This is a genomic window from Rhizobium leguminosarum bv. viciae USDA 2370 (assembly GCF_002008365.1).
Taxonomy (GTDB): Bacteria; Pseudomonadota; Alphaproteobacteria; order Rhizobiales; family Rhizobiaceae; genus Rhizobium; species Rhizobium leguminosarum.
Genome location: NZ_MRDL01000025.1, coordinates 1 through 56,745 on the forward strand (window position 1 = coordinate 1; position 56,745 = coordinate 56,745).

The 56,745-nt window shown below is 61.5% G+C and carries 52 protein-coding genes and 1 pseudogene; 36 read left to right on the forward strand and 17 right to left on the reverse strand.

Annotation, left to right across the window (positions count from 1 at the left end; all coding sequences use genetic code 11):
* A pseudogene (locus BS629_RS11020) lies at positions 1–379 on the forward strand (sugar ABC transporter ATP-binding protein); the annotation flags it as partial.
* A gap of 134 nt (positions 380–513) precedes the next feature.
* Here the strand turns inward: BS629_RS11020 and BS629_RS11025 are convergent.
* From BS629_RS11025 to BS629_RS11035, 3 genes are all read right to left on the reverse strand, one after another.
* Positions 514–2,757, reverse strand: a complete 2,244-nt coding sequence (locus tag BS629_RS11025; protein WP_018243689.1) for a glycoside hydrolase family 2 protein — start codon at positions 2,755–2,757, stop codon at positions 514–516.
* A 203-nt stretch (positions 2,758–2,960) separates the two neighbouring features.
* Positions 2,961–3,959 (reverse strand): LacI family DNA-binding transcriptional regulator, encoded by a 999-nt coding sequence (locus BS629_RS11030; protein ID WP_018243688.1) that lies wholly within the window; start codon positions 3,957–3,959, stop codon positions 2,961–2,963.
* A gap of 9 nt (positions 3,960–3,968) precedes the next feature.
* Positions 3,969–4,976, reverse strand: coding sequence for a Gfo/Idh/MocA family protein (locus tag BS629_RS11035; RefSeq protein ID WP_018243687.1), 1,008 nt, complete (start codon positions 4,974–4,976; stop codon positions 3,969–3,971).
* A gap of 203 nt (positions 4,977–5,179) precedes the next feature.
* Between BS629_RS11035 and BS629_RS11040 the strand changes: the two genes are divergently transcribed.
* The 5 genes from BS629_RS11040 (at position 5,180) to BS629_RS11060 (ending at position 10,272) form a co-directional block, all read left to right on the forward strand.
* Positions 5,180–6,472, forward strand: coding sequence for an ABC transporter substrate-binding protein (locus tag BS629_RS11040; RefSeq protein WP_018243686.1), 1,293 nt, complete (start codon positions 5,180–5,182; stop codon positions 6,470–6,472).
* A 104-nt stretch (positions 6,473–6,576) separates the two neighbouring features.
* On the forward strand, positions 6,577–7,464 hold the full coding sequence (locus BS629_RS11045; RefSeq protein WP_018243685.1) for a carbohydrate ABC transporter permease: 888 nt from the start codon (positions 6,577–6,579) through the stop codon (positions 7,462–7,464).
* A 1-nt stretch (position 7,465) separates the two neighbouring features.
* Positions 7,466–8,377, forward strand: a complete 912-nt coding sequence (locus BS629_RS11050) for a carbohydrate ABC transporter permease (protein ID WP_018243684.1) — start codon at positions 7,466–7,468, stop codon at positions 8,375–8,377.
* Positions 8,378–8,396: 19 nt separating this feature from the next.
* The gene (locus BS629_RS11055) at positions 8,397–9,479 is read left to right on the forward strand and encodes an ABC transporter ATP-binding protein (RefSeq protein WP_018243683.1); all 1,083 of its coding nucleotides are present in this window, start codon (positions 8,397–8,399) and stop codon (positions 9,477–9,479) included.
* Between the two features lie 43 nt (positions 9,480–9,522).
* On the forward strand, positions 9,523–10,272 hold the full coding sequence (locus tag BS629_RS11060; protein ID WP_018243682.1) for a ThuA domain-containing protein: 750 nt from the start codon (positions 9,523–9,525) through the stop codon (positions 10,270–10,272).
* A 1-nt stretch (position 10,273) separates the two neighbouring features.
* Here the strand turns inward: BS629_RS11060 and BS629_RS11065 are convergent, their stop codons facing one another.
* The 3 genes from BS629_RS11065 to BS629_RS11080 all read right to left on the reverse strand — a co-directional run bounded on the left by BS629_RS11065 (position 10,274) and on the right by BS629_RS11080 (position 13,587).
* Entirely contained in the window at positions 10,274–11,185 is a 912-nt protein-coding gene (locus BS629_RS11065; protein ID WP_018243681.1) for an SMP-30/gluconolactonase/LRE family protein, read from the reverse strand.
* Positions 11,186–11,485: 300 nt separating this feature from the next.
* A complete protein-coding gene (locus tag BS629_RS11075; RefSeq protein ID WP_018243680.1) occupies positions 11,486–12,307 on the reverse strand; it encodes an SDR family oxidoreductase in 822 nt (273 codons plus the stop codon).
* 92 nt (positions 12,308–12,399) lie between these two features.
* Positions 12,400–13,587 carry a phytanoyl-CoA dioxygenase family protein gene (locus tag BS629_RS11080; protein ID WP_018243679.1) on the reverse strand — a complete coding sequence of 396 codons (1,188 nt, stop codon included), beginning with the start codon at positions 13,585–13,587 and terminating at the stop codon, positions 12,400–12,402.
* 95 nt (positions 13,588–13,682) lie between these two features.
* Between BS629_RS11080 and BS629_RS11085 the strand changes: the two genes are divergently transcribed.
* Together BS629_RS11085 and BS629_RS11090 are read left to right on the forward strand one after the other, a co-directional pair.
* Positions 13,683–14,708, forward strand: a complete 1,026-nt coding sequence (locus BS629_RS11085) for a LacI family DNA-binding transcriptional regulator (RefSeq protein WP_018243678.1) — start codon at positions 13,683–13,685, stop codon at positions 14,706–14,708.
* A 63-nt stretch (positions 14,709–14,771) separates the two neighbouring features.
* The gene (locus tag BS629_RS11090) at positions 14,772–15,989 is read left to right on the forward strand and encodes an adenylate/guanylate cyclase domain-containing protein (RefSeq protein ID WP_018243677.1); all 1,218 of its coding nucleotides are present in this window, start codon (positions 14,772–14,774) and stop codon (positions 15,987–15,989) included.
* A 16-nt stretch (positions 15,990–16,005) separates the two neighbouring features.
* On the opposite strand, the gene BS629_RS11095 is transcribed toward BS629_RS11090, so the two are convergent.
* From BS629_RS11095 to BS629_RS11110, 4 genes are all read right to left on the reverse strand, one after another.
* Entirely contained in the window at positions 16,006–16,785 is a 780-nt protein-coding gene (locus tag BS629_RS11095) for an SDR family oxidoreductase (protein ID WP_018243676.1), read from the reverse strand.
* A gap of 82 nt (positions 16,786–16,867) precedes the next feature.
* Positions 16,868–17,263 carry a DoxX family protein gene (locus BS629_RS11100; protein ID WP_018243675.1) on the reverse strand — a complete coding sequence of 132 codons (396 nt, stop codon included), beginning with the start codon at positions 17,261–17,263 and terminating at the stop codon, positions 16,868–16,870.
* 153 nt (positions 17,264–17,416) lie between these two features.
* Complete coding sequence (gene dgoD, locus BS629_RS11105) at positions 17,417–18,565, reverse strand: galactonate dehydratase (RefSeq protein WP_018243674.1); 1,149 nt, start codon at positions 18,563–18,565, stop codon at positions 17,417–17,419.
* Between the two features lie 66 nt (positions 18,566–18,631).
* On the reverse strand, positions 18,632–19,387 hold the full coding sequence (locus tag BS629_RS11110; protein ID WP_003543153.1) for a FadR/GntR family transcriptional regulator: 756 nt from the start codon (positions 19,385–19,387) through the stop codon (positions 18,632–18,634).
* Between the two features lie 213 nt (positions 19,388–19,600).
* Here BS629_RS11110 and BS629_RS11115 point away from each other — a divergent pair, with 213 nt between their 5' ends.
* The 10 genes from BS629_RS11115 to BS629_RS11165 all read left to right on the forward strand — a co-directional run bounded on the left by BS629_RS11115 (position 19,601) and on the right by BS629_RS11165 (position 32,829).
* Entirely contained in the window at positions 19,601–20,584 is a 984-nt protein-coding gene (locus tag BS629_RS11115; RefSeq protein WP_018243673.1) for an arabinose ABC transporter substrate-binding protein, read from the forward strand.
* 69 nt (positions 20,585–20,653) lie between these two features.
* Positions 20,654–22,159, forward strand: coding sequence for an L-arabinose ABC transporter ATP-binding protein AraG (gene araG / locus BS629_RS11120; protein WP_026188534.1), 1,506 nt, complete (start codon positions 20,654–20,656; stop codon positions 22,157–22,159).
* 121 nt (positions 22,160–22,280) lie between these two features.
* Complete coding sequence (araH, locus tag BS629_RS11130) at positions 22,281–23,231, forward strand: L-arabinose ABC transporter permease AraH (protein ID WP_018243671.1); 951 nt, start codon at positions 22,281–22,283, stop codon at positions 23,229–23,231.
* Positions 23,228–24,115: an aldose 1-epimerase gene (locus BS629_RS11135; RefSeq protein ID WP_018243670.1), complete on the forward strand. Its 888-nt coding sequence runs from the start codon at positions 23,228–23,230 to the stop codon at positions 24,113–24,115. The genes araH and BS629_RS11135 overlap by 4 nt, the downstream gene beginning before the upstream one ends.
* Before the next feature lie 3 nt (positions 24,116–24,118).
* Positions 24,119–24,898, forward strand: a complete 780-nt coding sequence (locus tag BS629_RS11140) for an SDR family oxidoreductase (protein WP_018243669.1) — start codon at positions 24,119–24,121, stop codon at positions 24,896–24,898.
* A gap of 147 nt (positions 24,899–25,045) precedes the next feature.
* Positions 25,046–25,477 carry an OsmC family protein gene (locus BS629_RS11145; protein ID WP_077988236.1) on the forward strand — a complete coding sequence of 144 codons (432 nt, stop codon included), beginning with the start codon at positions 25,046–25,048 and terminating at the stop codon, positions 25,475–25,477.
* A gap of 256 nt (positions 25,478–25,733) precedes the next feature.
* Entirely contained in the window at positions 25,734–26,342 is a 609-nt protein-coding gene (locus BS629_RS11150) for a TetR/AcrR family transcriptional regulator (RefSeq protein ID WP_018243668.1), read from the forward strand.
* Between the two features lie 49 nt (positions 26,343–26,391).
* On the forward strand, positions 26,392–27,531 hold the full coding sequence (locus tag BS629_RS11155) for an efflux RND transporter periplasmic adaptor subunit (protein ID WP_018243667.1): 1,140 nt from the start codon (positions 26,392–26,394) through the stop codon (positions 27,529–27,531).
* Positions 27,532–27,557: 26 nt separating this feature from the next.
* The gene (locus tag BS629_RS11160) at positions 27,558–30,704 is read left to right on the forward strand and encodes an efflux RND transporter permease subunit (RefSeq protein WP_018243666.1); all 3,147 of its coding nucleotides are present in this window, start codon (positions 27,558–27,560) and stop codon (positions 30,702–30,704) included.
* Between the two features lie 214 nt (positions 30,705–30,918).
* Positions 30,919–32,829: a beta-N-acetylhexosaminidase gene (locus tag BS629_RS11165; protein WP_018243665.1), complete on the forward strand. Its 1,911-nt coding sequence runs from the start codon at positions 30,919–30,921 to the stop codon at positions 32,827–32,829.
* A 51-nt stretch (positions 32,830–32,880) separates the two neighbouring features.
* On the opposite strand, the gene BS629_RS11170 is transcribed toward BS629_RS11165, so the two are convergent.
* Positions 32,881–33,792, reverse strand: coding sequence for an ROK family protein (locus BS629_RS11170; RefSeq protein WP_018243664.1), 912 nt, complete (start codon positions 33,790–33,792; stop codon positions 32,881–32,883).
* A 393-nt stretch (positions 33,793–34,185) separates the two neighbouring features.
* Here BS629_RS11170 and BS629_RS11175 point away from each other — a divergent pair, with 393 nt between their 5' ends.
* The 9 genes from BS629_RS11175 (at position 34,186) to BS629_RS11215 (ending at position 44,122) form a co-directional block, all read left to right on the forward strand.
* On the forward strand, positions 34,186–34,764 hold the full coding sequence (locus tag BS629_RS11175) for an exopolysaccharide biosynthesis protein (protein WP_018243663.1): 579 nt from the start codon (positions 34,186–34,188) through the stop codon (positions 34,762–34,764).
* A gap of 151 nt (positions 34,765–34,915) precedes the next feature.
* A complete protein-coding gene (locus tag BS629_RS11180) occupies positions 34,916–35,869 on the forward strand; it encodes a sugar-binding transcriptional regulator (protein WP_018072680.1) in 954 nt (317 codons plus the stop codon).
* A gap of 146 nt (positions 35,870–36,015) precedes the next feature.
* The gene (locus tag BS629_RS11185; RefSeq protein WP_018243662.1) at positions 36,016–37,326 is read left to right on the forward strand and encodes an ABC transporter substrate-binding protein; all 1,311 of its coding nucleotides are present in this window, start codon (positions 36,016–36,018) and stop codon (positions 37,324–37,326) included.
* Positions 37,327–37,464: 138 nt separating this feature from the next.
* Complete coding sequence (locus BS629_RS11190) at positions 37,465–38,337, forward strand: carbohydrate ABC transporter permease (RefSeq protein WP_018243661.1); 873 nt, start codon at positions 37,465–37,467, stop codon at positions 38,335–38,337.
* A 1-nt stretch (position 38,338) separates the two neighbouring features.
* Positions 38,339–39,169, forward strand: a complete 831-nt coding sequence (locus tag BS629_RS11195) for a carbohydrate ABC transporter permease (protein ID WP_018072683.1) — start codon at positions 38,339–38,341, stop codon at positions 39,167–39,169.
* 18 nt (positions 39,170–39,187) lie between these two features.
* The gene (locus BS629_RS11200) at positions 39,188–40,186 is read left to right on the forward strand and encodes an ABC transporter ATP-binding protein (RefSeq protein ID WP_018243660.1); all 999 of its coding nucleotides are present in this window, start codon (positions 39,188–39,190) and stop codon (positions 40,184–40,186) included.
* An 84-nt stretch (positions 40,187–40,270) separates the two neighbouring features.
* Positions 40,271–41,752, forward strand: a complete 1,482-nt coding sequence (locus BS629_RS11205) for a mannitol dehydrogenase family protein (RefSeq protein ID WP_018243659.1) — start codon at positions 40,271–40,273, stop codon at positions 41,750–41,752.
* 97 nt (positions 41,753–41,849) lie between these two features.
* Entirely contained in the window at positions 41,850–42,539 is a 690-nt protein-coding gene (locus tag BS629_RS11210; RefSeq protein WP_018243658.1) for an HAD family hydrolase, read from the forward strand.
* The gene (locus BS629_RS11215; protein ID WP_026188533.1) at positions 42,539–44,122 is read left to right on the forward strand and encodes an FGGY-family carbohydrate kinase; all 1,584 of its coding nucleotides are present in this window, start codon (positions 42,539–42,541) and stop codon (positions 44,120–44,122) included. Before BS629_RS11210 ends, BS629_RS11215 begins: the two co-directional genes overlap by 1 nt.
* Before the next feature lie 27 nt (positions 44,123–44,149).
* Here the strand turns inward: BS629_RS11215 and BS629_RS11220 are convergent, their stop codons facing one another.
* Positions 44,150–45,004: a MurR/RpiR family transcriptional regulator gene (locus tag BS629_RS11220; protein WP_018243656.1), complete on the reverse strand. Its 855-nt coding sequence runs from the start codon at positions 45,002–45,004 to the stop codon at positions 44,150–44,152.
* Positions 45,005–45,241: 237 nt separating this feature from the next.
* Here BS629_RS11220 and BS629_RS11225 point away from each other — a divergent pair, with 237 nt between their 5' ends.
* Positions 45,242–45,955 (forward strand): sulfate transporter family protein, encoded by a 714-nt coding sequence (locus BS629_RS11225; protein WP_018243655.1) that lies wholly within the window; start codon positions 45,242–45,244, stop codon positions 45,953–45,955.
* Positions 45,956–46,178: 223 nt separating this feature from the next.
* Here BS629_RS11225 and BS629_RS11230 read toward each other — a convergent pair whose 3' ends face one another.
* Complete coding sequence (locus BS629_RS11230; protein ID WP_018243654.1) at positions 46,179–46,604, reverse strand: VOC family protein; 426 nt, start codon at positions 46,602–46,604, stop codon at positions 46,179–46,181.
* Between the two features lie 82 nt (positions 46,605–46,686).
* Here BS629_RS11230 and BS629_RS11235 point away from each other — a divergent pair, with 82 nt between their 5' ends.
* Positions 46,687–47,265, forward strand: a complete 579-nt coding sequence (locus tag BS629_RS11235) for a TetR/AcrR family transcriptional regulator (RefSeq protein ID WP_018243653.1) — start codon at positions 46,687–46,689, stop codon at positions 47,263–47,265.
* On the opposite strand, the gene nth is transcribed toward BS629_RS11235, so the two are convergent.
* On the reverse strand, positions 47,230–48,036 hold the full coding sequence (gene nth, locus BS629_RS11240; protein WP_018243652.1) for an endonuclease III: 807 nt from the start codon (positions 48,034–48,036) through the stop codon (positions 47,230–47,232). The genes BS629_RS11235 and nth overlap by 36 nt on opposite strands.
* On the opposite strand from nth, the gene BS629_RS11245 reads away from it, so the two are divergent.
* Positions 48,035–48,532, forward strand: a complete 498-nt coding sequence (locus BS629_RS11245; RefSeq protein WP_018243651.1) for a DUF2244 domain-containing protein — start codon at positions 48,035–48,037, stop codon at positions 48,530–48,532. The genes nth and BS629_RS11245 overlap by 2 nt on opposite strands.
* Before the next feature lie 179 nt (positions 48,533–48,711).
* Positions 48,712–49,584 carry a methylated-DNA--[protein]-cysteine S-methyltransferase gene (locus BS629_RS11250; RefSeq protein ID WP_026188532.1) on the forward strand — a complete coding sequence of 291 codons (873 nt, stop codon included), beginning with the start codon at positions 48,712–48,714 and terminating at the stop codon, positions 49,582–49,584.
* A gap of 35 nt (positions 49,585–49,619) precedes the next feature.
* Here the strand turns inward: BS629_RS11250 and BS629_RS11255 are convergent, their stop codons facing one another.
* Positions 49,620–50,645, reverse strand: a complete 1,026-nt coding sequence (locus BS629_RS11255; RefSeq protein WP_018243649.1) for a sugar-binding transcriptional regulator — start codon at positions 50,643–50,645, stop codon at positions 49,620–49,622.
* 405 nt (positions 50,646–51,050) lie between these two features.
* On the opposite strand from BS629_RS11255, the gene tal reads away from it, so the two are divergent.
* Together tal and BS629_RS11265 are read left to right on the forward strand one after the other, a co-directional pair.
* Positions 51,051–52,016, forward strand: coding sequence for a transaldolase (gene tal, locus BS629_RS11260; protein WP_026188531.1), 966 nt, complete (start codon positions 51,051–51,053; stop codon positions 52,014–52,016).
* A 93-nt stretch (positions 52,017–52,109) separates the two neighbouring features.
* Positions 52,110–52,778 (forward strand): DUF1345 domain-containing protein, encoded by a 669-nt coding sequence (locus tag BS629_RS11265; protein ID WP_018243647.1) that lies wholly within the window; start codon positions 52,110–52,112, stop codon positions 52,776–52,778.
* A gap of 54 nt (positions 52,779–52,832) precedes the next feature.
* Here BS629_RS11265 and BS629_RS11270 read toward each other — a convergent pair whose 3' ends face one another.
* Both BS629_RS11270 and BS629_RS11275 read right to left on the reverse strand, forming a co-directional pair.
* Positions 52,833–53,633, reverse strand: coding sequence for an anti-sigma factor family protein (locus BS629_RS11270; RefSeq protein WP_018243646.1), 801 nt, complete (start codon positions 53,631–53,633; stop codon positions 52,833–52,835).
* Positions 53,630–54,385 (reverse strand): sigma-70 family RNA polymerase sigma factor, encoded by a 756-nt coding sequence (locus BS629_RS11275; RefSeq protein WP_018243645.1) that lies wholly within the window; start codon positions 54,383–54,385, stop codon positions 53,630–53,632. Before BS629_RS11275 ends, BS629_RS11270 begins: the two co-directional genes overlap by 4 nt.
* Positions 54,386–54,685: 300 nt before the next feature.
* On the opposite strand from BS629_RS11275, the gene BS629_RS11280 reads away from it, so the two are divergent.
* Genes BS629_RS11280 through BS629_RS11290 form a run of 3 tightly spaced genes read left to right on the forward strand, consistent with a single transcriptional unit; the run spans position 54,686 to position 56,652 of the window.
* Complete coding sequence (locus tag BS629_RS11280) at positions 54,686–55,660, forward strand: MBL fold metallo-hydrolase (protein WP_077988237.1); 975 nt, start codon at positions 54,686–54,688, stop codon at positions 55,658–55,660.
* A 20-nt stretch (positions 55,661–55,680) separates the two neighbouring features.
* Entirely contained in the window at positions 55,681–56,145 is a 465-nt protein-coding gene (locus tag BS629_RS11285; protein WP_018243643.1) for a tetratricopeptide repeat protein, read from the forward strand.
* 57 nt (positions 56,146–56,202) lie between these two features.
* Positions 56,203–56,652 carry a DoxX family protein gene (locus tag BS629_RS11290; RefSeq protein ID WP_077988238.1) on the forward strand — a complete coding sequence of 150 codons (450 nt, stop codon included), beginning with the start codon at positions 56,203–56,205 and terminating at the stop codon, positions 56,650–56,652.
* The last annotated feature ends 93 nt before the right edge of the window (positions 56,653–56,745 follow it).

Sequence of the window (56,745 nt, forward strand, 5' to 3'; positions counted from 1 at the left end):
GTTCGGCACGCCGGCCGAGATCTATAACAGCCCCTCCAACATCTTCGTCGCCGACTTCATGGGATCGCCGGCAATGAACCTCTTGACCGCCACCGTCGAGAACGGCGCCGGCGGGCTCGAAGTCTCGCTGGAGCGGCCGAATGCCGCCCCGCTGAGGCTCCCAGTCATCGCAGGCAACAATGGCCTGACCGCCTATACCGGCAAACAGGTGATCTTCGGCATCCGGCCGGAGGCCTTGACCGATCCCGATGGCGCCGACCGCAAGGCGCGCTCGCTGACCGAGGGCGATTGCCTGATCGAGGTGGTCGAACCGGCCGGCTCCGATACCTTCGCCGTCACCAAGCTCGGCGGCAAATCCGTCGTCGCCCGCCTGCGCGCCNCGAGAGCCAGCTCAAGATTTCGTAACAGTCATTAGAGCGCCGCGCGTCTATAAGACGCGCTAAGGACGTTCTAACACTTTGAGTTTGCACATAATCCTTTCCGAAAATCGATTTCGATTTTCGGGGTTATGCGCTAGGCAGCCGTCACGCTGAGCGACACCGGCGCGAAACGCGTCGAAACCGCTTCGACGGTGATCTCGCCCGTGAACCCCGTCGCCTCCAGCCAGAAGCCGGCGGTGCCGCCCTGGAGCGGCACGTTGGTCGGACCGACGATCCTTGCCGGGCCGTGCACCTTCAGCGAAATGCTGTCGTTCATGAAGGGCAGGCGCTGGCCGCGCTGGTCGAGGGCGCGGATGATGACGCGTGTGCTGTCGCGTTCACGGGCTTTCAGCGTGTTGCTATCGGCAACGACCTCCAGCGTCGTCGGCAATGGATCGGCCGCCAGCGTCAGGCTGGCCACCGGCTCGCCGCCGATATAGCCGGTGAAGGTGCCGTCGATCCATTCGAGACCCCAGGTGCCGAGCTCGTCGGCAGTGAAATGACGATGGTCGAGCACGACGGGCGGATGCGGCAGATGCGGATAATTCTCGCGATCTGGACCGATGCGCTTGCTGAGCGCGCCATATCGCAGCTCCACCTCGTCGCAGTTGGTCAGGATGATCAGCGGCAGCACGCCGCCGATATTGCGTTCGCCGCGCGCCCAGAAGGTCGCCGGCTTCATGACGATCTCCTCGGAAGGGTCGCACTGGCTGATATAGGCATAGGCCGCGAATTTCGGCTCGCGGAACATGTCCATGACGCCGTGATAGCAGATGCGGTCGCCGGAGCCGAAATCCTTGTGGGTGTTGTAATCGAACATGCACCAGCCGATAGCGCCGGAGATATCAGGATCGCCATAGGCGGCATTCAGCACCTCCAGGTGACGGCGCACATGCTCGGCCTGACGCTGCTCCTGGTCATAAATCTTCGTCGGGTGCATGTGGCCGTTGAACTCGGTAATGAGGTACGGTACCTTGTGCGACAGTCCGGTATTTTCCTGCTGGCCGCGCAGCGCGGTGCGCGGGCGGTTGGCGCCCGGCAGTTCCTCGTTGCCGAGGATGAAGTCGTTCATCGTATAGACGTCTTCGAGCAGTTCGCTCTCGGTGAGATAACGCACGCCGCCGGTCTGGCGGGTGCTGTCGAGTTCGCGAGCGAGACGGTTGGTCTCGGCGTAGAAATCGTGACTATCCTGCGATTCGTTGATGCGCACGCCCCAGATGATGATCGAGGGGTGGTTCCAGTCGCGCTCAATCATGCGGCGGACGTTTTCGATCGATTCCTGCTGCCAGTCGGCATCGCCGATATGCTGCCAGCCGGGGATCTCCTCGAAAACCAGCAGACCGATCGTGTCGCATCGGTCGAGGAACCATTTCGACTGCGGATAATGCGAGGTGCGGACGATATTGCACTTCAGCACCGTCTTCATGATGTCGGCGTCGCGCTCCTGGGCGGAACGGCCGGCGGCATAACCGACATAGGGGAAGGCCTGGTGGCGGTTGAGGCCGCGCAGCTTCAGTGGCTTGCCGTTGAGGAGGAAACCTTCCGGCGTGAATTCGGCGGTGCGGAAGCCGAACCGTGTGGAGAGACGGTCGGAGCCATGTTCGGTCCTGAGCTCGACGGTGACGTCATAGAGCGTGGGATCGGTGATGTCCCAGAGGGCGATGCCGGTGAGGCCGCCGAAGGAAAGCCTAGTGCTGTCGCCGATCGTTTCGGTTGCGGCAGTGGCGACCACCGTGCCGTCGGCCTGTTTCAGCGTGGCGGTGACCGTCGCCGAGAAGCTGCGGCCCTCGGGATTGGCGATGTCGACGCGTATGGTCGCCGATTTCTCCGGGTCGAGAACGTCTGTGGTTTCGATCTTGAGATTGCGGATCGAGACCGGGTCGGTGACCTTCAGCCAGACATCGCGGTAGATGCCGGCATAGGTCAGATAATCGATGCGGCCGCCGAAAGGCGGAATGTCAGGATTTTCGCTGCCGTCGATCTTGACGGTGACGAGGTTCTCGCCCTTGGCGAGCTTGCCGGTGAGGCGGGCCTCGAAGGGGGTGTAGCCGTCCTTATGGGCAATGATTTCCTCGCCGTTCAGATAGACGACGCTGTCGGCCATGGCGGCGTCGAAGACGAGCGAGACTTCGCGGCCCTCGAATTCCGGCAGCCAGCGCAGCACCTTCTGATAGGTGAAGGCACGCTGATAGCTGGTCTCGTCGAAATAGCTGAAGGGCAGTTCGACGGCGGTATGCGGCAGGCTGACCGACTTGGCGGCATCGAAAGTTTCGAGCAGGCGCTGGCCGAAGCCCTCGTGGAAACTCCAGCCTTCATTGAAGGAAACGACGGAACGCATTTCAGGCTCTCCAGATTGCGGCATCAGGGACATTGCGGCGCCTCTCGGCGCGTGAAAATCGGGTCATCGGTATTCCTCCTCGATGCAATGGATGGGCGAGCCGCTTAAGCACGTCACAGCGAACTTGATTCATGCGACGGGCTTTAGCTTTTTTCATGCATGTCGTCATCCCGGAACCGCTGTACACTTCCAGGCGACATGCATCAGGCGGTCGAGCCCCAGCGGGCGGTGCAGGTGAGCGTGATGCTGTGCGGGCCTTCGATCTCAGCGTCATGGCGTTCGATCAATTCGACGACGGCATCGATGAAGGCGACGTGGTCGAGGCTCAGCGTGGTGAGGTCATTGCAATCCCAGGCGGCCATGGCAATGCCATCCTGGCCGACGATGGCGATATCATCAGGGGTGTTCTTGCCGAGCACCCGGCGGGCCGCATCGCGTGCGCCGATCGCCATGACATCATTGCCACAGATGATGGCGTCAACCTTGTCCCGGTGCAGCAGGAGCACGGCTTCTTTGAAGCCGGAATCATAGGAATAATCGCCGAAGGCCTGCGTCTCGAAGGCGAGGCCGCGCTTGGTCAGCGCATCAGCGAACCATTTGCGCCTGAGCTTGTCGATCCAGCTGGAATTGGTGCCGGAGAGGTAGGCGAAACGCTTCTTACCGTCGCGGACGATCTTGTCGATGATCTCGTCGGCGGCCTCAGAGCCGTCGATGCGGATGCTGGAGACGTTTTCGTTGTCGAGCGGCTCGAAGGAGACGATGATCGGCTTCGTCGTGTGGAAGATATCGACGGCATCCTGCATCGATACCATGTCGGAGAAGACGACGACGTGATCGACCTGATAGGTGGAGGCAAGGCGCATCAACTGCAGCCGGTCGGAATGATCGGCGCAGCAGAGGATGATCGGCAGCAATTGTCTGGCCTGCAGGCGGTGGACGAGAAGCTGCTGCTCCTCGGCCTCGCAAGGGTTGCCGATCGCATTGACGACCAGGGCGACGAGGCGCGAGCGCTGGTTGTTCAGCGAGCGGGCGATAGCGTTCGGCTGGTAGCCATGTTCACGGGCGACGGCGAGGATGCGGTCGCGCGTCGCGCTGCCGATGCGTGAATCCGGCGAGAAGGCGCGGGAAATGGTGGCGGAGGAGACGCCGGCGAGTTTCGCCAGTTCCTTCGATGTGATCCGCCGTCTGCTCATACCGCTCATCTTCAGCGCCTATTGGGCGACGATCCTGACGGAAGCGCCGTCGGCCGCTGCCGATTCCTTGATTGCATCCCATAGCCTAGCGAATCTGAGGCCCATTTCAACGGAGCCGGAGTTTTCCATCTTTCCCTCGCGAATGGCGAGGAAATTCTTCATCGGGTTGCCGAGAATCTCGGTCTCCTCGCGCGGCTCGGCGGTGCGGCCGACACTGATCTCGCGCCAGCCGCCCCAGGCGTCGATGCGCACGATCGCCTTTGAATAGAAGAAGGTGATGTAGGAGGCGCAGCCCGGAGGGCCCTCGCCGGCGGCCGTCAATGTCGCCAGCGCGCCGCTTTTCAGCCGGGCGGAGACGGCGGTGGCGATATCGACCTGTCTGCCGTGGTTGTTCATGTAGGCCGACACACTGTCGAAATCCGAATTGGCGAGCAGGCAGACGGTGTTGATCATATGGGCGCCGGTATCGAACATGAAGCCGCCGCCGGAGATATCAGGCTGCTGCTTCCAGTGGCCGTCATAGTTGGACGACCAGCTTTCCCAGATCATGCCGGATATGGCGATCAGCTCGCCGAATTCGCCGGCGAGAGCCCGCCGGCGCGTGTCGAGCACCAACGGCGAGAGGCCGCCCTGGAAGGCTGTGACGATGGTGACGCCGCTCTTTTTCTGCGCGGCGATCAGCCTCTCGGCCTCGGCGACCGTCGTCACCATCGGTTTTTCCAGGAAGAGGTCGAGGCCGGCCTCGGCAACGGCGGTTGCCTGCTCGGCATGGAAGGCATGCGGGGTAGAGACGTAGACGATGTCGAGTTCGCCCCGGCATTCCGCGAGCATCCGGCGATAATCCTCGAAGCTCTTCGGTTGTGGTGCGCCGGCGGCGAGGCAGACGTCGATCAGGCGCTGGCGTGAAGCCGCCGTGGTGTCGGCGAGTGCAGCAAATTCGACCTCCGGCATCTTGACCCAGCTCTCGGCATATTCCGCCGCCTTCAAGCCAGCGCCAATGACACCGAGGCGCAATTTCCTAGTCATGAAAATTCCTCCCTGAATGCATTGTGCACACGATTACACAAACGGTATAGCGATGGCAATATCTATATAGATAAGCAATATCAGTATATTAAAACTCGCGTTCGAATCTTTTCAAAAACCATCTTGTCAGTGTTTGGAATGCGTGTACATTTTCGCAACCGGTGCTGGAGGGCGCCGTGTCTCTAAAAAAGGGAGGACTTCAATTGAAGAAGATGGTTCTTGGCGGCCTATGCGCCGTTCTGCTGAGCGCGGTTTCGACGCTGGCGCAGGCTGAAACAATCCGCATTGCAAATCACGGTCAGGCCGGCATCGACGCGATGAAGTCGACGGTCGAGCGGATCGAAAAGAAATATGGCGTCACCGTCGAGGTCATCGAATATCCGGCGCCCGACAAGGACTACCTAACCAAACTTCTGACGGAGCTCGGCGCCGGCAACGCGCCCGACCTCTTTTCCATCCCGACCACGGCTGCGGTCGCCGACATGGTGGAAGCCGGCTACCTCGCGCCTGTTACCAAGGAGTTCAAGGCTTGGGATGGCTACGCCAAGCTCTATGACGTCGCCAAGGAGCTTGCCGTCAGCCCGGATGGCGAAACCTATGTGATGCCGTTCATGCTCGGCATCCAGGAAATCTATTATCGCAAGGACGTTCTCGAAAAGGCCGGCATCTCGACCGAACAGCCGAAGACCTGGCGGGAGCTTCTCGACCGCGCGGCCGAAATCAAGCAGAAGACCGGCGCCTACGGCCTGCTCTTCCCGGCCGGCGTCTCCTGGGGAAGCGGCGCCTTCGACGAAGGCTTCCAGCATCTGCTCGTCGGTTCCAAGACGCCGCAGCTCGTCGATGCCGACGGCAAGCTCGATCTCAATGGGGAAGGCATCAAGGATGTCTTCAACGTTTACAAGGAACTGATCGACAAGGACCTGATGCCGACGCAGCCGCTACTCGGGCCCGAGCCCTGGGTCGTGCCGAAGTATCAGATGTTCCCGGCCGGCAAGCTCGTCGCGACCACCTGCGGCTCCTGGTGCTATATTTTCGACTGGGGTCGCGAAAGCAAGAATCCGATCCCTGACGTGACGAAGGTGGTCGGCACCTGGACCGTTCCCGGCCAGAGCAGCGGCCAATATGTGCTTGCCAATCTCGCTGCGCCGTGGGCCGTCAATTCCAAGTCAGCCAATACCGAGCTGGCGATCAAGGCGCTGATGGAGATCGGCTCGATCGAGACGCAGGTTTCCTACGCCGCCCGCATTGGCAACATCCCGGCCAGCAAGGATGCGGCTGGCAATGCCGAGTTCCAGAAGCTGACGGAACTGGTTCCGATCCATGCGGCGGCCGGGAACGGCGTGTTCCTGAAACAGGCCTCCGGTTTCGGCACGGTTTCGGAAGGCGTGGCGCGGGCCACCGAAGCGCTGCTGCGCAAGGAGACCGATGCCGCCGGCGCCCAGAAGATCCTCGTCGATTACGTCAAGGAAACGCTCGGCGACGACATGGTCAAGTAAGCTCCGGCACCCTCTCTTCCGCCAGGACGGGGACGCGGCGCCATCGCCGCGTCTTCCCGCTTTCATTCGATAAGCCGGTTCCATCGATAAGGTTGTGAGCTTCCATGGCCCGAAACTCTCATGAAAAGCGTGCCGAGCGGCAATGGTTGCTGATCCTGCTGCCCTCGCTGGTGCTGCTTCTGGCCTTCGTCATCTATCCGGCCCTCTATTCCATCTATCTGAGCTTCACCAACGAGGCGCTGACCGGGGCCGCGGCCCTTCGGCCCCGCTTTGTCGGTCTCAGGAATTACACGCGGCTCTTCAACGACGCGAAGTTCTGGAATTCGCTATTCGTCACCTTCGTCTTCGTCATCGGTTCGGCGGTGATCGGCCAGTTCGTGCTCGGGCTGATCTCGGCAATTGCGCTGCGCCGCCCGATCCGCTTTCGGCGGGTGTTCTCGTCGATCATCCTGTTGCCGAATGCAGCCCCTGAGGTCGTCGCCGGTTTCATGTGGATCTCGATGCTGGCGGGCGGCGACAATGCCACACTCAGCCGCATCGTCAGCTTCTTCGGCATCACGCCGGCCGACTGGCTGCAGGTCTTCCCGCTGTCGATGATCATTGTCGTCAACACCTGGCGTGGCATCGCCACGGCGATGATCCTGCTAACGGCCGGCCTCAGTACCATTCCGGCGGAGATCTACGAGGCAGCGCGCATGGACGGCGCCACCCCATCACAGATGTTCCGCCGCATCACCCTGCCGCTGATGATGCCAACGATCCTGCTCTACATGCTGATCTCGGCAGTCTCCACCATTGCCGTCTTCGGCCTCGTCTATGCGCTGACGCGCGGCGGACCGGGCGGGGCGACCGAGGTGGTCAGCATCTATATCTACAACCAGTCCTTCACGGCGTTCCAGCTGGGCTATGGTGCTGCGGTCGCCGTCGTCGCGCTCGTCATCTCGCTGATATTAGGCATCGCCTATGTCCGGGCCATGAAGGTGGAGGTCTGACATGGCCGTCGTTTCCCCAAGCGAAACTGCAAACAAGGGTCGGTCCGACCTCATCGCCTATGCGATCCTGTCGCTGATCTCGATCTTCTGCGCGGTGCCTTTCTTCTGGGTGCTGCTCGCTTCGCTCGACGGCAATGCGCAGCTCTTCCTGCATTGGCCGGAGCAGTGGACCTTCGCCAACTATATCAGGGTCTTCACCAAGGAGGACGGGGCGAAGTGGCTGTTCAACTCGCTGTTCGTGGTCGGCGGCGCGACGCTGCTCGTCATGGTGCTTTCCGGACTTGGCGGCTATGCGCTATCGCGCACCCGGGCCTGGTGGAAGCTGCCGTTCCTCTACGCGATCCTGCTCATCCGGGTACTGCCGCCGACGGCGCTCGTCGTGCCGCTCTACAAGTTCCTGCTGACGCTGAACAACGCGGAAGCGGCGGTGCTCAGGCCGATCTTCGGCAGCTATGCCCGCGATATCATGCGCTGGACCGGTTTCATCGACGGTTATCTCGGGCTGATCCTGGTGCTTGCGACGATGCAGTTGCCGCTGGCGCTCTGGATCATGAAGACCTTCTTCGACGGGCTGCCGAGGGACTACGAGGAGGCGGCGCTGATGGACGGGGCAACACTGTTACAGCGCATCCGCCGGGTGTTGATCCCGCTGGCGCTGCCGGGGCTGGCTGCGGCCGGGCTTTTCGCCTTCATGTCGGCCTGGGGTGATTTCCTGCTGCCGCTGATCCTCCTGTCGTCGCCGGAGTTGCAGACGCTGCCGCTCGGTCTCTTTCGCGCCTTTCTGCGCATCAACGAGATCGATTACGGCCTGCTGACGGCGCTGGCATTCATCTACCTGCTGCCTGCCGTCGTCGCCTTCGGTTTTGCGCGGCGCTTCCTCGTCCAGACATTTTCGGGCGGCGTGAAGGGCTGAGATCAAGAAAGAGAAACAAATGATCAATCTCAGAAACGTTCGCAAGTTCTACGGCGCGCTCGAGGTCATCAAGGGCGTCGACATCACCGTGGAAGACGGCGAATTCGCGGTGTTCGTCGGTCCGTCCGGCTGCGGCAAGTCGACGCTGCTGCGCATGATCGCCGGCCTCGAAGGCATCGACGATGGCGACCTCATCCTCAACGGTAAGCGCATCAACGACGTGCCGCCCGACAAACGTGGCATCGCCATGGTGTTCCAGTCCTATGCGCTCTATCCGCATATGAGCGTTGCCGAAAACATCGGCTTCTCGCTCAGCCTGAAGAAGGTGCCGGAGGCAGAGATCCGCCGGCAAGTGGAGGGTGTTGCCGAGATCCTGCAGCTCACCGACTATCTCGACCGCCGCCCGGCCGCGCTTTCCGGCGGCCAGCGCCAGCGCGTCGCGATCGGCCGCGCTATCATCAAGAAGCCGGCGCTGATCCTGTTCGACGAGCCGCTGTCGAACCTCGATTCGGCGCTGCGCGTGCAGATGCGCGCCGAGCTGCAACGCCTGCACCGCGAACTGAAGGCGACGGTCGTCTACGTCACTCACGACCAGGTGGAAGCGATGACGATGGCCGACCGCATCGTCGTGCTGAACAAGGGCGTGGTAGCGCAGGCGGGTGCGCCGATGTCGCTCTATCATGAGCCGGACAACGAATTCGTCGCGACCTTCATCGGCTCGCCGAAGATGAACGTCATTCCTGTCACTATAACGCGGCCGGCGGCCGGCAAGGTGCATCTCAACAGCCCGATCGGGCTTTCGCTCGATCTCGCCGATGCCAACGGCGCGCTGCCGCAGGGCGATGCCAAGCTCGGCATCCGGCCGGAGCATCTGAAGATCGCCGCCGAGGGCCAGGACCACTTTACAGCCGAAGTCGTCATCGTCGAGCGCCTCGGCGTCGAGACCTACATGACCGTCGGTTCGCAAGAGCAGCCGATCGTGGTGCGCGCTGAGGGCGATATCGCCGTGCGGCCGGGTGACCGCGTGTCGCTGACGGCCGATCCCGCCGCCTGCCATCTGTTCGATTCCGCCGGCCGGGTGATCCGTCCGGCAACCGCCTGACAATTTCGCCTGAAACATCACAGCCTAGACATCGAGGAATGCCATGACAATCAAGGTCACCATCTGGAACGAGGGACGCCACGAGCAACTCCACAAGGAGGTTCAGGAGATCTATCCTGATCGTATCGACGGAGCGATCGCTGCCGGCATTGCCCATCCGGATTTCGAAATTCGTCGCGGCACGCTGGATGATCCTGATGAAGGTCTACCGGACAGCGTGCTCAACGATACCGACGTGCTGCTCTGGTGGGGGCATATGGCCCATGACGAGGTCAGCGACGGGCTGATCGACCGTGTGCAGCAGCGCGTGCTGAAGGGCATGGGCCTGCTGGTGCTGCATTCCGGCCACCACTCCAAGCTCTTCCGTCGGCTGATGGGCACCAATGCCAACCTCTCCTGGCGCGAGACGCCGGATGGCGATCTGGAGCGCGTCTGGGTGGTCAATCCTTCGCATCCGATCGCCGAGGGGCTGCCGCCCTATTTCGAGGTCAATGCCTCGGAAATGTACGGCGAGCCCTTCGACATTCCGCAGCCGGACGAGCTTGTCTTCATCTCCTGGTATTCCGGCGGCGAGGTGTTCCGCAGCGGCTGCACCTTCCAGCGCGGGCGCGGGCGCATCTTCTTCTTCAGCCCCGGCCACGAGACCTACCCGATCTATCACGACAAGACCGTGCATAAGGTGATCTCGAACGGCGTCCGCTGGGCGCGGCAGAAACACACTGATGGCCGCATCCTGGAAAACTGGCATCGGGCCGAGCCGCTGCACGGCCGCCCCGATAGACCGAAGGCCTGATCTATGGATATTGCGCGCCGGTCGTCTTGATATAAATCGAATAGACCGAACGCGTTGCGGTGATGAAAAGCCGGTTTTTCTTGGGGCCGCCGAAGGTGAGGTTGGACACCGTCTGCGGCACCCTGATCTTGCCGAGCAGCGTTCCGTCGGGCGAAAAGCAGTGCACGCCGTCGGAGGCACTCGTCCAGAGATTGCCGGCGACATCGAAACGGAAACCGTCGGGATGGCCAACATCGAGGCTGCAGAAATAGCGGCTGTTGGCAAGCGTCCTGCCGTCGATGACGTCGAAAACGCGGATATGGCGCGGCACGTCATGTTTTGCGGAGCCGGAATCGGCAATATAAAGCTTCGTCTCATCGGGCGAGAAGGCAAGGCCGTTCGGCTGGATGAAATCCTCGACGACGGCGTCGATCGCCCCGCTTGCCGGATCGATCCGGTAGACGTTGCGCGTGGGCTGCTCGGGCTCGGCCTTGTGGCCCTCGTAATCCGACAGGATGCCGTAGGTCGGATCGGTGAACCAGACCCCGCCGTCGGAGTGTACGACGACGTCGTTCGGCGAGTTCAGCCGTTTGCCCTGGTAGCTGTCGGCGAGAACGGTGATGGTGCCGTCCGTCTCGGTGCGGGTGACGCGGCGGCCGCCATGTTCGCAGGAGACCAGCCGGCCCTGCCGGTCGCGGGTATTGCCGTTGACGTAGTTGGAGGGCGAGCGGAAGACGGAGACCGTACCGTCCGGTGTCCAGCGCATCATGCGTTCATTCGGGATATCGCTCCAGAGAAGGCAGTTCAGGTCGGAAAACCAGACCGGGCCTTCCGTCCAGCGGCAGCCGGAATAAAGCTCCTCGAGGCCGGCGCTGCCGATGACCATTGCACCGAAGCGTTCGTCGCGGATCTCATAAATCGGATTGTCGCCCATGCCAGTTCCTCCCTGAATGCTGCCGTTCTTTTCCTAGCGGCAAAAAGCTGGAGGTGCCAGAGCCCGGCGACGGAATTGCCGGGCTCCGGTTTCCTAGAGCCTTTCCTGGTCAGCTTGAAGCATTCTGTTGGCTCAAACGGAGTCGGATGGTCGACCGGCCGGCGCGCGTCGTAGCCAAGCTCTACGGCCAAGCCGGCCGGTCGATCAGCCGGCCCGTTTCAGCCAACCCGAAGGGCCGGGCATCTTTGCCCTGACGAAAACCTGCTCCGGCAGAATGCTTCAAGCTGACCAGGAAAGGCTCTAGAGGGCCGCGACCGGATGCGGCGAGCCGTCATAAGCGCCCCAGATCGACTGGTCGAAGCAGATGACCGAGCCGGTCATCAGGCCGGATTCGGAAGACGACAGGTAAGCGCAGGCGCGCGCCACCTCGTGCGGATCGACGAGGCGGCCGAAGGGCTGGCTTGCCGCCGCCTTCTCCAGCCAGTCGGCAGGTGCGCCGTGATATTCGCGCTGGATCCGGTCTTCGCCTTCGGAGGCCATCCAGCCGATGTTCAGACCGTTGACGCGGATGCGGTTGCGCAGGAGCGCGTAGGCAGTGTTCTTCGTCAGCGTTTCCAGCGCGCCCTTGGAGGCGCAATAGGCGGCGATGAAGGGCTGGCCTGCTTTGGCTGACATCGAACCGATATTGACGATCGTGCCCTCGATCTTTTCACGGCGCATGACCTTCACCGCTTCCTGCATCAGGAAAAACGGCGCGCGCACATTGACGGCGAACATGGCGTCGAAGAGCTCGGGGCTGGTATCGAGGATGGTGCCGCGATCGGTGATGGCGGCGGCATTGACCAGCGCATCAACACGGCCGAAGATCTCGTCACAGGCGCGCACGACATGCTGTGCATCCTCGACCTTGCCGAGGTCGGCTTTGACGTAGACGATCCGGGCGCCGGTCGCGGCCGAAATCTCCGCCGCCTTTGCCTTGCCCTTGGCTTCGTTGCGGCCGCAGATGACGATGCCTTCCGCGCCGCGTTCGGCGAAGAGACGGGCGATGGTCGCGCCCAATCCTTGCGTGCCGCCGGTGACGATGGCGATCTTGCCGTCAAGGCGGCCGTGGTCGGTGCTCATGTGGTTCCTCCAGTGTGATGATGCGCGGATAGCCTCCCGCGGGTGCGGGAGGCTTTTATCTCAGTGCGGATGCAAGAGGCCCGAGCTCCAAATCAGCTCAACTTCCTGTGCGCCTGCTCGGCAAGTGCTGCCGCAAAGACTTCATCGCTCCAGCCTTCCTTCAGCGCCTCATGCATCAGCTGCGCCTGTGTCTTCGGCGCCAGTCCGCCAAGCGGCGGGTCGCGGTCGAGATTGGTCGGGAAGGAGTAGCCCTCGGCGCAGGCGGCGACGGCGTTGGCGATTTCGTCAGGCGAGAGTTTTCCCTGCAAGGTCTTCAACGCGGGAAACAGCCTGGCGCTCATCCGCTCGCGATTGACGGTTTCCATTGCCCGGCCGAAGGCGGAAGAGACCTGCAGAAGGTTGGCGACACGCTTGATGTCGGCCGAGCGGTTGGTGCCGGCGGCATGGAAGAGGGCGGGATTGAAGAAGACGAGGTCGCCTTTTTCGAGCGGCAGCTGGACATGATTGGCCTCGAAATAATCGCGGAACTCCGGCCGCTTCAGCGCGAGGTAACCCGGCACATAGGTTTGGCTGTGTGGCAGGAAGAGCGTCGGGCCGCTTTCGAGCGGCATGTCGCAATGGGCGACCGCACCCTGTAGCGTCAGCACCGGCGAGAGCCGGTGCACATGCGCCGGGAACTGTTCGATCACCGTTGAGGACTGAAAGCCGAGATGGTAATCGCGGTGCGCCGACTGCGCCGCACCACCCGGATTGACGCGGTTCACCTGCGCCGTCATCTGGTAGCTCGGACCGAGCCAGGCTTCGCTGGCCAGCGCGATTATGGTGTTGCCGTAATATTCGGCGAAATTTGCCGGATCGGCGAGACAATGTTTCTCCAGCGAATTCCAGATGCGGTCGTTGGCGCCGGGCTTGGCGAAGTGATCGCCGCCGCCGCTCGCGGTGCGGTGCTGTTCCTCGATGATCGCGTCGAAGATCGTGCTGGCGCGGTCGATGACGGCGGTGTCTTCGTAAGCATGCTTGAACACGACGACACCAGGACCCTCGCCGAAAGCTTCGCAGATTTCGGCCAACACGGCGCGTCGGCCTTCTGCAGTTGCGGCCGCTGCCATCACCTTGCGGCTGTCATAGATCAGCACGTTTTTTTCGACCGCAGACGCCGAGGGGTAATCGGCAAGTACAGTCGCCTTTTCCGCAAGGCTGCGGAAATCATCGAGATCGCAGGCCTCTTCGCTCAGCCAGACACGGTCGGCGCGCAGTTTCTGCTGGTTGTCGGTTTTCATAGCGGGCTCCTCCCTCTTTCCGATGGGGGCACTATACGCCGCAGTGCGCGGTGATATAGATCAGAAATCCATCAAAAAACCATCAGGCCAATCGCATGGCACATCTCTTTCTCGTCAAGGACATCGCCTTCCAGGCCGGACTCAGCACCGCCACCGTCGACCGGGTGCTGAACGGCAGACCGGGTGTGCGCGGGCAGACTGAAATGCGGGTGAAGGCGGCGATCGCGGAGCTGGAGAAGCAGCAGGCCGGGGCGATGGGCAGCGGCCGCGTACTGGCGGTCGATATCGTCATGGAGACGCCGCAGCGTTTCAGCGACGCGGTGCGCGCCGCCTTCGAGGCGGAGATGGCGACCTTCCTGCCCGGCGTCTTCCGCTGCAGGTTCCATTTCGCCGAGGTGATGAAGCCGGCCGAACTGGTGCAGCTTCTCGACCGCATCCGGCTGCGCGGCACGCACGGCATCGTGCTGAAGGCGCCTGACGTAGCCGAGGTGGCTGCCGCTGTGGTGCGGGCGGATGCCGCCGGCATTCCCGTGGTGACGCTGGTGACCGACTTGCCGAATTCGGCCCGCATCGCCTATGCCGGCGCCGACAACCGGGCGGCAGGAGAGACGGCCGCCTATCTGATCGGTGAATTTCTCGGGACTGATGGCGGCAAGGTGCTGGTAACGCTGTCGAGCGGACGGTTCCGCGGCGAGGAGGAGCGCGAAATCGGCTTCCGCCGCGTCATCCGCGCTCGTTATCCCGCCATCGGCATTACCGAAATCAGCGAGGGGCACGGCACCGATGCCGCGACGGGAACGCTTGCCGCGGCAGCGCTTGCGGCCGACCCCGCGATCAACGCCGTCTATTCGATCGGCGGCGGCAACCGGGCGGTGTTTGCGGCCTTCGACGCGGCCAAACGTCCCGTCCGCGTTTTCGTCGCCCACGATCTCGATGCGGACAACCGCGCCTTGCTTGCGGCGCGCCGGATCGGCTTCGTGCTGCACCACGATCTCAGGACAGATGCGCGCTCGGCCTTCAGGGCGATCATGAGCCGCGCGACTGCATTGCCGCGAACGGTTCCGGCCTCGCTTTCATCAGTCGAAATCGTCACGCCTTACAATATGCCTGCGGGCGACTGAGCCAATTGGCTTTCCTTCCATGCCGAATTCGGGCTACAGATTTGGCACGGGTGAAGGTGGAACATGGATTACAGCGACGTCAGTACGATTGCAGCCTGGATCACGGAGCAGGGACTGAAGGGCGCTTCGGAAGCCGAGCTGATGACCGGCTTCTGCTCGGCTTGCCGGGATGCCGGCCTGCCGCTCGACCGCGGTCTGGCGCTGATGGATACGCTGCATCCGGTGCATGAGGGCCGAGCCTTCCGATGGGACAGCGTCGAGGAGATCCAAACCGAGTTCGAATATGGTCCGACGATCTCGGGGGAAGCGGCGTCGAACTGGCAGCGTTCGGCCTTCTATCATCTTTGGTCCCGCAACGAACGGGAGATCCGCCGGCGTCTCGGTTTCGGCGATCCGATCGATTTCTCTATGCTCGATACGATTGCTGAAGCCGGCCACACGGATTTCGTGGCGATGATGCATCGTTTTTCCGAGGCTGGCACGATCGGCGAGATGGATTGCTTCTTCTCGCATTTCGCGACGAAACATCCTGAGGGCTTTTCCGATCATGACCTCGCCATCCTGCGCAAGCTGGTGCCGGTGTTGGGGCTGGCGATCAAATGCATCGCGCTTGGACGTATCGCCCGCACCATCGCCGAGGTCTATCTCGGCGAGGACGCCGCGCGCCAGGTGATGGAAGGCAAGATCAGCCGCGGCAAATCGGAGCGGATTTCCGCGGCACTCTGGTTTTCCGATCTGCTGAACTACACCAAGATCTCCGACAGCGTGCCGCCGGAGGAGATCATCCCGCTGCTCAACGACTATAGCGAGGCGGTGATCACAGCGGTCCACGAGTCCGGCGGCAACGTGCTGAAGCTGATCGGCGACGGTGTGCTCGCCATCTTTAAGGGCGAGGTGCCGGCGGAGACGTGTCGTGCGGCGCTGAGCGCCGAATCGTTGCTGCGGGAAAAGCTCACCACGCTGAATGCCGCGCGTGCGGCCGACGGCCGGGCGACGACCGACGTCTATATCGGCCTGCATATCGGCGATGTCTTCTACGGCAATATCGGCAGCCAGGACCGGTTGGACTTCACCGTCATCGGACCCGCCGTCAACGAGGTCAGCCGCATCGCCTCGATGTGTCGTTCCGTCGATCTCAACCTGTTGATCTCCTCCGATTTCGCCGCGGCGATACCGGAGCAGCAGCGTACCGCACTCGCCTGCGTCGGACGCTATGCGTTGCGCGGCGTGCAGCGCGCGCAGGAACTGTATACTCTCGACAGCGCCCGGCTGAACGGTTGAGTTCCCGACTGCAAGGCTATCGCAACAGGCCCTGACCGCCGTCGATCCAGATCGGCGTACCGGTGATGTGTCGAGCGCGGTCGGATGCAAGGAAGAGGATTGTTTCGGCGACGTCCTCGCTCTTGCCGGCCTTGCCGCCGGCAATCGGGATATCCCCCTGCGGCCAGATGACGGGAACCTCCGTCTCCTCGCGATGACGACTGTCGGTATTGGCGCTGATATTGGTCTCGATCTCGCCGGGGCAGACGGCATTGACGCGGATGCCATGTCGACCGAGTTCGAGGGCGAGCTGCTGGACCATGGCGACCTGGCCCGCCTTGGTTGCGGTGTAGGCGGTGGCGCCCGGCGTGGTGAAGGTGCGGGTGCCGTTGATCGAGGAGACGACGATGATCGAGCCGCCGTGGCGCTTCAGGTGCGGAACCGTCAGATGCAGGGTCAGATAGGTGCCGCGCAGATTGACGGCGATGGTCTTGTCCCATTCTTCCGGTTTCAGATTGTCGATCGGCGCCCAGACACCGTTGATCCCAGCATTGGCTACAACGATGTCGAGGCCGTCGAAGGTGTCGGTCAGTTGCTCCACCGCGCCCCGCATTTGAGCGTCGTCGCTGGTATCTGCCGTCAACGCGATCGACTGGCCACCGGCGGCCTTGATCTCGGCGCAAGTTTTTTCGACCTCTTCGGCGGTGCGGCTCAATGCTGCGACCCTTGCACCCTCGGCGGCGAGCCGCAACGCGGCCGCTTTGCCGATGCCCGAACCGGCGCCTGTCACCAATGCGACCTTTCCCTTCAGCTCCATGGGCTGGCTCTCCTTGCCGTTTTGCCGACATGCCAACTGTTCGGCGCGGCAGTTGGTTCCGGAAGGAGGCGGGTCGTCGCAGTTATCTTAGAAGCGTTTGCTTCAACGCCCATTTCTCCGGCCCGTGGACCGCCGCAAAGAGCAGTCCGGCGAGGAAGGTAAAGTGATCGATGAAGAAACCGAACTCGGCCTGGTTCTGCTGCCAATGGGACGGGCCATGGAAGGCGAAGGCAAGGAAGATCACGTAGATGCCTGCGAGCAGGCTGGCCTCGGTGAAGAAGGCTCCTGATATAAAGGCGAGCGCCAGCGCGATCTCGAAGAAGGCGGCGACCCAGGTAAGGAACGTCGCCATCGGAAAGCCGGCGGCGGTGATATAGCCTGCCGTCGCGCCGATATCGGCGAACTTGAAGCCGGCCGCCATGAAAAAGATGAAGCTGAAGATGATGCGGGCGACGATGATTGCAATTGCTCTGGCCATTCTGAAATCTCCTCTTTGAGCTTCCACTATGACGGACAGGACACGTGATATCCTACACGGGGAATGAAAAAGGGCCGCTTGCGCGACCCTGTCACTTTGAATTGCGCATAATCCTTTCCGAAAGTCGGTTCCGATTTTCGGGGCTATGCGCTCTCACCATTCGGCAAAGCTGCCGTCGGCATGCCGCCAGATCGGGTTGCGCCAGCGGTGACCTTCCTTGGCGCGCTCGATGACATAGGCCTCGTCGACCTCGATGCCGAGACCCGGACCCTGCGGGATCGAGACGAAACCATCGGCATAGTGGAACACCTCCTTGTTGGAGATGTAGTCGAGGATGTCGTTGCCCTTGTTGTAGTGGATGCCGAGGCTCTGTTCCTGGATGAAGGCGTTATAGCTGACGGCATCGACCTGCAGGCAGGCGGCGAGCGCGATCGGGCCCAGCGGGCAATGCGGCGCCAGCGCCACGTCATAGGCTTCGGCCATCGCCGCGATCTTGCGGCATTCGGTGATACCGCCGGCATGGGAGAGATCCGGCTGGATGATGTCGACATAGCCGTCGGACAGAACCTGCTTGAAGTCCCAGCGCGAAAAGAGCCGTTCACCGAGCGCGATCGGCGTCGAGGTATGGTTGACGATATCGCGCAGCGCTTCCTTGTTTTCGGAAAGCACCGGCTCTTCGATGAACATCAGCTTGTAAGGGTCGAGCTCCCTCGCGAGAACCTTCGCCATCGGCTTGTGCACGCGGCCGTGGAAATCGACTCCGATGCCGATATGTGGGCCGATCGCCTCGCGGATGGCGGCGATGGTCTCGACCGCCTTCTCCACCTTTTCGTTGGTGTCGACGATCTGCATTTCCTCGCAGCCATTGAGCTTGATCGCCTTGAAGCCACGGGCAACCACCTCCTTGGCATTGTTGGCGACATCCGAAGGACGGTCGCCGCCAATCCAGGAATAGACCTTGATACGGTCGCGGAGCTGGCCACCGAGCAGGGAGTGGATCGGCTGGCCGAGCGCTTTGCCCTTGATGTCCCACAGCGCCTGGTCGATGCCCGAGATCGCGCTCATGTGGACGGCGCCGCCGCGATAGAAGCCGCCGCGATACATCACGGTCCAGTGGTCTTCGATGAGGAAAGGATCCTTGCCGATCAGGTAGTCTTCCAGCTCATGGACGGCGGCCTCAACGGTGAGCGCACGGCCTTCGACGACCGGTTCGCCCCAGCCAATGATGCCCTCGTCGGTCTCGACCTTCAAAAACAACCAGCGCGGGGGAACGATATAGGTGGTGAGTTTGGTGATCTTCATCGCTGTTCTTTCAGTCTCTTCCCGGGTTTGCGATCGACGGCGCGTTCGCAGATTTGTGGTGATCGGTCATTTCGTTCTGCCGATCGCTTTTTCGGCGGCGGCTAGATCGCGCACCGCAAGATCGAGCATGCGGTTGGCGCATTCACGGGCTCCCGCCTTGTCGCGCATGCGCAGGGCCTCGACCAACTGACCGTGAACGAGCACCGCATCCTCGCGATTCTCGACGCCGATATTGGAGGCATGCAGCGCATATTTCAGCGCCGCGTGAATGGCGCTCGACAGGCGGCGGAAGACCTGATTGTGGCTGGCGGTGAGCAGCACCGTGTGGAACATGACGTCGGCATCGGTGAAGCTTTCCGGGTCGCGGGCGCTGTCGCGCATCTGCCGCCAGGCATTGTCGAGATCGGCGATCTCCTGGGCGCTGGCGCGCTCGGCGGCATATTCGGCGGCTGCCGGCTCGATGGTGCGGCGGGCTTCGAGAATGCAGCCGAGCAGGTCGAAGTCCTTGATATAGGGACCCATCCATTCAAGCACGTCAGCGTCGAGGATATTCCAGTCGTCCTTATCGCAGACGGTGGTTCCGATGCGTGGCTTGCCACGGACAAGGCCTTTGGATTCCAGCACTTTCAGCGATTCGCGAATGACGGTGCGGCTGACGCCGTAGAGCTCGCAGAGATCGTTTTCGCGGGGCAGCGGCGAGCCCGCGGGATAGCGGTCCGCACAGATATCCTGAGCGATCGCCGCCGTGACGTTGCGGCGTACGCGCGGGCGGCGCTCGATGCGGCGGCTTTCGGCCCCGCTCTGTCGCTCGATTGTTTCCAACTCACCTCTCCGCTCTGTCTCGCGTGCTAGGCAATCGAACCTGATTATCCGAATTCGATCCGCTTTGCGACGCTTCCTCCCGGCATCTCGTCAATAATCCTATTATTCCAATCATCATACATTGGCAATTGACTGGTATGATGATTTGTCATAATTCATTGGACGTTGCCTGGGAGGCAGCTGCTCGGTTTTTGAGAGTTTAGGGAGAGAGACATGCGCTTGTTCAAAGCAGCCATTCTGGCTGGCACTTTCGCCATTCTGGCAGCCGGCTCGGCATTTTCCGCGGACGTCAAGATAGGGTTCATCGTCAAGCAGCCTGAGGAGCCGTGGTTCCAGGACGAATGGAAATTCGCCGACCAGGCCGCCAAGGAAAAAGGCTTCACCGTCGTCAAGATCGGCGCCGAAGACGGCGAGAAGGTCCAATCGGCGATCGACAATCTCGGCGCTCAGGGTGCGCAGGGCTTCATCATCTGCACGCCCGACGTCAAGCTCGGCCCCGGCATCGTCGCCAAGGCCGAAGCCAACCAGCTGAAGCTGATGACGGTCGACGACCGCCTCGTCAGCGCCGACGGCAAGCCGCTGGAAGACGTGCCGCATATGGGCATTTCAGCCACCAAGATTGGCGAGACCGTCGGCCAGGCAATCGTCGACGAAATCAAGAAGCGCGGTTGGGAGATGAAGAATGTCGGCGCCGTGCGGGTTTCCTATGACCAGCTGCCCACCGCCGTTGACCGCGTCGAAGGTGCGATCTCGGTGCTGAAGTCCGCCGGTTTCCCGGCCGAAAACATCTATGATGCGCCACAGGCGAAGACGGATACGGAAGCGGCGCTCAACGCGGCGACCACCGTTCTCAACAAGCATGCCGACGTGAAATACTGGGTCGCCTTCGGCCTCAACGACGAAGCCGTCCTCGGCGCCGTCCGTGCGTCCGAATCGGTCGGCATTCCGGCCGCCAACGTCATCGGTGTCGGCATCGGCGGTGCGGAATCGGCGATCAATGAATTCAAGAAGCCGGCGGCGACGGGCTTCTTCGGCACCGTCATCATTTCGCCGAAGCGTCACGGCTACGAAACGGCGCTCAACATGTACGACTGGATTGCTAACGACAAGGAGCCGGCAAAGCTGACGCTGACCTCGGGTTCCCTAGCGCTGCGCGACGATTATGAAAAGGTCCGCAAGGATCTTGGCATCGAGTGATCGTCCTTCCAAGATGATATCGTCCGGCGGCCGCCCAGCGTGCCGCCGGTCTTTCTCGACGGAGCGATGATGGCTTTCCTCGAATTCAGCAATATCTCCAAGGGTTATCCCGGCGTGCAGGCGCTGGCGAATGTTTCCTTCACTGTCGAGAAAGGCGCCGTCCACGGCCTGATGGGCGAAAACGGTGCCGGTAAATCGACGCTGATCCGCGTACTGTCAGGCGATCAGGCCGCCGATGGCGGCAACATCCTCATCGACGGCGAGGAGCAGAAATACGGGTCCGTCCGCGACGCCTTCCATGCCGGCGTCATCGTCATCCATCAGGAACTGCAACTCGTTCCGGAGTTGACGGTCGCCGAAAATCTCTGGCTCGGACGCTTTCCGGCCAAGGGCGGCGTCATCCATTCGAAGGCGCTGATCGAGACGGTGCGGTCGAAACTCGAGGAGATCGGCATCGATGTCGATCCGTCGGCCAAGGTCGCCTCGCTTTCGATCGGTGCGCGGCAGATGGTCGAGATCGCCAAGGCCGTCATGCTCGATGCGCGGGTGATTGCGCTCGACGAGCCGACCTCCTCGCTTTCCTCCCGCGAAAGCGAAATCCTGTTTTCGCTCATCGACAGGCTGAAGGCGAAGGGAACGGTCATTCTCTACGTCTCGCATCGCCTCGACGAGATCTTCCGCCTCTGCGACAGCCTGACGGTGCTGCGCGACGGCAAACTTGCCGCCCACCATCCTCAGATCGCCGAAACCACGCGCGAGCAGATTATCTCGGAAATGGTCGGACGCGAGATCAGCAATGTCTGGGGATGGCGCGAACGCGCGCTCGGCGACGTACGGTTGGAGGTCAAGGGCCTGTCGGGGCCGAGGCTGCGTCATCCGATCAGCTTTTCCGTCCGCCAGGGCGAAATTCTCGGTTTCTTCGGCCTGATCGGCGCCGGCCGCAGCGAGATGGCGCGGCTGCTTTACGGCGCCGACACCAGACATCAGGGCCAGGTCACGATCGACGGCGTAGCCGTTGCGCCGAACAATCCGAAAGCGGCGATCAATGCCGGCATGGTGCTTTGCCCCGAGGACCGCAAGTTCGACGGCATCGTCCAAGGGCGATCGATCGAGGAGAATATCGCGATCTCGTCGCGCCGGCATTTTTCGCCTTTCGGCATTCTGAGCCCGAGACAAGAGGCGGCGCTGGCGGATCGGTTCATCGCCAAGCTTCGGGTGCGGACGCCCTCGCGCAAGCAGGACATCATCAACCTCTCGGGCGGCAACCAGCAGAAGGTCATTCTCGGCCGCTGGTTGTCCGAGCAGGGCATCAAGGTCCTGGTCATCGACGAGCCGACACGCGGCATCGATGTCGGGGCGAAATCGGAAATCTACGAAATCCTCTACGAGCTTGCGGCCGGCGGCATGGCGATCGTGGTGATATCAAGCGAGTTGCCCGAAGTCATGGGCATTTCCGATCGCATCATGGTGATGTGCCAGGGCAGGGTGGCGGCCAATGTCACCCGCCAGGATTTCGACGAGCGCAACATCCTGACGGCAGCGCTTCCCGACAAGAATGCCGCAGGCACCATTTAGAGCGGTTCAGCTTTTCATGGAAACGCAGAACCGCTCTAACTTTTTGTTTTTACGCAATTCCGGACGGAAAACCGCTTCGCACTTTTCCTGAAATTGCTCTAGGACCAGGAATATACGGACGATGAATTCGTTGAAAAAAATCCTTCTCGGCGAACAGGGGCTGGTGGTGATCTTCGCTGCCGCCTTCGTGATCGTCTCGCTCTTCGTTCCGAACTTCCTGACCGAGCGAAACATGCTGGGGCTGCTGCAATCGGTCGTCACGATCGGCATCGTCGCCTGTACGATGATGTTCTGCCTGGCATCCCGCGATTTCGACCTTTCGGTCGGATCGATCGTCGCCTTCTCCGGCATGATCGCGGTGATGGTCTCGAATGCGACAGGCTCCATTCCCGTCGGGCTGCTCGCCGCCCTGCTTTGCGGCGCCGTCGTCGGCCTCGTCAATGGTATCGTCATTGCGCGTTTTCGGGTCAATGCACTGATCACCACGCTTGCGACCATGCAGATCGTGCGCGGGCTGGCGCTGATCGCGTCCGATGGCCGCGCCGTCGGCATCAACGATCCCGATTTCTACCAGCTTGCCCTGTCGCGCTTCCTGACCGTGCCGACGCCGATCTGGATCATGCTGATCCTTTTCATCCTCTTCGGGTTCGTGCTCAACCGCACCGTCTTCGGCAAGAACACGCTGGCGATCGGTGGCAATCCGGAAGCCTCGCGGCTTGCCGGCGTCAACGTCGTCAACATGCGCATCTGGATCTTTGCGCTGCAGGGGCTCGTCTGCGGCATTGCCGGCATCCTGCTTGCCTCGCGCATCACTTCCGGCCAGCCGAATGCGGCGACAGGGCTTGAGCTTTCGGTGATTTCGGCCTGCGTTCTCGGCGGTGTTTCGCTGGCCGGCGGCCGAGCGGCGATGAGCGGTGTCATCGTCGGCGTGCTGATCATGGGCATTGCCGAAAACGTCATGAACCTCTTGAATATCCAGGCGTTCTATCAGTATGTCGTGCGCGGGCTGATCCTGCTGATCGCAGTGCTGCTCGACAATTTGAGGTCTTCGGCTGCGGGGCGACGTGGATGAACCAAGGACGAGCCGGAGACGACATCGAACTGAGGCACGGCGATCTCTCCGTCCGGGTCAGCCGTCGGGGTGCCGCCGTCACCGCCGCGACTTATCGCGGCATGCCCTTTCTCGTGGCGGCCGGCGGGCCGGAGGGAGCGATGGCGAATTTCGCGATGGTGCCGTTCGGCAATCGCGTGGAAGGCAACACCATGTCCTTTGCCGGACGCGACTATGGCTTCCAACCGAATGCTTCCGATCCGCTCTATCTCCACGGTGACGGCTGGCTCAGCCTCTGGCAGCTTGAAGACGCCAGCGCGGAGCATGCGCAGTTCTGCTTTTCCCGCAGCGCCGACAGGGTTTCACCTTATGCCTATCTTACCCGGCAAGAGATCCGTCTCGCCGGCGATGCACTGGTGCTGAGGCTTTCCGTGGAAAACCGCGGCGATACGGCTCTTCCCTTCGGGCTCGGTCAACATCCCTTCTTCGCGCGCACGCCAAAGACACGACTGGCGATTGCTGCCGATCGCTATTGGAGCGAGCGGCCGGACCATCTGCCAGAGATGCCTGGCCCTGTGCCTGGTTATTTTGATTTCAGATCTGAGACGCTTTTACCGCAGAGATGGATGAACAATGCCTTCGAGGGTTGGAATGGGCGGGCTGTTATCACTTGGCCGGAACTTGGAATCCGGGCGGCGTTGGAAGCCGACGGTGCGCTCGATCGCTTCATGCTGTATATGCCGGTCAACCGGAGCGATTTCTTCTGCCTCGAGCCGATGAGCCATCTGCCGAACGGGCATCACCTTCCTGATTTCGGTGGGCTCACGCCGCTTGCGCCAGGTGAGGCGCTTGCCGGCACAGTGACGATCCTGATGTCGACACTGCCGGTTCAACCGAAGGGGTGATAGATGAGCAGCCGTCTGCAGGGCAAGAACATCCTGATAACCGGTGCTGCGCAGGGTATCGGCCTTGCGATGGCGAAGGCTTTCATGCGGGAGGATGCCGCCGTCTTTCTCGTCGATCGCGATGGGGCGCTGCTGGCGCAGGCGGCGAAAGAGCTCCAGCGCAGCGGCGGCCGGCTCGGTTATCTGCCGGCCGATATTACCGATGCCGGAACGATCACGACGTTGGTGGCTCAGGCGAATGAAGAGATCGGACAGCTGAACGCGCTCGTCAACAATGCCGGGGTCAATGTCTTTGCCGAACCGCTCGCGACGACGGACGAGGAATGGAACCGCTGCTTCGACATCAATCTCAAGGGCGCATGGAACTGCTGCAAGGCGGTGCTGCCGGGCCTTATCGAACAGGGTGGCGGCGTCATCCTCAACATCGCCTCAACGCATGCCTTCACGATCATCCCGCACACATTTCCCTATCCGCTGGCAAAACACGCGCTGCTCGGGATGACAAAATCCCTGGGGCTCGAATATGCGGCCCGCAATATCCGGGTGAACGCGCTGGCGCCGGGCTATGTCTCGACGCAGAAGGTGATCGATTACTGGAACAGCTTTCCCGATCCGGAGGCGGCAAGGGCCGAGACGATGAAACTGCATCCCGGCGGGCGCATCGCGACGCCGGAGGAGATTGCCATGGCGGCCGTGTTCATGATCTCAGACGAGTGCCCGTTCATCAATGCCACCTGCCTGACGATCGACGGCGGCCTCAGCGTGCTGCAGCATCCCGCTTGAAGGGCTTCGATCCCGCTATTTTTACAAGCCTGTCGTCTTCTCGGGATAGAGCATTATATTGCCCATCGGGAAGGCTATCTGATCTCCCGCAGGCATGGAGCGGCCCCTGCCGCTTTCTGAAAGCACAATCGAAAACAGGAGGACGGCATGCAGATCAATCGTACGGCTTCGGCTCATTGGACCGGTGGCCTCAAGGACGGAAAAGGCCTGATCTCGACGCAGAGCGGCGCCCTGAAGGATTATCCCTACGGCTTTGCGAGCCGCTTCGAAGGCGTCGCCGGCACCAACCCGGAAGAACTGATCGGTGCCGCCCATGCCGGCTGCTTCACCATGGCGCTGTCGTTGATCCTCGGTGAAGCCGGCTTTACCGCCGAGCATATGGAAACCTCTACCAAGGTAACGCTCGAAAGCGTCGAGGGCGGCTTTGCCATCACCGCCATCCATCTCTCGCTCTCCGGCCGTATTCCCGGTGCCGATGAGGCGACCTTCACCGAACTCGCCAACAAGGCAAAGGCCGGCTGCCCGGTTTCCAAGGCCCTTGCCTCGGTTCCGATCACACTCGACGTCAAGATCGTCTGATTTCCCTGCTGCCGGCGATGAGGTGCCGCGCGCGTTCGCGTCGCGGCACTTCTCAATTGCGCGATGTTCATTGTTCAGCCGCTCCAGAAAATCCCCCACGTTCAACGAACGCGGCCCACCGGCTGCATCAACCGATCGCCCCCACGCAGCTGACCTGAAGCTTCGCTGCGCTCCGGGATGTTGACAAGTGACGCCTGATATTTTACGACTGACGAAATTCAAAATTCGTCAGTCGTAATTCGAGGCATCGAAAGTCATGGACGAGATCGCGGAAAACACGCTCGACATCACCCGGCAGGAGAATGTCACACGCATTCTCGACGCGGCCGAACGGCTGTTTCGGCACTATGGCTACAGCAAGACGACGGTGGCCGACATTGCCCGCGATCTCGGCATGTCGCCCGCCAATATTTATCGTTTCTTCGCCTCCAAGGTGGAAATCCACCAGGCGCTCTGCGGGCGCATGCTCGCCACCGCTTATCAAATCGCCTACGACATCCGCCATCAGCCTATCAGCGCCAGCGAGCGGCTGCGCCGCTATGTCGAGACCCAGCATCAGTTGACGCTCGATCTGATGCTCGACGAGATGAAGGTGCACGAGATGATCATCGTCGCGATCGAGCGCGACTGGCATGTCATCGAAAAGCATATCGACCGTGTTCATGATCTCATTGCCGAAATTATCGCCGAAGGCATTGCAGCCGGGGAATTCGCCGAGCAGGACCCGGTCGTTGCCTCGCGCTGCTTCGGTGCGGCGACGATCAATCTCTGCCATCCGCAGATGGTGGCGCAATGTCTCGCCAAAACGAACCGCGCAAGCGTCGACGAACTGATCGACTACGTGATCAGGGCGCTGAAGAAATAATGGACGGCAGCCGCCGTCGGAACCCCGAAACGATCCAGGAGTGCGGAAGATGTTTTCGCTCAAGACCCTCAGCCATCGCATGCCGTCCGTCGCCAGTCTCGTGCTCGTCGGCGCCATCGGTATCGGCGTTTCCGCCTGCTCGGAAGAGAAGGCTGAGGTCAAGGAAGTCATCCGGCCGGTGAAGGTCGTCGAGATCGCCAAGGCCGGCGACACCCGCAAGCTCGACTATTCCGGCTCGGTCAAGGCGCGTACGGAGATGAACCTCGGCTTTCGCGTTGCTGGCAAGATCACCGAACGCCTGGTCGATATCGGCGACAAGGTGAAACCGGGCGACGTGCTCGCTCGGATGGACTCCACCGATTACCAGCTGGCGGTCAAGACGGCGGAAGCCAATCTCGCAGCCGCTGAAAAAGGCGTCGAAACCGCCGATCTCGTGAACAAGCGCAATCAGCAGCTCTTCGACAAGAATGTTTCGCCGAAATCCCAGCTCGAGCAAGCCTCGCTCAGTTACGATCAGGCCGTTTCAAGCCGCGATGCCGCCGTCTCGGCACTCGATCAGGCGAAGAACCAGGTGAGTTATGCGGAGCTGAAGGCCGACCACAACGGGATTGTCACGACGATCAATGCCGATGTCGGCCAGGTCGTTGCGTCGGGCACTCCCGTCGTCGCCGTTGCCGTCGACGGCGAAAAGGAAGTCCAGATCGCCGTTCCGGAAAATGACATTGCCGAATTCAAGCCGGGCAAAACAGTCAAGGCAAGCTTCTGGGCCGACGACAGGCTGGTGCTCGACGGCAAGGTGCGGGAGGTTTCCGGAAGCGCCGACCAGCAGTCGCGCACCTTTGCGGTCCGGGTGAGCCTGCCGAACGATCCGCGCGTTTTGCTCGGCATGACGGCGACGATCGAGGCCGATGTCAGCAACGGCAACAGCTATGTCTCGATCCCGCTCAGTGCCCTGGCTGAAAAGGACGGCAAGCAGATGGTCTGGACCGTCGACCGCGACACGGCGACCGTGCATGGCCGCGACATCAAGGTCGCCGATTTCACCGGCGACGGCGTGCATGTGACCGAGGGTCTCGATACCGGCGATCTCGTCGTTGCGGCCGGCACGCAGTTCATGAGCGAAAACCTGAAGGTGAAGGTGCCGGATCAGCAGTCGGCCCTGGCTGCCACCGACCAGACCGTTCGCTGAACGCGCCATAAAGAGAGAACAGGACCATGGACGCCACCACCACCGAAAAGCGGCCCTTCAATCTGTCGCGCTGGGCGATCGGACATCCAAGCATCGCCCGCTTCCTCTTCGGGCTGATCATCATCACCGGCGTGCTCGGGCTGATGCGCATGGGCCAGCGCGAGGATCCCGAATTCACCTTCCGCGTCATGGTCGTTCAGGCGATCTGGCCGGGTGCTTCCATCCAGGAAATGGAAGATCAGGTCGTCAACAAGATCGAGCGCAAGCTGCAGGAAACGCCGCATATCGACTGGGTCAAGTCCTATACGCGGGCAGGCAGTGCGATCATCACATTGCAGGTCAAGGGCGACACGAATTCGCAAGAGGTGGCGGATGCCTTCTACCAGGTGCGCAAGAAGGTCGGCGACATCTCCAGCGAGCTGCCGCAAGGCCTGCTCGGCCCCTATTTCAACGACGAGTTCGGCGATACCTTCATCACGCTGCATTCGATCAGCGGCGACGGCTATTCCTATCCGGAACTGAAGAAGTTCGCGATCCAGGCGCGCGACATGCTGCTGACGACGCCGGGCGTCGAAAAGGCCGTCATCATCGGCGACCAGCCTGAGAAGATCTATATCGACGTCTCGTCGAAGGCGCTCGCCGAGCGCGGCCTGACGATCCTCGATCTGCAGAACGCCATCAAGGGCCAGAATAATGTCGATCCGGCCGGCTCCGTCGATACCGGCCTGCGCTCGGTGCGCATATCGGTCGAAGGCGACGTGAAGAAGGCGGCCGATATCCGCGAGCTGCGCCTTCGCGCCGGCGGCCAGGTCACGCGCCTCGGCGATATCGCCACCGTCAGTTCCGGGCTCGAAGATCCCTACCAGCGCAAGTACCGTTTCAACGGCCACGACAGCGTTCAGGTCGGCGTCGTGATGGCCAAGGGCTTTAACGTAACCGATGTCGGCAAGGGCGTGGAAGCGACCTATCAGCGTTTCGAAGAGGCGCTGCCCTACGGCGTCGCCGTCGATCAGATCGCCAACCAGCCGGACGTGGTGACCGATGCGGTCAGCGAATTCATGCATGCACTCGGCGAAGCTCTCATCATCGTGCTCGTCGTCTCGTTTGTGTCGATCGGCTGGCGATCGGGCCTCGTCATCGCCATTGCCATTCCGCTCGTGCTGGCCGCCACCTTTGCGCTGATGTACGAACTCGGCATCGACCTGCAGCGCATCTCGCTCGGCGCACTGATCATCGCGCTCGGCCTGCTTGTCGACGATGCAATGATCGTCGTCGAGATGATGGAGCGAAAGCTGGAGGAGGGGCTCGTCAAGATCGACGCGGCAAGCTTCGCTTATTCCTCGACTGCCTTCCCGATGCTGACCGGCACGCTGATCACCACGGCCGGCTTCATTCCGGTCGGCTTCGCCGCCTCGACGGCCGGCGAATATGTGCGCTCGCTGTTCTACGTCGTCGGCATCGCGCTTGTCACCTCGTGGTTCGTCGCGGTCTACTTCACGCCGTGGCTCGGCTATATGATCCTCAAGCAGCGCCATCACGCCGGCGAGCATCGCGACGCCTTCGACACCGGCTTCTATCGCCGGCTGCGCGGCACGGTCAGCTGGGCGGTGCGCCACCGCGTCATCGTGCTGCTGCTGACGCTCGGCACCTTTGTCACCAGCCTCTGGGCCTTCCAGTTCATTCCGCAGAATTTCTTCCCGCAATCCTCGCGGCCGGAAATCCTCGTCGATCTCTGGCTGCCCGAGGGCACCAGCATCAAGGAAGTCGAGGTGCAGGCAAAGGCGCTTGAAGCCAAGATGATGGATGATCCCGACAAGCGGTTCATTGCCACCTATATCGGCGAAGGCGCGCCGCGCTTCTTCCTGCCGCTCGACCAGCAGCTGCGCAATCCGAACTTCGCCCAGCTGCTCGTCATGGCCAACGACGAACCGGCGCGCGAGCGGCTGATCGTCAAGCTGCGGACGATCCTTGCGGAAGACTTCCCCGATATTCGCGGCAAGGTCGACCGCCTCTTCCTCGGTCCGCCGACTGGCTGGCCGGTGCAGATGCGCGTCATGGGGCCCGACCGCCAGGAAGTCAGGGAGATCGCCAACCAGGTAAAGGCGCGCTTCCAGGCCAATCCAATGCTCGGCGCCATCCATGACGACTGGCTGGAAGAGGTGCCGGCGATGAAGCTGGTGATCGACCAGGATCGCGCCCGGGCACTTGGCGTCTCCTCGCAGCGAGTCCGTCAGATGCTGCAGACCGCCATGTCAGGGGCTGCGCTCGACGATTTCCGCGACGGCGAGGAGACGGTTTCGATCGTCGCCCGCGAGCCGGATGCCAGCCGTTCGCTGCTGTCGGCGGTCAACTCGGTCTATGTCCCGACGGATTTCGGCGGCTTCGTGCCGGTCTCGCAGGTCGCCAAGGTCGTGCCCGTCATGGAGCAGGGCATCGAATGGCGGCGCGACAGGCTGCCGACGATCACCGTGCGCGCCACGTTGCCTGACGATGTGCAGCCGAACGACGTGGTGATGAAGATGTATGCCGACATGAAGGACCTGCGCGACAGGCTGCCAGCCGGCTACAAGGTCGAGATCCAGGGCGGCGCCGAGGATGCAGCGGAAAGCCAGATGTCGATCGCCGCCAAGGCGCCGATCATGCTCGCCGTCATCATCGTGCTGCTGATGGTGCAGCTGCAGCATTTCGGCAAGGCGATGCTGGTGCTCGCCACCGGACCGCTTGGTATCATCGGTGCGGCGGCCGCATTGCTGATCAGCGGCGCGCCCTTCGGCTTCGTGGCGATCCTCGGCGTCATCGCGCTGCTCGGTATCATCATGCGCAATTCGATCATCCTGGTCGACCAGATCGACCAGGATATCAAGGCCGGCATGCACCGGCAGGAGGCGATCGTCGGCGCGGCCGTGCGCCGTTTCCGGCCGATCATGCTGACGGCGCTGACCGCCGTGCTGGCGCTGATCCCGATCTCGCGCGGTGTCTTCTGGGGTCCGCTCGCCTACGCGATGATGGGCGGCATCCTGGTTGCGACCGTGCTTACCATTCTGGTTCTGCCCGCCGGTTACGCCCTTTTCTTCGGCCGAGAGCCGAAGGCAAAGGACGAGCCAGGCCGGCATGCCGACGCCATCCAGGAAGAGGCGGATGACAGACATCCGCCGGCGTTGGCAGCTGAGTGAGGACGGCGCGGCGAAAGCCGCGCCGTTTTCCTTGCAGATCACAGCTTACTCATCAAGCAGCGTCGCTGCCTATAGCGCCGCGCAGTCTTTACTGCCTGCTTCGTCTTGGAGCTGCGCGCCGATTCCATTGCCGCCTCGAAAAAGCTAAGCTGCGAAAGCATGCCGGGAGACCAACCACGATCCCGACCACCAACTGACGGGGCAAGGCACGATCATGGCCGATTACCATCTGGAAGCAAGCTGGAGCCCGATCGAAGGCAGCTTTGGGCGCCTGACCTTCACGCTGTTCAATCTTTCGGCCGAGCCACTGTCGACATTCTTGCTCGCCTATACATCAGAGACGCGGGTTGCCGACAAACATGTCTGCGATGGCGGCAGCCTCAAGCGGCGGGTCGCGCATTTCCATGAATTCCTGCCGCCCGAAGACCTGAGCGTGCCGCCCGGCGGGCGCTGGCGGTTCACCGTCGAGGGGCTGACCAAGGAGCCGAAACATGCGACATCAGGTGTCAAATCGGCCTATCTGACACTCGGTGACGGGCGCCACGTTCCTGTCGGTTTTGGCGATCTCATGCTCGAAGGCCGGAATGGCGGCGTGGCGCCGCCGCTTCTGCCGCCGGGCCGGGCCGAGGAACCTTACTCGCTGCTGCCCTGGCCGCTGGCGCTCGGGCTGAAGGCGGGAGAGCTGCCGGTTATCCTTTATCCGGCCGAGCGGATGCGGCCCGATGCGGTCAAGGCGCTCTCGCTGGTTCTCGCGCTCTACCAGCGGCTCTATCCGGCCGACAACGTGCCGTTTTCCCTCAGTGCCGTCGAAGGCGGGCGGGCCATTCGTTTCGTCACCGAATCGTCGATCGCCGCCTTTGCCTACGAATTGCGTTTTACGGCGCATGAGATCGTGCTTTCGAGCGCGGATGTCGCCGGGCGGCAATACGGGCTGATCAGCCTGGCGCAACTGCTGCACGGCGCCCGCGCCGATCGCGAGCGCTTCAAATTCCCCAATTTCGGCACGATCGCCGACCAGCCGCGTTATGACTGGCGAGGCTGCCATCTCGATGTGTCCAGGCAGTTCTATCCGGTGGCGGACGTCGTGCGGCTGATTGATATTCTCGCCTGGAACAAGCTCAACATCTTCCATTGGCATCTGACGGATGACGAAGCGTGGCGGCTGGAGATCAAGGCCTATCCCGCGCTGACGGAGATCGGCGCCCGGCGCGGGCCGGATGAGGTGCTCGTGCCGCAGCTCGGCGACGGGGCGCAAACGCGCTCCGGCCATTATACCCAGGAGGACGCCAGGCGGATCGTTGCGCATGCAGCCTCGCTGTATATCGAGGTGGTGCCGGAAATCGATATTCCGGGCCACAGCATGGCGACGCTGTTCTCACTGCCCGAGCTCGTCGACGGGCAGGAGGCGCCGGACAGTTACCGCTCGGTGCAGGGTTATCCGAACAACGCTCTCAATCCGGCGGTGGAATTCACCTATGAATTTCTCGGCAAGGTGTTCGACGAAATGGTGGCGCTGTTTCCCGGCGAATATCTTCATATCGGCGGCGACGAGGTCGCGCATGGCTCCTGGCTGTCCTCGCCGCTCTGCAAGGCACTGATGGAGCGGGAGAAACTTGCCGGCACCGCCGAGCTGCAATCCTATTTCCTGAAACGTATCAAAGCCATGCTGTCGGAACGCGGCAGGAAACTTGCCGGCTGGAACGAGGTCTCGCATGGCGGCGGCGTCGACCGCGACGGCACGCTGCTGATGGCCTGGGAAAAGCCCGCCGTCGGCATCGAGCTGGCACAGGAAGGCTACGACGTGGTGATGACGCCAGGGCAGGCCTATTATCTCGACATGGCGCAGGCTGAGGCCTGGGCCGAGCCCGGCGCCGCCTGGGCGGGCTACGCGCCGCCGGAACACACCTATGCTTACGAGGCCGAGGGCGAGTTGCCGGAGGCGCTGCAGGATAAGATGCGCGGCATCCAGGCCTGCATCTGGACCGAGAACTTCATCTCGCGCGCCTATTTCAACCGGCTGGTTTTTCCGCGTCTCCCGGCGGTCGCCGAGGCTGCCTGGACGCCTTCTGTGCGTAAGGACTGGGATCGCTTCGCCGCGATCGTGCGGATGTGGCCGGTGCTTTAAGGAATCGCAATTCCGGATGGAAAATCGCTTCGCACTTTTCGTGGAATTGCTTCAGGCCGTCTCGGCCTTCAGCCCCAAAAGCGCTGCGCCGATCAGGCCGGGTTCGATGCGGCATTCGCTGCGCACCACCAGTGGGCGATCGAACTTGCGCAGGATGCGGGCGCGCACGGCGTGGTCGAGTTCGGCAAGCAGCGGCTCGACATTGGAAAGCCCGCCGCCGACCGGTACGATGGTCGCGCCGGTGATGTTGATCGTCAGCGCCAAGGGCGAGGCGACGAGATCGACATAGACGTCGATCGTCCGTGTCGCCCTCTCCTCTCCACGGCGCCACTGAGCGATGATCTCTTCGCTGGCAAGGTCGAGATCGTGCAGCGTCTTGTGCAGTCGCTCCAGGCCGCGGGCGCCGCCGACAGTGTCGACGCAGCCCTTCTGGCCGCAGCCGCAGGCATAGGCGGGAATGGCCGCAGGCGGATTGCCGGCCGCGGATGCGATGATCGGCCCATGGCCCCATTCGCCGGCAAAGCCGCCGGCCTCGTTGACGAGGCGCCCGTCGGCAACCAGGCCGCCACCGACGCCGGTGCCGAGGATGGCGCCGAAGACGATGCGGTGGCCGCGGCCGGCGCCGAGACCGGCTTCGGCAATAGCGAAACAGTCGGCATCGTTGGCAATCAGCACAGGCAGGCCGAGTTCGGCTTCGAGATCGGCCGCGAGCGTGCGGTCGTGGATACAGGGAATGTTGGCGCAGATCAGGCGCTGCGTATCGGGATCGACGACGCCGGCGATGGAGAGGGCGATGCCGTTCGGCTGTTCGCCGGTTTCGGCGATGATGTCGCGCAGGGTCTCGACGAAAGCGGCAAAATCATCCCTGGGTGTCGGGCGGCGGCCGAGGGGCACGATGTCTGTCTCGGAACGAGCGATGCCACCCTTGATGGCGGTGCCACCGATGTCGAATGAAATGATCATTGCCACTCTGCCGTTTCTCTGGTCTCCCAGCGTCTGCTTGCATTGTTGGCGGGGAATTTCAAGCGCTCATTCGGCGGGGTGTCGCCGGCTTTAGGGCGTGCCGTGTGCCATCCCCGCTGTTCTGCAGGACATCTCTCCCGCAGGTCGAATAGGCGGACGGTTCTCCGTCTTCCATTCCGTCATGGCAAGACGTTGGAGAAATCTGGTGATCCCCAGCCCATCGGCTCCGATCGCAACGGTAATTTCTAACCCCGCAAGTCATTCAATTGGCATATTGCATCGCCAGAATCCGGCCCTACACTTTCATAAACTGTCGGACCCACGACAATCGATACGAGAGAAAACAGTACCATCCGAAGACCACGTCCCAAAGGCCGCCGCCTCTCATCCATTTTGCGGCAGATGGCCGCCGACCACAGCCGCGAACGGATCTCGATCGGCGATCTATTCGACACGATGGGTGACAGGGCGATCAGCGCGTTGATGCTGATCTTCGCGCTTCCGAACGCCTTTCCTACTCCGCCGGGCACCTCGGCCGTGCTCGGGGCGCCATTGATCTTCCTGGCAGCGCAACTGACCTTCGGGTTGAAACCCTGGCTACCGAAGGTGATTGCCAACCGTTCGATGCGCCGGGAGGATTTCGAGACCATTGTCGGCCGCATCCACCGCTGGCTCGCCTGGGCCGAACGCATGCTGAAACCGCGGCTGGCGATCTTCGCCGAACCGCCGGCGGAATATCTGGCCGGGGCGGCATGCCTGCTGCTGTCGATCGTGCTGTTGCTGCCGGTCCCGCTCGGCAATATTCTGCCGGCGATCACGATCTCGACCTTCGCTTTCGGCATATTGGGCCGTGACGGTCTTTTCGCGCTCATCGGCTTCGTGATGACGGCCGTGTCGCTCGTTATTGCCGGCGGGGTGATTTACGGTCTCGTGAAGGCAGCGATCTATCTCGTCCTGCGATGGCTTGCCTAAGCGGGGGTTTGCCCGAGTGAAGGCGGTTATTTGGCTGGGCTCCCTGCAACAGGCTCGACATTTGCCGGAATTTTGTTTTGATCTGGCGCGATACAGACTCAAATCATGTTCGGCGACGGCGCGCCGGCTCACTTTGCGCGGTAGGCATTAGATGGTAAAAAGATCCGAGACCCCTGCACGGCTCGACGATGCGGCGCGTGCCGGCTGGCTCTACTACGTCGCCGGGCGCACGCAGGACGAAATCGCCGCTGCGATGGGCATCTCACGGCAATCGGCGCAGCGGCTGGTGTCGCTGGCGGTCGCCGAGCGCCTGATCAAGGTGCGGCTCGATCATCCGATCGCAGCCTGCCTGGAGCTCGGAAGTCAGCTGCGCCGTAAATTCGGGCTGAAACATGTGGAGGTGGTGCCAAGCGATCCCGCGTCGTCGTCGACGACGGTCGGTATCGCCGAGGCAGCGGCGGCCGAGATCGAGCGGTGGCTGAAACGGCCGGAGCCCATCGTACTCGCCATCGGTACCGGCCGCACCCTGAAGGCGGCGGTCGACCAGCTTCCGGCGATCGAATGTCCCAATCACCGCATCGTTTCGCTGACCGGCAATATCGCCCCGGACGGATCGGCGGCCTATTACAACGTCATCTTCAGCATGGCCGATGCGGTGAAGGCACGACACTATCCGATGCCGCTGCCGGTGCTCGTCACCTCGGCGGAGGAGCGCGAGTTGCTGCATGGCCAACAGCTGGTGCGCTCGACGCTTAATATGAGCGCCCAAGCCGATGTCACCTTCGTCGGCATCGGCGAGCTCGGCATCGATGGGCCGCTCTGCGTCGACGGTTTTCTCGAGAAGGACGAGATGATGGAGCTGATGCGGGGGGGCGCTGTCGGCGAAATCTGCGGTTGGATCTTCGATGTCGATGGCAGGTTGATCGACAACCCGATCAATGAGCGCGTCGCGTCCGCGCCGATCCCATCCCGCGATGCATCGATGGTCATTGGGCTGGCCAAGGGCAAGCGCAAGTTCAAGGCGATCAGGGCCGCCGTTGTCGGCCATCAAATCAACGCTCTGATCACCGACGAAGAGACTGCTGAGTTTTTGCTCAAGAACTGAGCAAAAAATATTATATTTAAATCAATGGGATGACTATTGCCTTCGGCACTGCAGCAACGATTGCCGATTGACATTCTTTGTCGTTTGTTGAGTAATTGCCCATGAGCGAAGCGAATGCTCACACCCCATCTTCTGGGAGGAAGATTATGACATTGAGAACTTTTCTGCTGGGCGCCTGCTCAGCACTGGCGTTTGCCGGCATGGCTTCGGCCGAAACGCTGACGATCGCGACCGTGAACAACGGCGACATGATCCGGATGCAGAAGCTGACGGATGACTTCAAGGCGAAGAATCCCGGCATCGACCTTGAATGGGTAACCCTCGAAGAAAACGTGCTGCGCCAGAAGGTTACGACCGACATCGCGACCAAGGGCGGCCAGTACGACGTTCTGACGATCGGCACCTATGAAGTTCCGATCTGGGCAAAACAGGACTGGTTGTTGCCGCTCGACAATCTCGGCGCCAATTACGACGTCGACGACCTGCTGCCGGCAATCCGCAGCGGCCTGACTGTAGACGGCAAGCTCTATGCTGCGCCGTTCTATGGTGAAAGCTCGATGGTCATGTACCGCAAGGACCTGTTCGACGCTGCCGGCCTGAAGATGCCCGACGCGCCGACCTGGGACTTCGTCGCCGACGCTGCCCGCAAGATTACCAACAAGGACAAGGAAATCTACGGCATCTGCCTGCGCGGCAAGGCCGGCTGGGGCGAGAACATGGCCTTCCTGACGGCCATGTCCAACTCCTTCGGCGCCCGCTGGTTTGACGAGAAGTGGAAGCCGCAGTTCGATCAGCCGGAATGGAAGGACACGCTCGACTTCTACGTCAAGCTGATGAAGGATGCCGGCCCTCCGGGCGCCTCCTCCAACGGCTTCAACGAGAACCTGGCGCTGTTCCAGACCGGCAAGTGCGGCATGTGGATCGACGCAACGGTTGCCGCTTCCTTCGTCGCCGATCCGAAGCAATCGCAGGTCGCCGACAAGGTCGGCTTTGCGCTCGCCCCGGACAAGGGCCTCGGCAAGCGCGGCAACTGGCTCTGGGCCTGGAGCCTCGCCATCCCGGCAGGGACCCAGAAGGCCGAAGCTGCTGAGAAGTTCGTCGCCTGGGCAACCAGCAAGGAATACAGCAACCTCGTCGCCGAGAAGGAAGGTTGGCTGAACGCACCTCCGGGCACCCGCAAATCGCTCTATGCGAATGCGGACTACCAGAAGGCGGCTTCGTTCGCCAAGATGACGCTCGACTCGATCGAGTCGGCCGATCCGACCAAGCCGACCGTCAAGCCGGTCCCCTATGTCGGCGTCCAGTTCGTGGCGATCCCGGAATTCCAGGGCATCGGCACGGCAGTGGGCCAGCAGTTCTCGGCAGCTCTTGCCGGCCAGCTTTCGGTCGACCAGGCCCTGCAGAGCGCACAGCAGCTGGCAACCCGCGAAATGACCAAAGCCGGCTACATTAAATAAAACCTCCTGAGCAAGGGGCGGATCCTTGACAATCCGCCCCTCTGGGTCGCCGATTGCCCGAACTGCATCGGCGGCCTCTTTTTTCAAACAAAGCTGCCTTGCGGCCGCTCCCCGCTTCCGTCCAGATCGGTGATTGCCATGGCAACGTTACATACCCGCTCCGCCGCGCGCCTGATGATTGCGCCCTCCGTGCTGCTGCTGTTTGCGTGGATGATCGTCCCGCTTGTGATGACGATCTATTTCTCGCTGCTGAACTACAATCTGCTCAGCCCCGGCATGGAGAGCTTCGTCGGCTTTCTGAACTACGAATACTTCTTGTCCGACCCTGCCTTTTTTGCGGCGCTGATCAATACGCTGCTGCTCGTCGCCGGCGTGTTGCTGATCACCGTCATCGGCGGCATCGCCTTTGCGCTGCTGCTCGACCAGCCGATGTATGGCCAGGGCATCGTGCGCATTCTGGTGATCGCGCCGTTCTTCGTCATGCCGACGGTGGCAGCACTGGTCTGGAAGAACATGTTCATGAACCCGGTCAACGGCCTCTTTGCCCATCTTGCCAAGGCACTCGGCCTGCAGCCGATCGACTGGCTGGCGAATGCGCCGCTGTTTTCCGTCATTCTGATCGTCGCCTGGCAGTGGCTGCCCTTTGCTACCCTCATCATGCTGACCGCGTTGCAGTCGCTCGACGAGGAGCAGAAGGAAGCCTCCGAAATGGACGGCGCCGGGCCGATCTCGAAGTTCATCTACATCATCCTGCCGCATATGGCGCGTGCCATCACCGTGGTGATCCTGATCCAGACGATCTTCCTGCTTTCGGTCTTTGCCGAAATCCTCGTCACCACCAATGGCGGGCCGGGCACCGACAGCACCAACCTCACCTATCTCGTCTATGCCCAGGCGCTGCTGCAGTTCGATATCGGCGGGGCATCGGCCGGCGGTATCGTGGCTGTTATCCTCGCCAATATCGTCGCGATCTTCCTCGTGCGCCTCGTCGGCAAGAATCTGGAGGCTTGAGATGGCCAGAAAAGTCACAACGCAGCGCAAGCTCATCGTCACCGCGATCGCCTGGACGCTCGGCATCCTGATCTTCTTCCCGATCCTCTGGACGTTTCTGACCAGCTTCAAGTCGGAAGCCGACGCCATCGCCTCGCCGCCGCAATTCCTGTTCTTCCACTGGACGACGGAAAACTACGCCGAGGTTCAGAGCCGGTCGAACTATCTCAGCCACTTCATGAACTCGGTGATCATCTCCTTCGGCTCGACGCTGATCGGCCTGATCATCGCCATTCCCGCCGCCTGGGCGATGGCGTTTTCGCCGACCAAGCGGACCAAGGACGTGCTGATGTGGATGCTGTCGACCAAGATGATGCCGCCTGTGGGCGCGCTGATCCCGATCTACCTGCTGTTTCGCAATTCGGGTCTGCTCGACACGCGCACCGGCCTCGTCATCGTGCTGACGCTGATCAACCTGCCGATCATCGTCTGGATGCTCTATACCTACTTCAAGGAAATCCCCGGCGAGATCCTCGAGGCGGCGCGCATGGATGGGGCGTCGCTGATGAAGGAGATCGTCTACGTGCTGACGCCGATGGCGGTGCCCGGCATTGCCTCGACGCTGCTTTTGAACATCATCCTTGCCTGGAACGAGGCGTTCTGGACGCTCAACCTCACCGCCTCGAAGGCGGCGCCGCTGACGGCCTTCATCGCCTCCTATTCCAGCCCCGAGGGCCTGTTTTACGCCAAGCTGTCGGCGGCATCGACGATGGCGATCGCGCCGATCCTGATCCTTGGCTGGTTCAGCCAGAAACAACTCGTCCGCGGCCTGACCTTCGGCGCTGTGAAATAACATAAAAGGGAGAGAAACATGGGCAGCATTACCCTTCAGAAGGTTTCCAAGGTCTTCGGCGAAGCCAAGGTCATCCCTTCGATCGATCTCGACATCAAGGACGGCGAGTTCGTCGTCTTCGTCGGCCCGTCGGGCTGCGGCAAGTCCACGCTGCTCCGGCTGATCGCCGGGCTCGAGGATGTCTCCGGCGGCAAGATCGTCATCGACGGCAGGGACGCCACCGAAAAGGCGCCGTCTGAGCGCGGCCTGGCCATGGTGTTCCAGTCCTATGCGCTTTATCCGCATATGAGCGTGCGCAACAACATCGCCTTCCCGCTGAAGATGGCCGGCGTCGACAAGGCGGAGATCGACCGCAAGGTGACGGATGCCGCCCGGGTGCTGAACCTCACCGATTATCTCGAACGCAAGCCGCGTCAGCTGTCCGGCGGCCAGCGCCAGCGCGTGGCGATCGGCCGCGCCATCGTGCGTCAGCCTTCGGCCTTCCTGTTCGACGAACCGCTGTCGAACCTCGATGCGGCGCTACGCGTCAACATGCGCCTCGAAATCAGCGAGTTGCATCAGCAGCTGAAGACGACGATGGTCTACGTCACCCACGACCAGGTCGAGGCGATGACCATGGCCGACAAGATCGTCGTCCTGAACAGGGGCAATATCGAGCAGGTTGGCTCGCCGCTCGAACTCTATAGCCGCCCCCGCAACCTGTTCGTCGCCGGCTTCATCGGATCGCCGAAGATGAACTTCATCACAGGCCAACACGCCGCCGCGCTGAATGCACATACCATCGGCGTCCGGCCCGAACATGTGCTGTTGTCGATGGAGAGCGGCGATTGGAAGGGCAGGGTCGTGGTCGCCGAACATCTCGGCTCCGATACCTTCCTGCATATCGATGCCGATGGCATCGGCATGGTGACGGCGCGCGGTAGCGGCGACTTCCCGGCCAAAGCGGGAGACACGGTCTTCCTGACGCCGGACCGTTCGCGTATTCACAAATTCAACGAGGGCGGCCTTGCCATCTGAGGCAGGCGGCCGGGCTGGGGGCAGGCATGCGAGCCGGACAATGGCGCCCGGCCGCTTCCGGTAGACCTTCAAGAGGACTGAAACATGACGTGCAAATTATCGCTGGCAACGCTTTCGGATGTGGCGCGCACTGCCGCCATCCCTGGATATGACAGGGCATCGCTGAAAGCCGGCATCGTGCACTTCGGCGTCGGCAATTTCCACCGTGCCCACCAGGCGATCTATCTCGACGATCTCTTCAACGCCGGCACGGATCACGACTGGGCGATCGTCGGCGCCGGTGTACTGCCGTCGGATGCCGCCATGCGCGAAAAGCTCGCGGCGCAGGATTTCCTGACGACAGTGGTCGAACAAGACAACAACAAGACGGCGGCGCGCGTCACGGCACCGATGATCGACATTCTGCCGGTCGGCGATGCCGCTGCGATCATCGCCAAGCTTGCCGATCCCGAGATCCGCATCGTCTCGATGACGATCACCGAGGGCGGCTATTTCATCGACGCATCAGGCACATTCAATCCGACCCATCCGGCGATCGCCGCCGACGGACAAAATCCCCACGCGCCGAAGACAGTGTTCGGCCTGATCGTCGCCGGCCTGAAAGCGCGCAAGGACAGGGGCATCGGTCCCTTCACCGTCATGTCCTGCGACAACATTCCCCATAATGGCGTCGTCACCGCCAATGCCGTCGTCGGCACGGCGGCACTTTCGGACCCTGCCTTTGCCGACTGGATCCGGGCGAATGTCGCCTTCCCGAACGGCATGGTCGACCGCATCACGCCGGCGACCAGCCAGCGCGAGGTCGATTTCCTCCGGGACAATTTCCAGATCGAGGACAGTTGGCCGGTCTATTGCGAGGAATTCAAGCAATGGGTACTCGAGGATAAGTTCACGGCTGGCCGGCCGGCGCTGGAAAAGGTCGGCGTCACCTTCGTCCCCGATGTCACGCCCTACGAGCACATGAAGATCCGCATCCTCAACGGCGGGCATGCCGCGATCGCCTATCCGGCGGCGTTGATGGACATTCATTTCGTTCATGATTCCATGGAAGACCCGCTGATCCGCGCCTTCCTTGCCAAGCTCGAGAAAGACGAGATCATCCCGATCGTGCCGCCGGTGCCGAACACGTCGCTGACGGATTATTTCGCCCTGATCGAACATCGCCTGCTCAATCCGAAGATTGCGGATACCATTCCGCGGCTGGCGCAGGACGGCTCCAACCGCCAGCCGAAATTCATCCTGCCGTCGACACTCGACAATTTGCGTCAGGGCAGGGACGTCGTCGGCCTGGCGCTGGTTTCAGCTCTCTGGTGCCGCTATTTCGCCGGCAAGTCCGACAGCGGCAAGGATATCGTCTTCAACGATGCGAGCGCAGAGCGCCTGCATGCGGCGGCGCTGAAAGCCAAGGACGACCCGTCGGCCTTCCTCGTCTTCGACGATATTTTCGGCGAAGTGGCGAAATCCGAACTTTTCCGCAAGCGTTTCGCTTATGCTCTCAAAACCCTGTGGGAAAAGGGCACGCGGGAGACGCTGCAGCTCTATCTCGACGGCAAGCTCGCAGTGTAAGGAATCCGGATGGCGGTATCTGCTGCCGCCATTCATCCGGCCTTGCGAGCGACGCGGGACGGTAACACGTCCGAATTGAACTCAGGTTGGGTCTTCCATGGCTGATGCTGAAACACGGCTGGTCATCTTCGATTGCGATGGCGTACTCGTTGACAGCGAGCCGATCTCGATCAGCGTGCTCGTCGGGGCGATGAACGATCTCGGCGTCTCGATCACCGAGGACCAGGCTTATGAGCGTTTTCTCGGCCGCAGCCTGTCTACTCTCATCGATACGCTGGAAACCGAATTCAACGTTCATGCCGGCGAGGAATTCCTCGAGCGTATCCGCACCGATCTCTACGCCCGTTTTCGCACGGAACTGAAGCCGATCGAGGGTATCGCCGCGACGATCGACGGGCTTGGCCTTCCCTGTTGCGTTGCCTCGTCGAGCCAGATGGAGCGAATCCGGCTGTCGCTGTCGGTGACCGGACTTCTCGACAAACTGCCCGACATCTTCAGCGCGACGATGGTCAAGCGCGGCAAACCGGCGCCTGATCTCTTCCTGCATGCGGCGCGTGAAATGCAGGTCGAGCCTGCTCATTGCCTTGTCGTTGAAGACAGCCCGGCCGGCGTTGCCGCCGCCAAGGCGGCAGGCATGACGGTCTTCGCCTTCACCGGCGGATCACACGCCAACTTCGCCGGATACCGTGCCGAACTCGACCGCCTTTCGCCGGAAGTGGTGTTTGACGCCATGCCGGATTTGATACACCTTGTCCGCAACCATAAGCTGGACGGGACCAAGACTTGATGCGTGATCATGTGGTTGCGGTAGATATCGGCACGGGCAGTGCGCGCGCCGGCGTCTTCGATGCACGTGGCCGACTGCTCGCCAAGGCGGAGCATCCGATCGTGATGAACCGGCCGCGCGAAAACCATGCCGAGCACGATTCCGAAGATATCTGGTCGGCCGCCTGCATGGCGGTGCGCAGGGCGATGGAGCAATCCGGCATCGCCGCCGCCTCGGTCGGAGCGATCGGCTTCGACGCCACCTGTTCGCTCGTCGTCCGTGACGTCGAGGGCCGGCAGCTCAGCGTTTCCACAGGCGGGGAGAGGCGTTTCGACACGATCGTCTGGCTCGACCATCGGGCGCTGAAGGAAGCCGATTTCTGCACGGCGACGCAGCATAGAGTGCTCGAACATTCCGGCCACGTGATGTCGCCGGAAATGGAGATGCCGAAGCTGATGTGGCTGAAGAAGAAGCTGCCCGCCACATGGGAAAAGGCCGGCTACTTCTTCGATCTCGCCGATTTCATGACATGGAAATCGACCGGATCGCCCGCCCGCTCGCGTTGCACGCTGACGGCGAAATGGAACTATCTCGCCCATCTCGAAAAGGGCTGGCAGCAGGATTTCCTGGAACGGATCGGCCTTGAGGACCTTCAGGCGCGCGGCCACCTGCCGGATGAGACCACGCCTGTCGGAGACAACGTCGGCCGGCTGACGCAGGAAGCGGCGGAAGCGCTGGGGCTGACGACGGACTGCCATGTCGCTGCCGGGATGATCGACGCCTATGCCGGCGCACTCGGCGCGCTCGGCGGCTACGCCGCCGATCCTGTCAAACGCGAGCACCAGCTGGCGCTGATTGCCGGCACGTCGAGCTGCATCGTTACCTTCTCGCGGGAACGTAAACCGAGCCATGGCATGTGGGGTCCCTATTACGAGGCTGTCTTCCCGCAGTCCTGGCTGGTGGAGGCCGGGCAATCGGCGACCGGCGCGTTGCTCGACCACATCGTGCGCATGCATGCGGCCGGTGGCGAGCCGACGGCAGCGCTGCATCAGAAGATCGTCGCGCGCATCGCCGAATTGCGGGCTGAGGAGGGCGATGACTTCGGTGCGCGGATCTTCGTGCTGCCGGATTTCCATGGCAACCGTTCGCCGCTCGCCGATCCGCATGCCGTCGGCGTCGTCAGCGGGCTGACACTTGATACGTCCTTCGACGGGCTCTGCGCGCTCTATTGGCGGTCTGCGGTGGGGATTGCGCTCGGCATCCGCCATATCCTGGAAATGATGAAGGAATACGGCTACATGCCCGATACGCTGCATATTGCCGGCGGGCATGTGAAGAACCCGGTGCTGATGGAGCTTTATAGCGATGCGACCGGCTGCAAGGTCGTGGTGCCGAGGATGAACGAGGCGGTGCTGCTCGGCACCGCGATCGCAGCATCCGTCGCCTGCGGCTTGTACAAGGATCTGGCGGCGGCCGGCGAGGCGATGTATCCGGGCGGCGACGAACGGCTTCCCGACAAGGCCAAGCGGGCGCTTTACGACCGCGACTACCGCCGTCTTCTCGCCATGCACCGGCACCGCGCCGAACTGGAAACGATGCAATAGACGCCGCCTATGCGCTGGCCTTTTAAATTAGTGGTTTGCCGTCTCGCCGAGGACTGTCGCGAATTCCATCATGCGGCGGCGGCGAAGCGCAGCCTCTTCTCCGACTTGGAGGATGACGGATTCCGACAGGCAATCGAGCAGCGCGATCAGCGGCGGAAGATTATCGAGATCGGGGGCGCGAGCGGGCGGCAAGGGCAGCATGACGTTCGACTGGTCCGCCATCCAGTCCGCTTGCTGCGGCGAAATGAGCACCACCTTATAACCGTAGCGCCGCGCCGTTCTGGCAAGCAGCCGTGCCTTGGCGAAGCGGCGGCAATCGATGATGACAAGCAGCGCGTCGTCGACCGCCAGCCGGGCGAAGAGTTCCGCAAAACGGTTGTCGGCGGCGTCGAGGGTGCGCACGCCGTCGCGGGCTTGCGTCAGCCGCTGACAGAAATGATTGGCCAGGCTTGAGAGCCGCGCATGCGTGGCGATCGACACTTCGCGGGCAGTGCTGATCAAGCCGACGGCCTCCGACCAGTGCGCCTGCGCCGTCAGATGATAGATATGATGGAGGGCCTGGATCTGTTCGGCGACCAGCACGGCGAGCGGTTTACCCTCCGCGGCGTCCGCATGCAGCTCGCTCATAGCGCTCTGCAATTGCGCCGGCGATGTCGTCACGGTCTCGCGAATCTCCACCTTGACGCTGTCCAGTCCCTGATAGCCGAGCGCGCGCAGGAAGCGCCCGACGGTCATCGGCGAAAGATCCAGCCTGTCGGCGACGGACGCAGCCGTCTCGAACGGCAGATCGTTCAGGTGCTCGGTGAAATATTTCGCGATACGGCGTTCGGCCGGCGTGCCGGTTTTTGCGTATTGCCTGAGTTTGTGCACAAAGTCTTCCACATCAGCCTCCCCCGTCTTCCCTCAGAGGCGTTCCGGGGGTGCGCTGTTGCGCGCCCTTGTCTTTGCAACTATTCTCGGAAGCTGCTTCTCAGGCCCATGCGTATTTTAGATGCCTTACAATATTATATTAGCATTCAGTTTTCGACAAGTTTTCTATTACAGAATGCAATTTTATTCTCTCTTGTCGATGGCCTCCACCTTTCCTACATCTTCGGCGCAACCGGAGACGCCTGAGACATGATTCTTGACGCCGCTCGACTTTCGCTCGCCAATTTGTTCGCATCGGAAACACGTTCTGTCTTCTGGAAGGTGCTCGGCCTGACGATTCTCGTGCTCGTCGGCCTCTGGTTCGCTTTGCGCGGGGCCTTCATGGCCTTCCTCTTTCCCTGGCTCACGGGCTTCTTTCCCGATATGCCGGATTGGGCGGGGTGGCTCGCTTTCCTCTTCGCGATCCTTGCCGGTATCGGCCTTGCGCTGATGCTGGCGCTGCTGCTGTCGCCGGTGACGGCGCTGATCGCCGGCCTGTTTCTCGACGATGTCGCCGATGTCATCGAAAAGCGCGACTATCCCAAGGACGCGCCGGGCACCGCCATGCCGCTCGGTCCGGCGATGGCAAGCTCGATCAAGTTCCTCGGCGTGGTGATCCTCGGCAATATCGTGGCATTGTTGTTGCTGTTTATCCCCGGCGTCAATCTGGTCGCGTTCTTTCTGGTGAATGGCTATCTGCTCGGACGGGAGTTCTTCGAATTCGCCGCTATGCGCTCCCGTTCGCCTGATGAGGCACGGCTCTTCCGCGCCAAGCATGCCTCCACCGTCTTTCTCGGCGGGCTGGTGATCGCCCTCTTTCTGGCGATCCCGATCGTCAATCTGCTGACACCGCTTTTTGCCGCCGGCATGATGGTGCATCTGCACAAACTGGTTTCCGCACGGGATACCGGTTTGCGGACCTAGAGCCTTTTCGGGTTAGATTGAAGCATTCTGTTGGCTCAAACGGAGTCGGATGGTCGATCAGCCGGCCCGTTTCAGCCAACCCGAAGGGCCGGGCATCTTTTCGTCAGGGCAAAGGCGATCGGCTCGGACGTACCTTGGGGTATGCCCGTCGCCAATCGCCTTTGCCCTGACGAAAACCTGCTCCGGCAGAATGCTTCAATCTAACCCGGAAAGGCTCCAAGGCTCAACCAGGCAGGGCGGAGACGTCGTACATCGCCGCAAATTCAGCGCTCGGCGGGATCGGCTTGATGATGTCGATCAGCACACCGTTCGGATCGGCAGTGATGAAATGCCGCTGGCCGAAATCCTCGTCGCGGATTTCTCTCAGAATTGGCAGGCCGGCGCTCCGGCAGGCTGCATAGATTGCATCGACATTGGCGACCTCGAAATTGAGGAGCAGGCCAGACACCTTGCCGCGGGCTATAGTCGGGATGGTCTCGTGGCTGTTGTCAAGGATGGCAAGCGCGATGTGCTCATTCTCTGCCGATTGCAGGTGAACGTACCAGTCGCTCTCGAACAGAGCTTTGAAGCCGAAATGCGTACAATAGAAGCTGGCGGTGCCGGCAACGTCGTCGGTCATGATGACAGGATAATAGCTCGTCGATTTCATCTCTTTTCCTCCTTTGCATTTACATACAAACTGTATGTTTTTGCCTATTAACATACATTCAGTTTGTATGTAAAGAGAGCGTATGAGCCGCAGCAATCGCGAGAGAACGGAACAGACGAGACAGGCGCTGATCGACGCCGGTCGGCGCCTCTTCGTCGAGAAAGGTTATGCCGAAACCGCGACGCCGGAGATCGTGGCGGCGGCGGGAGTGACGCGTGGCGCGCTCTATCATCATTTTGAAGACAAGAAGGCGCTTTTTCGCGCGGTTATCGAATGCGAGGCGAAAGCGGTGGGCGAGGCCATCGAGGCGCGCTCGGCGTCTTACGACGCGCCGCGTGCCACGCTGATCGCCGGTGCCTCGGCCTATTTCGATGCGATGAGGGCGGAAGGGCGCACGCGGCTGCTGCTGATCGAGGCACCTGCCGTTCTCGGCTTGTCGGCGACCGCGGCGATCGATGCAGAGAATGCGGAAGCGACGCTGCGGGCAGGGCTTGCAGCCATGCTTCCGAAGGCCGGCGCTATGCTCGAACCGCTGACGTCGCTGCTATCGGCGGCCTTCGATCGCGCGGCGATCGCGATCGAGGCGGGCGCTGAGAGGCGGCATTACGAACAGGCGATCGCTGTTCTACTCGACGGCCTCGCCGATCATCTGTGGCGGTAGCTCGACGAGCGGCGCCGGCACATCCCAACTCTTCTCCGGCGATTTGCAGAGATCGGCAATGACGCAACGCTCGCATTCAGGCCGGCGCGCCTTGCAGGTGTAGCGACCATGCAAGATCAGCCAGTGATGGGCGTGATAGAGGTAATGCTTCGGGATCACCTTCATCAGCCGCGCCTCGACCTCGTCTGGCGTCTTACCGGGGGCAAGCCTGATGCGATTGGCGATGCGGAAGATGTGCGTATCGACGGCCATCGTCGCCTGGCCGAAGGCCATGGACAGCACGACATTGGCGGTCTTGCGGCCGACGCCCGGCAATCTCACCAGTTCGTCGCGCGTCTCCGGCACCTTGCCGCCGAATTGGTCGACCAGCATCTGTGAGAGCGCGATAACGTTTTTCGCCTTGTTGCGGTAGAGGCCGATCGTCCTGATGTAATCGCGCAGCCGCTCCTCGCCGAGATCGAGCATCTTTTCCGGCGTATCGGCAACCTTGAAGAGCGCGCGCGTCGCCTTGTTGACGCCGACATCGGTCGCTTGCGCCGAAAGCGCGACGGCGACGACGAGCGTGAAGGGGTTGGTGTGCTCGAGCTCGCCCCTCGGTTCCGGCCGCTGCACCGAGAAGCGACGGAAGATTTCCTCTCGCTCGGCCAGTGAATAGGCGGTGCGCACCGCTGCCGCCGATTTGCGGCTGACGATCACTTTCGTATCCTGAGGCGTCTTGGTAACGGATTTGAGTTTCGGATTTGCCATGGAAACTCTATACTCAGCAGCCATGATGGAAAGCAACGCCGACAGCTCCAACGAGCAGCCTGTTTTCGCTGCCGAACTCTTTCCCCACCGGTCACTTGGCCGCCGGGGCTTCAAGGTGCTGCTTGCCCTGTCCGGTGCGGTCTGCTTCCTCTACGGCATGTTCTTCATCGCGACAGGCGCCTGGCCGATAGGCTTCTTCTTCGGACTGGATTTCGTGCTTCTCTACGGCGCCTTCTGGCTGAATTACCGCTCCGGAAAAGCGCGCGAACAGGTGACGGTGTCGCGTATGGACGTGTCGGTGCGCAAGTTTACGCCATCGGGACGGATGGTAGAGCATCATTTCAATCCGTTCTGGGCACGCTTCCTCGTTCGCCGGCACCAGGAGATCGGCATTCTTTCCATGCATATCTTCGGTGAGGGTCGGCGCACGGATATTGGCTCCTTCCTCAATCCCGACGATCGCGAAAGCTTCGCCAAGGCCTTCAAGGGAGCACTGGCGACGGTCAAGCAGCGGATCTGAGCTAGAGCGGTTCAGCTTTTCACGGAAGCGCAGAACCGCTCTAGCTTTTGCTTTTACGCAATTCCGGACGGAAAACCGCTTCGCACTTTTCCTGGAATTGCTCTATCCAGCGGCTACGCAAGAATCGGGTGGTTTGCTCACCCCCTATTGACTATCTCCTTGTGACAAGGAGAAAGACGATGAATATGATTGCCAACCTGCAGACAGACATCACGCCTGACGGCCCTGATTATGACATTGTCCGTCGGGTAATCGAACTCATCACCGAGGATTACCGCGACCAGCCTTCGCTGGAGGCGATCGCGGCACGGCTCAACCAGTCGCCGACCCAGCTGCAGAAGACCTTCACCCGGTGGGCCGGCCTGTCGCCCAAGGGCTTCCTGCAGGCGGTGACGCTCGACCACGCCAAGCGATTGCTGCGTGGGGAAGACATGCCGTTGCTCGAGACCTCGATTGAGGTCGGTCTCTCCGGGCCGAGCCGCCTGCACGACCTCTTCGTCACGCATGAGGCGATGTCGCCCGGAGAATGGAAGGCGAAGGGCGGTGGTCTCACCATCCGCTACGGCTTCCACATCTGCCCCTTCGGCGTGGCGTTGATCATGGTGACCGACCGCGGCCTTGCCGGCCTTGCCTTCAGCGATTCCGGCGACGAGCGGGCCTGCCTCGAGGATATGACTTGCCGCTGGCCGAATGCCTGTTATGTCGAAGACCTGCAGGCGACGGTTCCCTATGCCGCCCGCATCTTCGAGCCCGGCAAATGGTCCTCGGACCAGCCGCTGCGTGTCGTGTTGATCGGCACGGACTTCCAGGTGCGCGTCTGGCAGAGCCTGTTGAAAATCCCGTTCGGCAAGGCGGTCACCTATTCCGATATCGCCAACGATATCGGCCGGCCGACGGCGCAACGCGCCGTTGGTGCGGCGGTCGGGGCAAACCCGATCTCCTTCGTGGTGCCCTGCCATCGGGCGCTCGGCAAGAATGGCGCGCTGACGGGCTACCATTGGGGCCTCACCCGCAAACGGGCGATGCTCGGCTGGGAATCGGCGCACGCCTGAGCGGGTTTCCTGGGCGGAGGCCGGTCATTCGCCGCTTATCGCTCCGGCAGTTCTCCCTGCTGGGGAGAAGTGGCAGACGGTGATGTCTCGGCCAGTTCCAGCAATGCCCGGGCAGCACTTTCGTCGGTGATCAGCGTGTTGCAGCCGATGCGCTTGATCGTCGCACGGATTGCCACGGCCCGATGGGCGCCGCCGGAGGAGAGCACGATGTGCTTGGCCTCCTTCAGCGTGTCGAGATCGACGGACATGACGCGCCGATTGATCGAATGATCGACCGAATTGCCGTCCCTGTCGAGGAAGTTGAACATCGTGTCGCAGACGCAGCCGGCATCGATCAATTGCTGCAACTCGGCCTTTGATATCCAGCCCTCCGACAGCGAGGTCGAATGCGGGCCGATATCGCCGCAGCTGACGATCGCCAGATCGAGGTTCTCGGCGAGGCGATAGATCGTGTCCAGCCCGCATTTCTCGATCAGATTGCGCTTGGTCTCGATGGAATCGACGAGAAGCGGCGCCAGGAACATGTAGCATTCGGCGCCGAGCTGGTTTGCCAGCCGCCATGTGTAATCGATCGGGTTCGTCTGGTGCACGGCGACGATGCCGCCGAGCAGCGAGACGACCTTGCAATTGGCGCGGCGCGGCGGCCGGAAGCTCGACAGCGAGGCGGTCATGGTGCGGCCCCAGCCGACGCCGATGGTATAGTCGTCGGGGATGGCTTCGGAGAGGAACTGGCCAAGCGCCAGGCCGACATTTTTAGCCAGCGAATTGACGTCACCATTGACCGGCGCAGGGACGACGATCGCCTCATCGAGGCCATAGGCACGCTCCAGCTTCACCGAAAGTTCAACGCAGTCGCCGATCGAATCGTTGATCCAGATCTGGACTTCGCTGCGCTTCATCGCCTCGTCGAGCAGACGGATCACCGTCGTGCGGCTGATGCCGAGCTGTTCGGCCACATCCTTCTGGGTCAGGCCCTCGTTGTAATAGAGCCATGCCGCCCTTAGCCGCAGCGAGGATGCCTCCGAATAGGCCGTGTGCGTGCCGCGTTTGAGCTTGACCACATCTCCTCCGCACGATTTCCTGCCCTAGATCCCTCATGGGATGAAAGGCCTTAGCGACGCTTTTGTTGCCGGGGATAATGACGGGCGTGACACTTATGTCAATTGAAATGCACAAATGTCCTTGACTTTTCGTTAGGCGAACGGCGATAGTCCGGGTGACACACGTCGTTCTTGTCCGTCCGAGGAGGACATAGTGCGGGCATGCCGAAAGTCACGACCGGCCTTCCAGCCGCAAGCGGCATCGCTTGCGTTCGGGAACACGGCTACCGTCCTTCACGTTTGTGAATCATCCGTGACGGATGCGCGCATTTTCGCCTGCAGCATGCAAACAACCTGTCGGTAGATCACCTTTGCCCGGCGGAACTCGCGCCGGTCGCAGCCCAAGTTCAACAAGGATTATTGACCATGACATCCAAGCTTGACCAACTCCGCGAGATTACCACCGTGGTCGCCGATACCGGCGACATCGAAGCCGTCGCACGCCTGAAGCCTGTGGATTGCACGACGAACCCGAGCATCGTGCTCAAGGCTCTCGGCACGCCGATGTTTGCTGACGCCATCAAGGAAGCCGTCGCCTGGGGCAAGAAACAGGGCGGCAATCCCGAAGCCGTTTCATCAGCCGTCGCCGATCGTCTCGCCATCTCCGTCGGCGCAGCCCTGGTGAAGCTCGTCCCAGGCCGCGTCTCGACCGAAGTCGACGCCGATCTTTCCTTCGATACCGAGGCTTCGCTTGCCAAGGCGCGCGCAATCATCGCCGCCTACAAGGATCGCGGCATCGGCCAGGACCGCATCCTCATCAAGCTCGCTTCCACCTGGGAAGGCATCCGCGCCGCGGAAGTCCTGCAGAAGGAGGGCATTGACTGCAACCTGACGCTTCTTTTCAGCAAGGCCCAGGCGATCGCTTGCGCCGACGCCAAAGTGTTCCTGATCTCGCCCTTCGTCGGCCGCATCCTCGACTGGTACAAGAAGTCGACCGGCAAGGACTACACTGCCGAGGAAGATCCGGGCGTCATCTCCGTCCGTGAAATCTACAACTACTACAAGGCGAACGACATCAAGACGATCGTCATGGGCGCCTCCTTCCGCAGCGCCGGCGAAATCGAAGCCCTTGCCGGCTGCGACCGCCTGACCATCAGCCCGAACCTGCTCGACGAGCTGGCCAAGGATGAAGGCAAGCTGGAGCGCAAGCTCTTGCCGGACAGCCGCAAGCCGGATCCGAAGGTCTCGGTCGACGAGAAGACCTTCCGCTGGATGATGAACGAAGATGCGATGGCGACGGAAAAACTCGCCGAGGGCATCCGCGCCTTCGCCAAGGATCTGGGAACGTTGCGCACCATGGTGCAGAAGGAACTGCAGCTCGCCGCCGCCTGATAAGGCACGGCATGCAATCGGAGGCGCGGCTGCCGGCTGGCAGGCGCGCCTTTTTCGTGGTGTTATCAAGCGCATATGCTGTCGGAGACCGATATGGCGGATGAGGAACGAGCAAATTCGCTGGCGGCATTTGCCTACAAGCATGCGAGCTTCATCATCGCCGCCCTTGCCGGACTGGTGGTCTTCCTGCTTCTGACGTCGCGCGACGTCAGCGCCGGCAACATCCTGTTCGGCTGGAATGTCAGCGCTGGCGTTTTTGTGGCTCTCAGCTGGCGCAAGATGCTGCGGGCGACGGTCGAAAGCATCCGGAAACGCTCCGCGGATCTCGACTTCTCCGACACCGTCCTCTTGGCTCTTTCGATCGGTGCGGCACTTGCCAGCATCGCCGGCATCGGCTTGGAGCTCCACTCGATCAAGGAGGCGGCACCTGACGTCGCGCTGGCGCGGGCAGGTGCCGCGGTTCTGACGATCCTGATCTCCTGGATCTTCCTGCATACGCTCTTCACCATCCACTATGCCCATTATTTCTATGGCGGGGCGGACGAGGAGGGCGGGCTCAAGTTTCCCGACGGGATTGAAGAGCCCGGTTACTGGGATTTCCTCTATTTCTCCTTCACCATCGGCGTTGCCGCACAAACGGCGGATGTCGCGGTCAGTTCGACCAGCATGCGCAAGCTGACGCTGTTGCATGCCGTGCTATCGTTTCTGTTCAATACGACGATCCTGGCGCTGGCGATCAATGTCGGGGCGAGCCTGCTTTAGACATCAAAAAAGCAGAACACGATGCAATGCGAAAACCGCTCACACTTTTAGGCATCATGCTCTCGCCGCCGCCCTGAAGAAGGACTCGAACTCGGCCAGGTCGCCGGCGGCGACATCCGAAATCGCCCAGAACACGAGCCCGCCATCCGACCATTGCGTCATGTTGTAGCCGTCATGCACCGTCGTCGTCTGCACGGCCGATGCCGCCGGCCAGATGAACAGGTTGATGACATGGCCATGGCGCCGGTAGACGAGGGCCGCAACGGCGCGATCGCCGATATAGTCGACACGTCCGCCGACCAGCGGAAAGCCATCCTTGGCGAGATCGCTGACCGGCGGCGAAAAATCGATCTTGCCGTTGAACCAAGGTTTTACTGTATGCTGATCCGAGGTTAGCACGTCGGTCAGATGATCGGCCATCATCGACCTGACATGGCTTGCCATGATCTGGTCCTGCAAAAGCACGGTCTGCGACGGCGCGTTGACAAATAGGATGGCGCCTGCCGCCAGGACGGCGAGCGAAGGCACGAAGCTCCATTGCCGAATGAAATCCAAGGCACGGCGCCAGACAGGCGCCTGGCGCGGCGGGGACAGGCTGGACGCCGCCGCTGCCTGTTCGAACGACAACATCGACAGGACCTGCGAACGCAGTGCCTCCGGCGGTCGCCACTTGACACCATCATGATCGATGATCTCTCTCACGGCACGGACGCTTTCCATCTCCGCGCTGCAATGCGCGCAGGTGGCAAGATGATCCTCGAATTGCGCTGCATGGGCGGAATCCAGCTCGCCATCGACAAAGCCGTGCAGCATGACGCGCCATTCCGGGCAGCTTTTCCGTTGGGCTTCACTCATCCTGCGGTCTCGCTCTTGTTGCATGCATCCCAGGCTTCGCCAAAGTCACGCCGCGCCCTGGCAAGTCGCGACATGACAGTGCCAATCGGCGCATCGATGATCTCGGCGATCTGCCGGTAGGAGAGATCCTCAAGCTCGCGCAAGACAAGAATTTCCCGCATCGCCTCCGGCAGCCGGCTGATAACAGCGCGCACGCGCTGCTGCTCGCTTCGCCGGATCGTTTCTGTCTCCGGCGAATCCTCCTCCGAGGCGATCTGGTACTCACCACCCTCATCAGGGTCAGCGTAGCCATCATTGCCCATAGGCTGCTCGAACCGCGCCTTGCGGCGATCCTGCTGGCGCCAGACATGGCAGCAGTTCCTCACGATGGCAAAGAGCCACGCGCGCGGATCGCCGCCACGATAGGTTTCGAAATTGCGGTAGGCGCGCAAGAACGCTTCCTGCACAATATCCTGTGCGGCATCTGCGTCGCGGCTGAGGAAGCGGGCAAAATTATAGGCCGCGTCAAGATGCGGAACGATCATGTCCTGAAAGCGCTGCATGAACTCGTGCTGCATGGTCGCATCCGCCGTCGAAGCGATCGGATCGCTGCTCGATTTTTCCGAGACCATGAGGTGCAATAGGCGGCCCACGCCGCCGAGAAACTCCGCTAGCGTTGATGGCCGAATGCGGGTTCTTGACGCGTGCCGGGCCAACAGCAGCGTCCAATCGGTCGATCCGACGGGATAGGTGATCTGAGCGTTTGTCATCATCCTCCCTGCCTCAACAGCAGCCGAATTTAGGCGTGAGACCGGCAGGCATGCAATGCGGTCCCTTGCCGTCTAGACCGATCGGCACGCGGTTTTATTCCACGCCGGCGCCGATTTTTCTGCACGCAGCGGGATACCGGTCGCGCGCGATAGAAATTACGTTTGTTTTTCAATCACTTGAAGAAATAGCGCTGGAGATCGGGAATAAGCGTTCCTTGCCGGCGATCTAGTTCGTCAGCGAGGACATATGAGCAATAGCCGTCTTCGCCACCAGAAATGCCATCAACAAGAGGAGGCATATTCATGTTTACCATGTCACGTCGCGCCGTCCTGGGGTCGGCTGCTGCGGCTGCTGCATTCGGGCTGTCGTCGAAGCTTGAATTCGTCATGCCGGCATTTGCTGCAACACCGCTGGAGCCGACGGTCGGCTTCTATAAATACAAGGTCGGCGATATCGAGATCACGGCAATCTACGACGGCATCTGGAGAAAGCCGCATGACCCGGCCTTCATCAAGAATGCCTCGATCGAGGATACCAAGGAGGCGCTATCGAAAGCCGGGCTTACCACCGAGTTCATGCCGATCCCGCTGACTGTCGTGGTCCTGAAGCTCGGCAACCGCCTGATCATGATGGATGCCGGCTCGGGCGTCGGCCAGTGGCAGGAAAATGCCACCCATCTGCCGGCGAACACGGCCGCGGCGGGGATTGACTACAAGAAGATCGATACGATCATGATCTCGCATTTCCATCCCGACCATGTCTGGGGACTGATGGAAAAGGGCACCAACAATCCCGTCTTCCCGAATGCCGAACTCATCGTCAATGCCGACGAATACAATTGGTGGACCGCGCCCGGCCGCGTCGAAAAGCTCGCCGAAGGCCGCAAGCCGGCAGGCAAGCGCATCGCCGAGGTCTTTCCGAAATGGAAGAACTGGAAGCTCGTCGCCGATGGCGCCGAAGTCGCACCCGGCGTGCAGCTTGTCGCCGCGCCCGGTCACACGCCCGGCCATTCGACCTATCTTGTCGCCTCCGGCAGCAGGCAACTGCTCGTCTCGGCCGATATCATGTATGTGCCGGCGCTGCTCGCACCCCATCCTGAATGGCAGGGCAGCTACGACCAGGATGGGCCGACGGCCATCGACACGCGCCGCCGTCTTATCGACCGCATCATTGCCGACAATATCGCGATTTGCGGCTCACATTTCCCATTCCCTGGCTCCGGCACCTTTGTCAAGGACGGAAGCGCCTATGGTTTCACGCCGACAATCCAGGCCTGAAAGGCCGAAAGGAGATCACCATGACGAAATATGCAATTCTCGGATACATCTGGCTTTGCGCTATATCCGCAGGCTTCTCCGCGGTGACGGCGCTTCCCGCCTTTGCCGTCGACAACATGCAATCGACAGATGCTCCCGACCTGACCTCGGTGCGGGCCAAGATCGATGCCAAGGACTATGCTGGTGCGTTGGCAGAGCTTCGCGGCCTTGCCGAAGACAACCAGCAGGCGGATGTCTATAATCTGATGGGATATACGCTGCGCAAGACGGGCGACTACAGAACGTCGCTGACCTACTACACCAAGGCGCTAGAGCTGCAGCCAGATCACAGGGCAGCGCGTGAATATCTCGGCGAACTCTATGTCGAGACGGGCGAGATGGCGAAGGCGGAGGAGCAGGTGTCATCGCTGAAGCAACTTTGTCCGAGCGGCTGCGAGGAACTCGAAGACCTGCAAGAGGTCATCGCGGCCAAGGGCGGCAATTGACCCGCATATGAACGCAAGAACAGGCGGGAGAGCCGCCTGCTCTTCTAACTGGAGGGTATGATGGAAAACGCGTCAAGCCGGCCCCGACTGGCTGATCTTATTCTTCTCCTGGGCAGGCTTCTGCTGTCACTGATCTTCCTGCACGAAGGTTGGTCACTCGCGGCAGATATCACCGCGACCATCGACACTTTCGCGAAACTGGGGCTGTCGGCACCGGTCGCGCTTGCCACCATTGCCCTTCAGATCGGCGCCGGCCTTTCCGTTGCGACAGGGCTCCTCAGCCGGCTTGGCGCACTGGCGCTGGCGCTCTTCTGCCTGGCGACCGCCTTGCTCTTTCACACGAATTTTGAGAGCCAGAACGAGCTGCTGCATTTCGAGAAGGACCTGGCGATTGCCGGCGGTATGTTCGTCCTGGTAGTTTCGGGTGCGGGATCGATATCGATCGACAAGCTGCTGAGAACGCAGACAAACAAAATGCCTCCTTGGCTCAGGGCGGTGTTGTCGTGAATGCGCACCGAAATCCGAAGGCGTAATGAATTTCGCGAGTACTCAGTGGCGCAATAAAACCGAATAAAACCGAACAAACAGAAGCGTCGATGC

Bases quoted from the DNA above. Each gene is read 5' to 3' on its own strand.
- BS629_RS11025 (WP_018243689.1), bottom strand. From the start codon at position 2,757: ATGCGTTCCGTCGTTTCCTTCAATGAAGGCTGGAGTTTCCACGAGGGC.
- BS629_RS11030 (WP_018243688.1), bottom strand. From the start codon at position 3,959: ATGAGCGGTATGAGCAGACGGCGGATCACATCGAAGGAACTGGCGAAA.
- BS629_RS11035 (WP_018243687.1), bottom strand. From the start codon at position 4,976: ATGACTAGGAAATTGCGCCTCGGTGTCATTGGCGCTGGCTTGAAGGCG.
- BS629_RS11045 (WP_018243685.1), top strand. From the start codon at position 6,577: ATGGCCCGAAACTCTCATGAAAAGCGTGCCGAGCGGCAATGGTTGCTG.
- BS629_RS11050 (WP_018243684.1), top strand. From the start codon at position 7,466: ATGGCCGTCGTTTCCCCAAGCGAAACTGCAAACAAGGGTCGGTCCGAC.
- BS629_RS11055 (WP_018243683.1), top strand. From the start codon at position 8,397: ATGATCAATCTCAGAAACGTTCGCAAGTTCTACGGCGCGCTCGAGGTC.
- BS629_RS11060 (WP_018243682.1), top strand. From the start codon at position 9,523: ATGACAATCAAGGTCACCATCTGGAACGAGGGACGCCACGAGCAACTC.
- BS629_RS11065 (WP_018243681.1), bottom strand. From the start codon at position 11,185: ATGGGCGACAATCCGATTTATGAGATCCGCGACGAACGCTTCGGTGCA.
- BS629_RS11075 (WP_018243680.1), bottom strand. From the start codon at position 12,307: ATGAGCACCGACCACGGCCGCCTTGACGGCAAGATCGCCATCGTCACC.
- BS629_RS11080 (WP_018243679.1), bottom strand. From the start codon at position 13,587: ATGAAAACCGACAACCAGCAGAAACTGCGCGCCGACCGTGTCTGGCTG.
- BS629_RS11085 (WP_018243678.1), top strand. From the start codon at position 13,683: ATGGCACATCTCTTTCTCGTCAAGGACATCGCCTTCCAGGCCGGACTC.
- BS629_RS11090 (WP_018243677.1), top strand. From the start codon at position 14,772: ATGGATTACAGCGACGTCAGTACGATTGCAGCCTGGATCACGGAGCAG.
- BS629_RS11095 (WP_018243676.1), bottom strand. From the start codon at position 16,785: ATGGAGCTGAAGGGAAAGGTCGCATTGGTGACAGGCGCCGGTTCGGGC.
- BS629_RS11100 (WP_018243675.1), bottom strand. From the start codon at position 17,263: ATGGCCAGAGCAATTGCAATCATCGTCGCCCGCATCATCTTCAGCTTC.
- dgoD (WP_018243674.1), bottom strand. From the start codon at position 18,565: ATGAAGATCACCAAACTCACCACCTATATCGTTCCCCCGCGCTGGTTG.
- BS629_RS11115 (WP_018243673.1), top strand. From the start codon at position 19,601: ATGCGCTTGTTCAAAGCAGCCATTCTGGCTGGCACTTTCGCCATTCTG.
- araG (WP_026188534.1), top strand. From the start codon at position 20,654: ATGGCTTTCCTCGAATTCAGCAATATCTCCAAGGGTTATCCCGGCGTG.
- araH (WP_018243671.1), top strand. From the start codon at position 22,281: ATGAATTCGTTGAAAAAAATCCTTCTCGGCGAACAGGGGCTGGTGGTG.
- BS629_RS11135 (WP_018243670.1), top strand. From the start codon at position 23,228: ATGAACCAAGGACGAGCCGGAGACGACATCGAACTGAGGCACGGCGAT.
- BS629_RS11140 (WP_018243669.1), top strand. From the start codon at position 24,119: ATGAGCAGCCGTCTGCAGGGCAAGAACATCCTGATAACCGGTGCTGCG.
- BS629_RS11145 (WP_077988236.1), top strand. From the start codon at position 25,046: ATGCAGATCAATCGTACGGCTTCGGCTCATTGGACCGGTGGCCTCAAG.
- BS629_RS11150 (WP_018243668.1), top strand. From the start codon at position 25,734: ATGGACGAGATCGCGGAAAACACGCTCGACATCACCCGGCAGGAGAAT.
- BS629_RS11155 (WP_018243667.1), top strand. From the start codon at position 26,392: ATGTTTTCGCTCAAGACCCTCAGCCATCGCATGCCGTCCGTCGCCAGT.
- BS629_RS11160 (WP_018243666.1), top strand. From the start codon at position 27,558: ATGGACGCCACCACCACCGAAAAGCGGCCCTTCAATCTGTCGCGCTGG.
- BS629_RS11165 (WP_018243665.1), top strand. From the start codon at position 30,919: ATGGCCGATTACCATCTGGAAGCAAGCTGGAGCCCGATCGAAGGCAGC.
- BS629_RS11170 (WP_018243664.1), bottom strand. From the start codon at position 33,792: ATGATCATTTCATTCGACATCGGTGGCACCGCCATCAAGGGTGGCATC.
- BS629_RS11180 (WP_018072680.1), top strand. From the start codon at position 34,916: ATGGTAAAAAGATCCGAGACCCCTGCACGGCTCGACGATGCGGCGCGT.
- BS629_RS11185 (WP_018243662.1), top strand. From the start codon at position 36,016: ATGACATTGAGAACTTTTCTGCTGGGCGCCTGCTCAGCACTGGCGTTT.
- BS629_RS11190 (WP_018243661.1), top strand. From the start codon at position 37,465: ATGGCAACGTTACATACCCGCTCCGCCGCGCGCCTGATGATTGCGCCC.
- BS629_RS11195 (WP_018072683.1), top strand. From the start codon at position 38,339: ATGGCCAGAAAAGTCACAACGCAGCGCAAGCTCATCGTCACCGCGATC.
- BS629_RS11200 (WP_018243660.1), top strand. From the start codon at position 39,188: ATGGGCAGCATTACCCTTCAGAAGGTTTCCAAGGTCTTCGGCGAAGCC.
- BS629_RS11205 (WP_018243659.1), top strand. From the start codon at position 40,271: ATGACGTGCAAATTATCGCTGGCAACGCTTTCGGATGTGGCGCGCACT.
- BS629_RS11210 (WP_018243658.1), top strand. From the start codon at position 41,850: ATGGCTGATGCTGAAACACGGCTGGTCATCTTCGATTGCGATGGCGTA.
- BS629_RS11215 (WP_026188533.1), top strand. From the start codon at position 42,539: ATGCGTGATCATGTGGTTGCGGTAGATATCGGCACGGGCAGTGCGCGC.
- BS629_RS11225 (WP_018243655.1), top strand. From the start codon at position 45,242: ATGATTCTTGACGCCGCTCGACTTTCGCTCGCCAATTTGTTCGCATCG.
- BS629_RS11230 (WP_018243654.1), bottom strand. From the start codon at position 46,604: ATGAAATCGACGAGCTATTATCCTGTCATCATGACCGACGACGTTGCC.
- BS629_RS11235 (WP_018243653.1), top strand. From the start codon at position 46,687: ATGAGCCGCAGCAATCGCGAGAGAACGGAACAGACGAGACAGGCGCTG.
- BS629_RS11245 (WP_018243651.1), top strand. From the start codon at position 48,035: ATGATGGAAAGCAACGCCGACAGCTCCAACGAGCAGCCTGTTTTCGCT.
- nth (WP_018243652.1), bottom strand. From the start codon at position 48,036: ATGGCTGCTGAGTATAGAGTTTCCATGGCAAATCCGAAACTCAAATCC.
- BS629_RS11250 (WP_026188532.1), top strand. From the start codon at position 48,712: ATGAATATGATTGCCAACCTGCAGACAGACATCACGCCTGACGGCCCT.
- tal (WP_026188531.1), top strand. From the start codon at position 51,051: ATGACATCCAAGCTTGACCAACTCCGCGAGATTACCACCGTGGTCGCC.
- BS629_RS11265 (WP_018243647.1), top strand. From the start codon at position 52,110: ATGGCGGATGAGGAACGAGCAAATTCGCTGGCGGCATTTGCCTACAAG.
- BS629_RS11270 (WP_018243646.1), bottom strand. From the start codon at position 53,633: ATGAGTGAAGCCCAACGGAAAAGCTGCCCGGAATGGCGCGTCATGCTG.
- BS629_RS11275 (WP_018243645.1), bottom strand. From the start codon at position 54,385: ATGATGACAAACGCTCAGATCACCTATCCCGTCGGATCGACCGATTGG.
- BS629_RS11280 (WP_077988237.1), top strand. From the start codon at position 54,686: ATGTTTACCATGTCACGTCGCGCCGTCCTGGGGTCGGCTGCTGCGGCT.
- BS629_RS11285 (WP_018243643.1), top strand. From the start codon at position 55,681: ATGACGAAATATGCAATTCTCGGATACATCTGGCTTTGCGCTATATCC.
- BS629_RS11290 (WP_077988238.1), top strand. From the start codon at position 56,203: ATGATGGAAAACGCGTCAAGCCGGCCCCGACTGGCTGATCTTATTCTT.